Annotated in this window: 47 protein-coding genes and 3 pseudogenes (1 of these 50 running past the window's edge); 44 read left to right on the top strand and 6 right to left on the bottom strand. The window is 44.8% G+C overall.

Going from position 1 to position 57,671, the window contains the following annotated elements; genetic code table 11:
• A protein-coding gene (locus ACTNBF_RS05430; RefSeq protein ID WP_427820308.1) for a citrate/2-methylcitrate synthase crosses the window boundary here: on the top strand, positions 1-1,289 show its 3' portion. The gene continues 94 nt to the left of window position 1, outside the view; only the last 1,289 of its 1,383 coding nucleotides appear in the window; its start codon lies off the left edge, out of view; the stop codon is at positions 1,287-1,289.
• A 55-nt stretch (positions 1,290-1,344) separates the two neighbouring features.
• Here ACTNBF_RS05430 and citX read toward each other — a convergent pair whose 3' ends face one another.
• Together citX and ACTNBF_RS05420 are read right to left on the bottom strand one after the other, a co-directional pair.
• The gene (gene citX / locus ACTNBF_RS05425; protein ID WP_441023986.1) at positions 1,345-1,848 is read right to left on the bottom strand and encodes a citrate lyase holo-[acyl-carrier protein] synthase; all 504 of its coding nucleotides are present in this window, start codon (positions 1,846-1,848) and stop codon (positions 1,345-1,347) included.
• Between the two features lie 40 nt (positions 1,849-1,888).
• Positions 1,889-2,407: pseudogene (locus tag ACTNBF_RS05420) on the bottom strand ([citrate (pro-3S)-lyase] ligase); the annotation flags it as partial.
• A gap of 166 nt (positions 2,408-2,573) precedes the next feature.
• Here ACTNBF_RS05420 and ACTNBF_RS05415 point away from each other — a divergent pair.
• Entirely contained in the window at positions 2,574-3,521 is a 948-nt protein-coding gene (locus ACTNBF_RS05415) for a radical SAM protein (protein ID WP_441029687.1), read from the top strand.
• A 35-nt stretch (positions 3,522-3,556) separates the two neighbouring features.
• Here the strand turns inward: ACTNBF_RS05415 and ACTNBF_RS05410 are convergent, their stop codons facing one another.
• A complete protein-coding gene (locus ACTNBF_RS05410) occupies positions 3,557-4,879 on the bottom strand; it encodes a CapA family protein (protein ID WP_441023982.1) in 1,323 nt (440 codons plus the stop codon).
• A 90-nt stretch (positions 4,880-4,969) separates the two neighbouring features.
• The gene (locus ACTNBF_RS05405; protein WP_441049289.1) at positions 4,970-6,322 is read right to left on the bottom strand and encodes an MATE family efflux transporter; all 1,353 of its coding nucleotides are present in this window, start codon (positions 6,320-6,322) and stop codon (positions 4,970-4,972) included.
• 243 nt (positions 6,323-6,565) lie between these two features.
• Here ACTNBF_RS05405 and ACTNBF_RS05400 point away from each other — a divergent pair, with 243 nt between their 5' ends.
• The 10 genes from ACTNBF_RS05400 (at position 6,566) to ACTNBF_RS05355 (ending at position 19,133) form a co-directional block, all read left to right on the top strand.
• Complete coding sequence (locus ACTNBF_RS05400; protein WP_427820313.1) at positions 6,566-6,763, top strand: LacI family DNA-binding transcriptional regulator; 198 nt, start codon at positions 6,566-6,568, stop codon at positions 6,761-6,763.
• Positions 6,738-7,355, top strand: a complete 618-nt coding sequence (locus ACTNBF_RS05395; RefSeq protein WP_441049287.1) for a LacI family DNA-binding transcriptional regulator — start codon at positions 6,738-6,740, stop codon at positions 7,353-7,355. The genes ACTNBF_RS05400 and ACTNBF_RS05395 overlap by 26 nt, the downstream gene beginning before the upstream one ends.
• Entirely contained in the window at positions 7,336-8,694 is a 1,359-nt protein-coding gene (locus tag ACTNBF_RS05390; RefSeq protein ID WP_441023973.1) for an MATE family efflux transporter, read from the top strand. Before ACTNBF_RS05395 ends, ACTNBF_RS05390 begins: the two co-directional genes overlap by 20 nt.
• A 117-nt stretch (positions 8,695-8,811) precedes the next feature.
• Positions 8,812-11,415: an ATP-dependent chaperone ClpB gene (gene clpB / locus ACTNBF_RS05385; protein WP_441018484.1), complete on the top strand. Its 2,604-nt coding sequence runs from the start codon at positions 8,812-8,814 to the stop codon at positions 11,413-11,415.
• 153 nt (positions 11,416-11,568) lie between these two features.
• The gene (locus tag ACTNBF_RS05380) at positions 11,569-12,537 is read left to right on the top strand and encodes a Gfo/Idh/MocA family protein (protein WP_441018486.1); all 969 of its coding nucleotides are present in this window, start codon (positions 11,569-11,571) and stop codon (positions 12,535-12,537) included.
• 146 nt (positions 12,538-12,683) lie between these two features.
• Positions 12,684-14,258 (top strand): 4-alpha-glucanotransferase, encoded by a 1,575-nt coding sequence (gene malQ, locus ACTNBF_RS05375; RefSeq protein ID WP_441088870.1) that lies wholly within the window; start codon positions 12,684-12,686, stop codon positions 14,256-14,258.
• Between the two features lie 30 nt (positions 14,259-14,288).
• The gene (locus ACTNBF_RS05370; protein WP_441088869.1) at positions 14,289-15,518 is read left to right on the top strand and encodes a DNA polymerase Y family protein; all 1,230 of its coding nucleotides are present in this window, start codon (positions 14,289-14,291) and stop codon (positions 15,516-15,518) included.
• Between the two features lie 105 nt (positions 15,519-15,623).
• Positions 15,624-16,835: an ATP-grasp domain-containing protein gene (locus ACTNBF_RS05365; RefSeq protein WP_427808244.1), complete on the top strand. Its 1,212-nt coding sequence runs from the start codon at positions 15,624-15,626 to the stop codon at positions 16,833-16,835.
• 51 nt (positions 16,836-16,886) lie between these two features.
• The gene (locus ACTNBF_RS05360; protein ID WP_441049281.1) at positions 16,887-17,588 is read left to right on the top strand and encodes an aspartate/glutamate racemase family protein; all 702 of its coding nucleotides are present in this window, start codon (positions 16,887-16,889) and stop codon (positions 17,586-17,588) included.
• A gap of 30 nt (positions 17,589-17,618) precedes the next feature.
• Positions 17,619-19,133, top strand: coding sequence for a Mur ligase family protein (locus ACTNBF_RS05355; RefSeq protein ID WP_441088868.1), 1,515 nt, complete (start codon positions 17,619-17,621; stop codon positions 19,131-19,133).
• Between the two features lie 102 nt (positions 19,134-19,235).
• Here the strand turns inward: ACTNBF_RS05355 and ACTNBF_RS05350 are convergent, their stop codons facing one another.
• Positions 19,236-20,123, bottom strand: coding sequence for an arginase (locus tag ACTNBF_RS05350; protein WP_427820389.1), 888 nt, complete (start codon positions 20,121-20,123; stop codon positions 19,236-19,238).
• A 103-nt stretch (positions 20,124-20,226) separates the two neighbouring features.
• Here ACTNBF_RS05350 and ACTNBF_RS05345 point away from each other — a divergent pair, with 103 nt between their 5' ends.
• From ACTNBF_RS05345 to ACTNBF_RS05285, 13 genes are all read left to right on the top strand, one after another.
• Entirely contained in the window at positions 20,227-21,735 is a 1,509-nt protein-coding gene (locus tag ACTNBF_RS05345; protein ID WP_441088867.1) for a UDP-N-acetylmuramoyl-L-alanyl-D-glutamate--2,6-diaminopimelate ligase, read from the top strand.
• Between the two features lies 1 nt (position 21,736).
• A complete protein-coding gene (gene priA, locus ACTNBF_RS05340) occupies positions 21,737-23,965 on the top strand; it encodes a replication restart helicase PriA (RefSeq protein ID WP_427808254.1) in 2,229 nt (742 codons plus the stop codon).
• 20 nt (positions 23,966-23,985) lie between these two features.
• Positions 23,986-24,456 carry a peptide deformylase gene (gene def, locus ACTNBF_RS05335; protein ID WP_427808256.1) on the top strand — a complete coding sequence of 157 codons (471 nt, stop codon included), beginning with the start codon at positions 23,986-23,988 and terminating at the stop codon, positions 24,454-24,456.
• 38 nt (positions 24,457-24,494) lie between these two features.
• Positions 24,495-25,427 (top strand): methionyl-tRNA formyltransferase, encoded by a 933-nt coding sequence (fmt, locus tag ACTNBF_RS05330; RefSeq protein WP_427808258.1) that lies wholly within the window; start codon positions 24,495-24,497, stop codon positions 25,425-25,427.
• A gap of 24 nt (positions 25,428-25,451) precedes the next feature.
• Entirely contained in the window at positions 25,452-26,147 is a 696-nt protein-coding gene (locus tag ACTNBF_RS05325) for a zinc metallopeptidase (protein ID WP_427808284.1), read from the top strand.
• Positions 26,140-27,447, top strand: a complete 1,308-nt coding sequence (gene rsmB / locus ACTNBF_RS05320) for a 16S rRNA (cytosine(967)-C(5))-methyltransferase RsmB (protein WP_441088866.1) — start codon at positions 26,140-26,142, stop codon at positions 27,445-27,447. Before ACTNBF_RS05325 ends, rsmB begins: the two co-directional genes overlap by 8 nt.
• 10 nt (positions 27,448-27,457) lie before the next feature.
• A complete protein-coding gene (rlmN, locus tag ACTNBF_RS05315; RefSeq protein WP_441088887.1) occupies positions 27,458-28,501 on the top strand; it encodes a 23S rRNA (adenine(2503)-C(2))-methyltransferase RlmN in 1,044 nt (347 codons plus the stop codon).
• A 2-nt stretch (positions 28,502-28,503) separates the two neighbouring features.
• On the top strand, positions 28,504-29,247 hold the full coding sequence (locus ACTNBF_RS05310) for a Stp1/IreP family PP2C-type Ser/Thr phosphatase (RefSeq protein WP_427808262.1): 744 nt from the start codon (positions 28,504-28,506) through the stop codon (positions 29,245-29,247).
• A complete protein-coding gene (pknB, locus tag ACTNBF_RS05305; RefSeq protein ID WP_441088865.1) occupies positions 29,241-31,304 on the top strand; it encodes a Stk1 family PASTA domain-containing Ser/Thr kinase in 2,064 nt (687 codons plus the stop codon). The genes ACTNBF_RS05310 and pknB overlap by 7 nt, the downstream gene beginning before the upstream one ends.
• Before the next feature lie 33 nt (positions 31,305-31,337).
• A complete protein-coding gene (gene rsgA / locus ACTNBF_RS05300) occupies positions 31,338-32,225 on the top strand; it encodes a ribosome small subunit-dependent GTPase A (protein ID WP_441088864.1) in 888 nt (295 codons plus the stop codon).
• A 2-nt stretch (positions 32,226-32,227) separates the two neighbouring features.
• Entirely contained in the window at positions 32,228-32,890 is a 663-nt protein-coding gene (gene rpe / locus ACTNBF_RS05295; RefSeq protein ID WP_427808268.1) for a ribulose-phosphate 3-epimerase, read from the top strand.
• A complete protein-coding gene (locus tag ACTNBF_RS05290; RefSeq protein WP_441088863.1) occupies positions 32,883-33,533 on the top strand; it encodes a thiamine diphosphokinase in 651 nt (216 codons plus the stop codon). The genes rpe and ACTNBF_RS05290 overlap by 8 nt, the downstream gene beginning before the upstream one ends.
• Before the next feature lie 156 nt (positions 33,534-33,689).
• The gene (locus ACTNBF_RS05285; RefSeq protein ID WP_441026644.1) at positions 33,690-35,384 is read left to right on the top strand and encodes an AAA family ATPase; all 1,695 of its coding nucleotides are present in this window, start codon (positions 33,690-33,692) and stop codon (positions 35,382-35,384) included.
• A gap of 188 nt (positions 35,385-35,572) precedes the next feature.
• On the opposite strand, the gene ACTNBF_RS05280 is transcribed toward ACTNBF_RS05285, so the two are convergent.
• Positions 35,573-36,283 (bottom strand): transposase, encoded by a 711-nt coding sequence (locus ACTNBF_RS05280; RefSeq protein WP_427820398.1) that lies wholly within the window; start codon positions 36,281-36,283, stop codon positions 35,573-35,575.
• Positions 36,284-36,691: 408 nt separating this feature from the next.
• On the opposite strand from ACTNBF_RS05280, the gene ACTNBF_RS05275 reads away from it, so the two are divergent.
• The 19 genes and pseudogenes from ACTNBF_RS05275 to ACTNBF_RS05185 form a co-directional block, all read left to right on the top strand.
• The gene (locus tag ACTNBF_RS05275) at positions 36,692-37,183 is read left to right on the top strand and encodes a hypothetical protein (protein WP_441026640.1); all 492 of its coding nucleotides are present in this window, start codon (positions 36,692-36,694) and stop codon (positions 37,181-37,183) included.
• A gap of 38 nt (positions 37,184-37,221) precedes the next feature.
• Entirely contained in the window at positions 37,222-38,949 is a 1,728-nt protein-coding gene (locus ACTNBF_RS05270; protein ID WP_441049261.1) for an ABC transporter ATP-binding protein, read from the top strand.
• Positions 38,949-40,667 (top strand): ABC transporter ATP-binding protein, encoded by a 1,719-nt coding sequence (locus ACTNBF_RS05265; protein WP_441026636.1) that lies wholly within the window; start codon positions 38,949-38,951, stop codon positions 40,665-40,667. The genes ACTNBF_RS05270 and ACTNBF_RS05265 overlap by 1 nt, the downstream gene beginning before the upstream one ends.
• A gap of 17 nt (positions 40,668-40,684) precedes the next feature.
• On the top strand, positions 40,685-41,167 hold the full coding sequence (locus ACTNBF_RS05260) for a hypothetical protein (RefSeq protein ID WP_427820402.1): 483 nt from the start codon (positions 40,685-40,687) through the stop codon (positions 41,165-41,167).
• Positions 41,168-41,169: 2 nt separating this feature from the next.
• On the top strand, positions 41,170-41,934 hold the full coding sequence (locus ACTNBF_RS05255) for a LytR/AlgR family response regulator transcription factor (RefSeq protein WP_427820403.1): 765 nt from the start codon (positions 41,170-41,172) through the stop codon (positions 41,932-41,934).
• Positions 41,935-42,119: 185 nt separating this feature from the next.
• Positions 42,120-43,055: a hypothetical protein gene (locus tag ACTNBF_RS05250; protein ID WP_441088862.1), complete on the top strand. Its 936-nt coding sequence runs from the start codon at positions 42,120-42,122 to the stop codon at positions 43,053-43,055.
• Positions 43,056-43,370, top strand: a complete 315-nt coding sequence (locus ACTNBF_RS05245; protein ID WP_427820405.1) for a thioredoxin family protein — start codon at positions 43,056-43,058, stop codon at positions 43,368-43,370.
• A gap of 12 nt (positions 43,371-43,382) precedes the next feature.
• A complete protein-coding gene (locus ACTNBF_RS05240) occupies positions 43,383-46,169 on the top strand; it encodes an insulinase family protein (protein ID WP_441088861.1) in 2,787 nt (928 codons plus the stop codon).
• Between the two features lie 21 nt (positions 46,170-46,190).
• Complete coding sequence (locus tag ACTNBF_RS05235; RefSeq protein ID WP_441088860.1) at positions 46,191-47,606, top strand: aminopeptidase; 1,416 nt, start codon at positions 46,191-46,193, stop codon at positions 47,604-47,606.
• Positions 47,593-48,501, top strand: a complete 909-nt coding sequence (locus ACTNBF_RS05230; protein WP_441088859.1) for a YitT family protein — start codon at positions 47,593-47,595, stop codon at positions 48,499-48,501. The genes ACTNBF_RS05235 and ACTNBF_RS05230 overlap by 14 nt, the downstream gene beginning before the upstream one ends.
• Before the next feature lie 155 nt (positions 48,502-48,656).
• Positions 48,657-48,800, top strand: a complete 144-nt coding sequence (locus ACTNBF_RS05225) for a hypothetical protein (protein WP_441088858.1) — start codon at positions 48,657-48,659, stop codon at positions 48,798-48,800.
• 40 nt (positions 48,801-48,840) lie between these two features.
• Positions 48,841-49,185, top strand: a complete 345-nt coding sequence (locus tag ACTNBF_RS05220; RefSeq protein ID WP_441088857.1) for a hypothetical protein — start codon at positions 48,841-48,843, stop codon at positions 49,183-49,185.
• A gap of 250 nt (positions 49,186-49,435) precedes the next feature.
• Positions 49,436-50,536, top strand: a complete 1,101-nt coding sequence (gene ychF, locus ACTNBF_RS05215; protein WP_441026624.1) for a redox-regulated ATPase YchF — start codon at positions 49,436-49,438, stop codon at positions 50,534-50,536.
• A gap of 57 nt (positions 50,537-50,593) precedes the next feature.
• Positions 50,594-51,523, top strand: a complete 930-nt coding sequence (gene lgt / locus ACTNBF_RS05210) for a prolipoprotein diacylglyceryl transferase (protein WP_427820410.1) — start codon at positions 50,594-50,596, stop codon at positions 51,521-51,523.
• A 132-nt stretch (positions 51,524-51,655) separates the two neighbouring features.
• The gene (gene nifJ, locus ACTNBF_RS05205) at positions 51,656-55,192 is read left to right on the top strand and encodes a pyruvate:ferredoxin (flavodoxin) oxidoreductase (protein ID WP_427820411.1); all 3,537 of its coding nucleotides are present in this window, start codon (positions 51,656-51,658) and stop codon (positions 55,190-55,192) included.
• Between the two features lie 437 nt (positions 55,193-55,629).
• Positions 55,630-56,742 (top strand): annotated as a pseudogene (locus tag ACTNBF_RS05200) (NAD(P)/FAD-dependent oxidoreductase); the annotation flags it as partial.
• Positions 56,739-56,909, top strand: a complete 171-nt coding sequence (locus tag ACTNBF_RS05195; RefSeq protein WP_427808288.1) for a DUF1667 domain-containing protein — start codon at positions 56,739-56,741, stop codon at positions 56,907-56,909. The pseudogene ACTNBF_RS05200 and the gene ACTNBF_RS05195, both read left to right, overlap by 4 nt.
• A 1-nt stretch (position 56,910) precedes the next feature.
• Complete coding sequence (locus tag ACTNBF_RS05190) at positions 56,911-57,474, top strand: FAD-binding oxidoreductase (RefSeq protein ID WP_441088856.1); 564 nt, start codon at positions 56,911-56,913, stop codon at positions 57,472-57,474.
• Between the two features lie 125 nt (positions 57,475-57,599).
• Positions 57,600-57,671 (top strand): annotated as a pseudogene (locus ACTNBF_RS05185) (IS200/IS605 family transposase); the annotation flags it as partial.

Here is a 57,671-nt window from a genome sequence, read left to right as displayed (position 1 = left end):
TCGACCCGAACCTGTATATAGAATATGATGTAAAAAGAGGATTGCGTGACTCTGCCGGTAAGGGTGTACTGACAGGGTTGACCGAAGTGTCTGATGTAAGCGGCTTTAATCTGATAAACGGAAGGAGAATTCCGGCGGAAGGGACGCTTTATTATCAAGGGATCAATGTTAATGATCTTGTGAAGGGGCTGGAAGGAAGACGGTTTGGATTTGAAGAAACGATTTATCTGCTTTTGTTTGGTAAGCTTCCTACTAAAGAAGAACTGGATATGTTTCTAAAAGTAATGTTCGAACTTGAAAATCTAAGCGGTAGATTTGTTCGCGATGTAGTCATGAAGGCATCCAATGCGAATATTATGAACTCTATGCAAAGATGCATTTTGACGCTTTATACCTATGATTCAGATCCGGAAAATATTTCACCGGATAATGTGCTGCGTCAGTCGTTGAGTTTGATTGCAAAACTTCCACTGATTGCGGTATATTCGTATCACGCTTATCGTCATTTCAGGAAGGATGATTCGCTTTTTATTAAAAATCCGAGGAAAGGACTGTCACTTGCAGAAAATATGCTTCTGATGCTCAGACCGGATGGTGACTATACAGAGCTCGAGGCAAAAGTCCTGGATATTGCGCTGATTCTGCATGCAGAGCATGGTGGTGGTAATAACTCAACATTTACGACGCACGTTGTTTCTTCGTCAGGAACCGATACATATTCCTCTGTGGCAGCGTCCATTGGATCTTTGAAAGGGCCGCGTCACGGTGGCGCGAATCTGAAAGTGCAGAAGATGTTTGAAGATATCAAGGCCAATGTGAAGGACTGGAAGAACGAAGAGGAAGTATCTGATTATCTTCAGAAAATTCTGAACAAACAGGCCTTTGACCGTACAGGCCTGATTTATGGTATGGGACATGCAGTGTATACGCTGTCTGATCCAAGAGAAGTGATTTTGAAGAAATTTGCGAAGGAACTGGCAGAAGAAAAGGGACGTACAGAAGAGTTCGAACTTTATGAAATGGTAGAACGGCTTGCAGGAAAGCTGATTATGGAACATCGCAAACTGTTCAAGAATGTATGTGCAAATGTGGATTTCTACAGTGGGTTTGTATATTCTATGCTTGGTATACCGGAAGAGCTTTTTACGCCGATTTTCGCGATTGCGCGTATGCCTGGATGGAGTGCGCATCGTCTGGAAGAGCTGATCAATGCCAATAAGATCATTCGTCCTGCCTATAAATATGTGGGGCATCATGAAGATTTTGTGGCGATGGAAGATCGGGGTTAGAATGATTTATAGATTTATCATATAGGAAATATTAAAAAAGGGATGTGGCTTTAAGCTACATCCCTTTTTCAAGAATTTCTTCAATTTTATCCTGCATTTCTTTGACAGAATGGCGTCTGGAACTGGCACATTCCTGCGCCTGTCTGCCGCAGATCAGACATTTGCGATAGATGGGTCTGGAGAGCTTTTCGCCGGTGATGTCAATTACATCGATGTCAAAAAGGCGGCCGAAGCAATCCGTTTCTTCAATCTGTGTAGTAAGTGTCTTGATGGAGCTGGCAGGAAATTTGACTGCGGCGATCCATTCATCTCCGGTGACTTCGTGAATCGGAATGGCTTCTAAAACCGGAATTTTCTGTAAAGTAAGCTGCTCTTCAAGAATTTTTAATCCATGTTCAAAAGCAGAACGTATCTGTGGAGTTGTTTTGTTGGGACCGGGAATATTCATACAAAAAGAAATAACAGGGCAATGATATCTGGCAATCAGTTCCTGCTGAAGAAGTGCCCGGTGTTCACGGCAGGCAAGCATTTCAGGTAAAGTTACTTCGTATCCTTGCATGGTTTTATCCTACCTTCCTTTCTTTTAATAGTGGATGAACATCGTTTTCCGAGGCGGCTTTTTCGACAAGATACTGATGACCGGATGTAAAAGGATTGGCGTTCATAACCAGTGCCGCAACGCGAGTTCCATCTTTTTTCTCAGAAGAAAGTTTCTGAAGATAGCGGGAGAATCCGGTTTTGCGGTTTTCCATGAAAACGATCTGTTCATCAATGCGCGCAATCTCATAAAAACCAAGATCGCCGAAAAATTAGGCAGAGCTGCATTTGGTATAGAGAAACAGATGTGTATTTGCACGTTCAAACTGTACTTCCATGAGGTGGGACACAATCTGGTTCATGAGACCTTCTCCCTGATGGACACTGCTCACTGCCATGCAGCGCAGGGTATTGCCGAAGCAGCTTCCGGTTGCAATGACATTTAGGTATTCATCAAACATGGCGCAGGTGTAGTCCAGATGGGCGTCGCGCCGTATGCCCTCTGCAGTGAGAAGCTGATCGATCTGCCGGTTGACCCGGATATCATCTTTCGGTATCGTTGCAATATAATAATCAGACATGGTTTTCACCTTCAATTTTTGAATATACCGATATGGAATGACGGGATTTGCGAAGAAAATCAGGTATGCAATTGACCTGAGAGGAAAATGAATTTATACTGAAAGCAGAAAAGCAAAAGGTCTGTGTAAGAACGAATGAAAGCGTCAGTATGTGAGGTGAATGAATATGAATTATGAAGGTCAGATATGCCGTGCTCCTATGGAGAGAGCGTCATTTATGCTTCCGGTTATGGTAGGGTGTTCTTATAACCGGTGCAAGTTCTGCAATTTATTCCGGCATCTGAAGTACAGGGAACTGCCGATGGAGCAGATTGAGGAAGAACTTAAAAGAGTCGCTGAACTGGGTGGAAATCCGAAAAAGATTTTTCTGGGAGACGGAAATGCGTTCGGATTGAAAACGGAACATTTGATGGAGATTCTGGACAAGATCCACGTATATTTCCCAGAATGTTATTGCATTAATATGGATGCAACCGTCACCAGCATCCTGAGAAAATCGGAAGAAGAACTGGAACTGTTATATAAGAACGGGGTACGTCATCTTTATCTGGGAATTGAAAGCGGCCTGGATGATGTTCTGAAGTTTATGGAGAAGGATCATGATCAGGAACAGGCGATAGCTGCGATCGAAAGAATCCAGAAGGCTGGGATGCTGTTTGATGCGCATATCATGACGGGAGTTGCCGGTAAGGGAAGAGGAACGGAAAATGCAGAAGCACTTGCGGACTTCCTGAACCGCACGCATCCAAGACATGTGGTGAATTTTTCGATGTTTCTTCATAAGGAAGTGCCGTTGTACCGACATATTGAAGACGGCACGTTCGTGCCTGCCGATGAGGTGGAAAACCTGCGTGAAGAACGCTGCCTGCTGGAACATCTGAAAGGGAACGAGATCCTGTACGACGGATTTCACGATTTTATTGAAGTCAGAGTAAAAGGAACACTTCCGAAAGACAAAGAGAGAATGCTGGCAAAACTGGATCAGGTGATTGCGGAATATGAGCATCGGGAGCCGGTTTATGCGTATGTAAGAGGTGAGTGTCCGGATCTGGAAAAATGTGAGAATCACAGATCCCTTTGGGAAATGGAAGATGCGAAGAGGATGACGGTTTAAATAAATCGATCGAAAAACAAATATCTCGGCATGGGTTATTCCATGCTGAGATATTCTCCAAATGTATTTTGTGCCAGAGACAGTAATTCGTCTTTTGTCAGAATGATACCCCAGGCATTGCGAAGTCCGTGTTTTGCGGCCTGTTCTTCTGTATAATGGTCCAGAAGATAGGTGCTTTCTACGACACTGGACCCGGTCCATCCGGGATAAATAAAATGTGTCACTAACGGAATTGCCTTGATACTGTCCTCGCGGATATAGGTGCCGGATTCGTCCTGTACGATGGTAAGATTGGCCATGCCGCCAAGCATTTGGGCAACACCGTCCTGGGCAGAGGTATAATTGCCCAGAGAATAATAGCAAAGTGCGCGGTTCCCGTTATCGGCGGTGACCCATTCTACAGGTTGAATGACGTGAGGATGTGTTCCGATGATCAGGTCGGCACCGGCTTCAGCCATCTGACTCGCAAAGGTAATCTCCTGAGCAGTTGCTTCCATTGTGTATTCGATGCCCCAGTGCGGAAATACGATGGTAAAATCAGCCATCGATTCTGCGCGGCGGATATCGTCAAGAACCTGCGGATGAATCGTGTTAAAATCGATGTAACGCGAATTGGCATCATAATTACATAGCATATTCAGATGGCCTTCAGCCTTTGTGCTGAAGGTTTCTGCGTTGTGGCTGTATGTATAATTCAGCAGTGCAAATTTAATTCCGTTTATCTCGAGCACTGGAATCTGGGACTGTTCTTCCCGGGTTTCATAAATGCCCAGGACCGTCATGGCGGGATGGCTGGTCTTCCAGAATGAAACACAGTTCAGTAATCCGTCCAGACCCATGTCAAAGCCGTGGTTGGAAGCATGCAGGACAACATTGAATCCGACTTCCTCCAGAGTGTCGCCAATCGCCTCGGGAGAGTTGAAGACCGGGTAATCCCGGAGCCCTTTTTCATCACCACCGAAGATGGTTTCCTGATTGATGACTTTCAGGTCACATGTCTCCAGATAGGGTGCGAGGTTACTGTAGAGAAGCGTATAGTCATGACTGCCGTCAGACTGCAGGCCGGACTGCCAAACTGCAGTATGGATCAGATTATCGCCGACTGCCATCAAAGATACTTCTTTCGTGGAAAGGGCAGCTTCTGTGACTGCATCCGAAGTGTCTGCAGCCTGAATCGCTGTTTCGGAATCTTTTGCCGAGGCAGAAACCGGTGGTGTTTCCTTCGTCTGTCTAGTTTCAGATATCCAGCTTTTGACAGCAAAACCATCCAGAATCAGCAGTAAAAGAAGTATCAGTAAAAGAATATAAATAATTTTATTTCGTTTTTTCGATTTACGTTTTCGTGCTCCCCTTGCCATATCGTATTCCCCCTCATCGATGATATTCGACAAAATGTGACTATATTTTCAGTATAGAATACCGGGGAATATTTCGCAAGCAAAAGCATATTATAGTTTCCGCTCCGTATATTTGAACGTCAGGTAGAAGAGAATTCCTTTGGCGATGGATGAAATCGTCAGGGCCCACCAGATTCCGGATAATCCCATTCCGATACTGGTAAGGAACATGGCGAGGGGAATTCGGGCTCCGGTAAGGGTGATGCTGATTACACTGCAAAGTGTTGTTTTCCCGAGACCGGAGAGTGCACCGACCGTCATGAGTTCTACACACATAAAGATTTCACTGAAACCAAGAATGACCAGATATTCGGCGGAAATCTGGATGGCTTCTGCTTCATGGAAGAACAGGCGGGAGATCGGAGTCGGAAGGAAAATAAATGCAGCACTGATCAGTGCGCCCCATATTACCAGAATACGCAGGGAAATAGAATAGCCTTTGCGGATTCGGTCTGATTTTTTTGCACCATAATTCTGCCCCACAAATGCATTTAATGCTGCCCCGAAACCATCTGCGGTATTCCAGGAGAGAGATTCGATCTGCCCTCCAACACGCTGTGTCGCGACTGCGGCGGCTCCAAATCCGGAGATCATGCGGGTCAGTACCATGGAGATCATACAGTACAGACTGCTCTGAAGTGCCGTCGGGATCCCGATTCTGCAGATGGAACGATAGTATTTGCGTGGACTGAGGGAGAATAGCTTTACATGCTTTAAAATATTTTTTCCGCTTTTCGGAAGAAAAATATGGATCATCATCACCGACATAACAAGGAATTGTGCTGTTACGGTCGCGATGGCGGCACCCATGGCCTCCAACCGTGGGAAGGGACCGATACCTAAGATCAGCAGCGGATCCAGGATCATATTGCCGACCAGCCCGATCAGATTGGCAAGGAAGGGAGTCCGGGAATCTCCCTGGGCCGTAAAGAGTCCGGTCAGTGTAAGACTCAGAAAAGAAAACAGAATGAGCCCACAGGTTACTTTCATGTAGATTACGGCGGCAGAATAAGATTCTGCGTCGGACAGATTGAAAAATGAAAGCAACGGTTTCATGAAGATCAGGCAAAAGGCAGAATAAATGAAAGCGAACACGATCGTAAGCTGGAGTGCACAGGAGGCATAGTGAGTTGCCTCTTCCGTATCATTTCTGCCGCAGCATTGCGCCACATTAACCTGTCCACCCATTCTGGCAAGTGCAACAACCCCCTGAGACAGCCAGACAAACATGCTGCCGACCCCGATTCCAGCCACAGCTTTGGATCCGAGCATACCGATCCAGGCCATATCGGTGATGCTGTAGGCAGTTCCGAGAAAGGAAGAAGCCATAATTGGCAGAGCCAGTTCGGACAGTGTTTTAAAAATAGGACCGCAAGTCAGGTCCAGCGTTTTTGTTTTACTCATAATCATCATACCCCAAACATGAAATTAATGCCGTAAAGCATACTTTCTTATTCTAACATGGATGGCAGAAAAAAGAAAGAAAACTGTATGGTTTGTATATATTTTACAAATCGAGTCTTGGATTTTTGGGATAGATTATGCGTTTAACCTCTTCCGAAAATCCAAGGCTTTTATTATACTTTATCATATGAAAACGAAAAAGGGTTTTGAGGAGAGAACCGGATGGAATGAGAGGTAAGAGTGATGGAACAAGGGAGAGTGCGGATCGCAGACATAGCAGAGGAACTGGGGCTCAGTACGACGACGGTATCCAATGTGATTCACGGGAAGACCAAAAAAATCTCGGATGAGACGGTGAAACGGGTGCAGGCACTGCTGGAAGAGAAAAAATACATTCCCAACATGGCGGGAATCCATGCACATTCCGTTTGTTGTATATGACGGATATTTTGGGGAGACGGAGCGCATCTGTAATCTGATCATCGATGATTATGACGGCGGATGGCAGATGGGAGAATATCTGAAGCGGATGGGACACGAGAAGGTTTTGTGTATTGCCGACAACTATATCTACATGGATAAAGAACGGATCGAAGGCTGCAAAGCGGCATTGGGAGAGCAGAAAGTGGGATTTCTGCAGATCCCTTTTGAGAAGGAAGCAAGAAAGAGGATGTATCGGGAAAGGTTGGGAGAGATCCTGGAATACACGGCTGTCTTTGCTGTGTCGGATTTCTACGCGGCGGAACTGATGCACAGCCTTCAGGAACAGGGGATCTGTGTGCCCGATGATATTTCTGTGGCAGGTTTTGACGACAGCCCGCTCTGTGAGAGGGTGAGCCCGGAACTTACAAGTGTACGGCAGGACACAAAAGAGAGGGCAAAGCAGGCGGTGAGGCTCCTCAGTAAATTGAAGCAGGGAATTTGGGATGAGCAGACGGTGCGGCTTCCGGTGTATCTTGTGGAACGGGGAAGCGTGAAAATGATGGAGCTGAAAAAGAAGAGTGGAGGAAAATATGGTGAAGACTCTAAATAGCAGAGAACCATTTTACAAAACGGTATTAAAAATTGCCGTTCCGGTCACACTGCAGTCGCTTTTACAGGCATCCTTCAGTGTGGTGGATCAGATGATGATCGGCAGACTGGGAAGTGCAAGTATAGCGGGCGTAGGGCTTGGCGGAAAGTTTTCTTCGCTGTATACGGTGCTTCTGGGGGCGGTTGCTGCCGTGGCAGGAATCATGATTTCCCAGTATATCGGGCAAAAGGATGCGGGCGAGGTGGGGCGGAGCTTTCGACTGAATCTGAAGCTTGCGCTGGGACTTGCCATGCTTGCGGTTTTTGTGAGCATGTGTTTTCCGGGACAGATTATGTGGCTGTACACGAAGGATGAAGTGACGAGAGGGATAGCAGCAGAATATCTCCGGATTCTGGCGCTGGCCTTTGTCCCGATGGCAATCGTATCGATCCTCTCAACGCTGCTGCGCTGTATGGAAGCGGCTATGTTTCCGCTGTATGCGAGTATGGCCTCAGCAGTTCTGAATACAGCTTTGAATTATCTGCTTATTTTCGGGAAAATCGGGCTGCCGCAGCTCGGGGTAAGAGGAGCTGCGGCAGCAACCGTGATTTCGCAGTGGACGGCTTGCCTGATTACAATCGGATTTGGAATTCATTTTTGCAGGAAGAATGAGATTCGTCTGAAAACGGAAGGAAGAATGACAAGAGAATATGCAGAAATGTTCCTTAAGATTTTGTGCCCGATCATCATCTGCGAATTTTTGTGGAGTCTTGGGGAAAATGTATATGCTGCGATTTACGGTAATATCGGGACAGCTGCTTGTGCTGCCATGACTCTGACGATCCCGATCCAGACACTGATGATGGGAGCGCTGAGCGGATTGTCCCAGGCGGCCGCTATCCTGATTGGAAAGGCGCTTGGCGCGGGAGAATATGACCGGGCATATTGGGAAGCGAAGAGGCTGATGATTTATGGACTGTGTGGATCATTGGCGTTTTCGGCAGCTATCTGTATAGTGAGCAGATTTTATGTGCAGATTTATCATGTCGAGGCAGAAGTTCATAAAACGGCGGTTCAGCTTCTGATCGTCTATGCTCTGATTGCGCCGGTGAAGGTCCAGAATATGTTACTGGGCGGAGGTATCATCCGAAGCGGCGGAAAGACGAACTATGTGATGTGGATTGATTTTATCGGAACCTGGATTTTCGGAGTGCCGCTGGGGCTTCTTAGCGCGTTTGTGTGGAAGTTGGAGATACCGTATGTGTATTTCATTTTGTCGCTTGAGGAGTGCGTGAGGTTTGGAATGTCGCTAGTGGTTTTTAGAAAGAAGAAATGGATGAGGAGTTTAAATTCTTTATAAAATTAGCACTCAACCCTTGACAGTGCTAATAATTAGTGTTATATTGCAACTAGAACAAAGAAAAGGGTTGTTCTGAGTACACTATTTGTATCAGTTTTTATAAAGGAGGCGTGTGTTATGAATATTAACAAATTTACACAAAGCTCCATGGCGGCAGTTCAGGGCTGCGAGAAAGTAGCGATGGACTACGGCAATCAGGAGGTTGAGCAGGAACATTTATTATATGCTCTTCTTACGATCGATGACAGTTTGATTTTGAAATTATTTGAAAAGATGGGGATTTCGAAAGAAACGATCATCAACCGTGTGGAGGAAGCCCTGAGGAAGCGTCCGAAAGTTCAGGGCGGTCAGATGTATATCGGGCAGAATCTGAATAATGTGTTGGTTCACGGTGAGGATGAAGCGAAGCAGATGGGAGACGAATATGTTTCCGTTGAGCATTTGTTCCTTGCTCTTATGAAGTATGCCAGCCGGGATATGAAGGCGCTTTTCAGAGAACTGGGAGTGACGAGAGAGGGATTCCTTCAGGCACTTTCTACGGTAAGAGGAAATCAGCGAGTGACCAGCGATAATCCGGAAGCAACGTATGATACACTGAATAAATATGGACAGGATCTGGTAGAACGTGCGAGAGAGCAGAAGCTGGATCCGGTTATCGGGCGTGACGCAGAGATCCGGAATGTGATCCGGATTCTTTCACGCAAGACGAAGAATAATCCGGTTCTGATTGGTGAACCCGGTGTCGGTAAAACGGCGGCCGTGGAAGGCCTTGCACAGCGAATCGTTCGTGGTGATGTGCCGGAAGGACTGAAGGACAAGAAGATTTTCGCTCTGGATATGGGAGCGCTTGTTGCCGGTGCGAAGTATCGTGGTGAATTTGAGGAACGTTTGAAAGCGGTTCTTGAGGAAGTAAAAAATAGCGATGGAAACATTATTCTTTTCATTGATGAGCTTCACACGATCGTTGGGGCCGGCAAGAGTGAAGGTGCTATGGATGCCGGCAATATGCTGAAGCCGATGCTGGCGAGAGGTGAACTCCACTGTATCGGTGCAACCACACTGGATGAGTATCGTCAGTATATTGAGAAAGATGCAGCGTTGGAACGTCGTTTCCAGCCGGTTACTGTGGATGAACCTACGGTGGAAGATGCGATTTCGATTTTGCGTGGACTGAAAGAACGCTATGAAGTATTTCATGGAGTCAAGATTACAGACGGAGCACTTGTGGCAGCCGCAACCTTGTCGAACCGGTATATTTCCGATCGTTTCCTGCCGGATAAAGCCATCGACCTTGTGGATGAAGCATGTGCGCTGATTAAGACAGAACTGGATTCTATGCCGACAGAGCTGGATGAGCTGAATCGAAAGATCATGCAGCTGGAGATCGAGGAAGCTGCTCTTAAGAAAGAGGATGACCGGTTAAGTCAGGAGAGACTGCAGCATCTGCAGCAGGATCTGGCAGAACACAGGGAAGAGTTTGCAAAGCGAAAAGCCCAGTGGGACAATGAGAAGCGTTCCATTGAATCCGTGCAGAAACTTCGTGAACAGATTGAACAGGTCAACCGGGAAATCCAGACGGCTCAGCAACAGTATGATCTGAACAAGGCGGCTGAGCTTCAGTATGGACGCCTGCCACAGCTTCAGAAGCAGCTGGAAGCGGAAGAAGAGAAGGTAAAAGACGAAGATATGTCTCTGGTTCATGAGAGCGTGACCGAAGAAGAGATCGCGAAGATCATTTCTCGTTGGACCGGAATTCCGGTGGCGAAGTTGAATGAAAGTGAGAGAAGTAAGACGCTTAATCTTGACAAGGAACTGCATAAGCGTGTGATCGGTCAGGATGAAGGTGTGCAGAAGGTTACAGAAGCGATTATCCGTTCCAAGGCAGGAATCAAAGACCCGACGAAGCCGATCGGTTCGTTCCTGTTCCTTGGCCCTACCGGTGTAGGTAAGACGGAGCTTGCCAAAGCACTTGCAGAGAGCCTGTTTGATGACGAGAACAACATGGTGCGTATCGATATGAGTGAGTATATGGAGAAATATTCTGTATCCCGCTTGATCGGAGCGCCTCCGGGATATGTCGGATATGACGAAGGCGGACAGCTGACTGAGGCCGTGCGGAGAAAACCGTATTCGGTCGTTCTGTTTGATGAGGTGGAAAAGGCACATCCGGATGTGTTCAATGTGCTTCTTCAGGTTCTGGATGACGGACGAATCACCGATTCACAGGGCAGGACTGTGGACTTTAAGAACACGATCCTGATCATGACTTCCAATATCGGATCCACATATCTGTTGGACGGTATTGATGAGGACGGCAGCATCAAGCCGGAAGCAGAGCAGATGGTCATGAATGATCTGAAAGCACACTTCAGGCCGGAATTCCTGAACCGTCTGGATGAGACGATCATGTTTCGACCACTGACGAAGGACAACATTTACTCTATCATTGATCTTCTGGTTGCGGATGTGAATAAACGTCTGGAAGATAAGGAGCTGGATGTAGAACTGACAGAGGCTGCAAAACAGCATGTGGTCGAGGGTGGTTATGATCCGATGTACGGTGCAAGACCGTTGAAACGGTATCTGCAGAAGAATGTGGAGACGCTGGCGGCACGGCTGATCCTTGGTGGCAATGTGGGAAGCGGAGACACCATTCTGATCGATGAGGTGGATGGAAAACTTGAGGCAAGAGTGAAGCAGAGAGTTCGCGAAGTAAAGTAAATGAATACAGAATAATTTCATAAAGGATTTCTATAGGACGCAGACCCCGAAAAGAATCATGAGAATGACTTTTTGGAGTTTGCGTCTTCTTTTTGTCTATGATACAATAATTTTATCTGAGTTTAGTGGTGCAAAGAAAGGGGACAAAGGGAAATGAAATTCGCAATTTTGGCAGCGGGAAATATTGCTAACAGCATGGCAGAAGCGGTGAGCGGAATTGATGCGGTAGAGAAATATGCAGTTGCATGCCGTGAAATTGAACGTGCAAAAAAATTTGCTGATAAATGGGATTTTGAGAAGGCATACGGCTCTTATGAGGAGATGCTGGAAGATCCGGAAGTGGAACTGGTGTATGTGGCATCTCCACATTCTCATCATTATCAGCACACGAAGATGTGTCTTGAGCACGGAAAACATGTTCTTGTGGAAAAAGCATTTACCGTAAATGCTAAGCAGGCAGAGGAATTGATTCGGATGGCTAAGGACAAGGGACTTCTTCTGGCAGAGGCGATCTGGACCAGATATATGCCGAGCAGAAAGATGATTGATGAGATTGTAGACAGTGGTGTGATCGGTAAGGTGACCTCGTTGACCGCGAATCTGGGTTACGTACTTCCGCATGTGGAACGTATGCAGAAACCGGAACTTGCGGGAGGTGCTCTTCTGGATCTGGGTGTGTATCCGATCAATTTTGCTCTTATGGCATTTCATGAAGACGTGCAGAATATTACTTCGACAGCAGTGCTGTCTCCGGCCGGAATTGATTGGATGAACAGCATTACGCTGACGTTTGCGGACGGAAAAATGGCAGTTCTCCACAGCGACATGCTGGCGCAGACGGACCGCCAGGGTGTCATAAACGGGGATAAGGGATACATCGAAGTGCAGAATATTAACAACTGTGAAGAAATCAGGGTGTTTGATCTGGCGCGGAAGATGATTGCCAGATATGAACGGCCGCAGCAGATCAACGGCTATGAATATGAAGTTATCTCCTGCATGAAGGCAATCGAAGAGGGGAAAACAGAGTGTCCGGAGATGCCGCACAGTGAAACGCTTCGTGTTATGAAGATGATGGATTCGATCCGAGAACAGTGGGGAATGACTTATCCGTGTGAATAGTACGGAAAATGAAGAAAGACCTCTAAAAAGTGAGAAAACAAGTATAGTTTTTTGTAAAGCCATGACATGGAATGTATGGTATGATTTTAAAAGGAGAAAAGTCTGTAAATGAAACAATACAGACGGGAATCAGGAGGAAACAAAAGATGAAAAGAGCAGGGGGAATATTACTTCCCATTACAAGCCTTCCGTCCAAATATGGAATCGGGGCATTTTCGAAAGAGGCGTATGAATTTGTAGATAAACTTGCAGAGGCGGGACAGTCTTACTGGCAGATACTCCCACTGGGACCGACCAGTTACGGGGATTCACCATACCAGTCCTTCTCAACCTTTGCGGGGAATCCGTATTTTATCGATCTTGAGGCGTTGATCGAGGAAGGGGTGCTGACCAAAGAAGAATGTGACGCCTGTGATTTTGGAGATGATCCACAAAGTCTAGATTATGGGAAGATTTACAAAGAAAGATTTAAACTTCTTTATAAGGCGTATGAGCGTAGCAAAATTTATGAAGTGCCGGAATTTCAGAAGTTTATACAGGAAAATGCTTTCTGGCTGGATGACTATGCGCTCTTTATGGCAGTAAAGGAACGCTTTGACGGAGCTGCGTGGAATGAATGGGCTGAAGATATCCGTCTCCGTTGGGGATTTGCGCTTGATTATTATCGGGAAAATTGTTATTTCGAAATTGAATTTTATAAATATCTGCAGTTTAAATTCCTGCAGCAGTGGACAAAACTGAAAGAATATGCAAATAATAAGGGGATTAAGATCATTGGTGATATTCCGATCTATGTTGCGTTTGACAGTGCGGATGCATGGGCGAATCCGCAACTCTTCCAGTTTAACAGTGACAATCTGCCGGTTGCTGTGGCAGGCTGTCCGCCGGATGCATTTTCCGCTACGGGTCAGTTGTGGGGAAATCCGCTTTATCGCTGGGATTATCATAAGAATACAGATTATGAATGGTGGACACGAAGAATGGAGCACTGCTACAGGTTGTATGATGTAGTGAGAATCGATCATTTCAGAGGTTTCGACGAGTATTATTCCATTCCGTTTGGCGATGAGACGGCAATGGGCGGCCATTGGGAGAAAGGACCGGGGATGGATCTGTTCCGGACTTTAGAGCGGAAACTTGGGAAGCGGGAAGTGATCGCGGAGGATCTTGGGCTTATGACCCCATCCGTAGAAAAACTGGTAGCAGACAGTGGTTATCCGAATATGAAGGTATTGGAATTTGCATTTGAACCGGACGAGGATACGGGATATCTTCCGCATTCTTATGACAGAAACTGCGTGGTATACACGGGAACGCATGACAATGATACCCTTCTTTCATGGTTTGGGACACTCACGGAAGAACAGAAAGAATTCCTTTTTGAATATATCGATAAGGAAGTCGGTGAGGAAGAAATCAACTGGGAGATCATTAAGCTCGCGATGATGAGCAGTGCAAATCTTTGCGTGATCCCGCTGCAGGATTATCTGGGACTTGGAAATGAGGCAAGGATCAACAAGCCTTCTACGCTCGGATGTAACTGGAAGTGGCGTCTAAAAGAAGGACAAGTCACAGATGAATTGTTAAAAGAAATCAAAAAATTGACAATCAGGAGTTTCCGTACCGAAAGACCGCGAAAAGAAGTTGTTGAAGAAACAGAATCAGAAGCGGAAAATACGGCGGAAACAGAAATGGAAGAAGAAAAGAAAGTAGAAGTATAACTATAAGAAGTTTAACAGGAAGGCAAAATCATGCGTCCGATTATTTTTCATATTGATGTGAATTCTGCATATTTAAGCTGGACGGCTGTGGAACAACTGAAAAATGGGGCGGCGCTTGATCTTCGTACGATACCGGCGATTATTGGCGGGGATCAGAAGTCCCGCCATGGTGTTGTTCTGGCAAAATCCATTCCGGCGAAGAAGTTCGGAATCCGCACCGGGGAACCGGTAGCAAATGCCATGCGGAAATGTCCGAATCTTCATATGGAGCCGCCGGATCATAAACTATACCATAATTATAGCGAAAAACTGATGGAATTCCTGCGAGGATACACGAAGGAGATCGAACAGGTCAGTGTGGATGAATGCTATATGGACTTCACCGGAATTGCAGGAAAATATGCTTCTCCGGTGGCGGCCGCTTTTGAAATTAAGGACAAAATATATGAGATGTTTGGATTTACGGTGAATATCGGAATTTCCAGCAACAAACTGTTGGCAAAGATGGCATCGGATTTTGAAAAACCAAACCGGGTCCATACTTTATTTCCGGAAGAGATCCGTGTGAAGATGTGGCCGCTTCCGGTGCAGGATCTCTTTATGGCAGGCAGAGCAAGTGTGGAAACGCTGCAAAAACTGGAAATTTCCACGATTGGAGATCTGGCACAGACGGATCCTTCAATTCTGGAATTGCATTTGAAGAGTCATGGACGTATGCTCTGGGAATTTGCAAACGGAATGGATGACTCTTCCGTACAGTCTGAGGAGACCGCGGCAAAAGGAATCGGAAATTCTACGACGTTACCGCAGGATGCAGTTACCCGCGAAGCGGCAGTGAAGGTGCTTTACGAACTCGTACAGAGTGTGGGAAGAAGACTGCGCAAAGCCGGCAAGAAAGCAAGCATGGTGAGCACGGAGATTAAATACGCGACGTTCCAGAGTGTATCCCATCAAAAACAGCTTGCGCGCCCATCTGATGAAGATCAGGTGATATACGAGGAGGCCTGCCGGCTGTTTGACGAACTCTGGAGTGGAGAACCGATCCGGCTTCTCGGTATCCGATCGTCTAAGCTTATGGATAGCGGACAGCCGGAACAGATTAGTATGTTCGATGCAGAGTTTGTTGCAGAACAGACGAAAAGAGCGAAGCTGTCTGAAAAGCATAAGAAATTGAATACTGCAATGGAGAGCATTTGCAAACGCTACGGGAAGGATGCCGTTGTAAAGGCAAGTGATCTGGCGAAAAAAGAGGCGAAGTGACGTTGATGGATGTGACAAATAGAAGGTCATTCCTTGACACTGGTACTTCGCCTGCGTTATAATCAAGTGATATGTATCAATCAGGAAGGAGCAGTTTTTCAAATCATGAAATTTCAAGACAAAGAATTTATCCCGGTACTTTTGGGGGGCGATATCAACACATACAGTGTTGCGCGTGCTTTTTATGAACAATACCGGGTAAAGACATATATATTCGGAAAATTCCCAACGGGACCAAGCTATAACAGTAAGATCATCGAATATCATCCGAACCCGAAGATCGATACCGATGATTATTTCCTTAAGACGGTTAATCATTTTGCAAAAAAACATGCGGATAAAAAGATTGTCCTGATCGGATGTGGGGACAGTTATGTGGCTTTGATCAGTAAGCATAAGAGCGAGCTTGCTGACAATATCATTGCTCCGTACATTGATTTTGAACTGATGAACAGCCTGCAGCAGAAAGAGACATTCTATAAGCTCTGTGAAAAGCACGGGGTGGATTATCCGGGCACTTTGATTTACGATGCATCCATGGGAATGGATTTTGAGATGAATTTCCAGTTTCCGGTGATTCTGAAACCATCGGATAGTATCCAGTATTGGGAGCATGAGTTTGAAACACAGAATAAAGTCTATACGATCAAAGACAGGGAAGAGTTGGAGCGCGTGATTGGTCAGATCTATGGTGCCGGCTATACAGATAAGCTGATTATCCAGGATATGATTCCGGGAAATGATGAATACATGTATGTATTGACTTCCTATTCGGATCGGAACGGAAAAGTGAAGATGATGTGTCTGGGACATGTTCTTCTGGAGGAGCATACTCCGCACGGCCTGGGAAATCATGCGGTGATCATTACGGAGCCGAATGAAGAACTGATGATGAAAGTGAAGAATCTTCTGGAAGACCTGCATTATGTTGGATTCTCCAATTTTGATATCAAGTACGACAAAAGAGACGGCAAATTTAAGTTCTTTGAGATTAATACACGGCAGGGAAGAAGTAATTATTATGTGACGGGATCCGGATTCAATGTGGCAAAATATATTGTTGAAGAATATGTTTACGGCAAAGAATTAAAGCTTAAACTGGCCAAAGATGAACATCTCTGGATGGTTGTTCCGAAAGCAGTCGCATTTAAATATGTGAAAGAAGAGGCGAACAAAGCAAAACTCAGAAAGCTGATTAAAGAGAAGAAAATGGTAAATCCGGTTTTCATGAGAGGAGATTTGAAGCCAAGACGTTTCCTTGCGATGGCGAAGACACATCTGAGTCACTTTGTGAAGTTTAAAAAGTATTACAGTTAATAATCCGAATAGAAGCGGACAGAATTAATAAAACGGACAGGGGAGATGCGTATGGTGAAGAAATTAGGAGTGATCGGCGGAATGGGGCCGGAAGCGACAAGCTTTTTCTATGCGAGAGTCATAGCAAGAACCAAGGCGGCAAGTGACCAGGAGCATATTGACATGGTGATCTTAAGTCATGCTACGATGCCGGACAGAACGAAGGCAATTCTTACCGGACACAAAGAGGAATTTCTGAAGGCGATTACGAAAGATGCCCGTGATCTGGAGAAGCTTGGGGTTGCGAACATTGCAATTCCCTGCAATACTTCCCACTATTTCCTGAAAGAGATCCAGGCGGCGACGAAGGTTCCGATCATCAACATGGTGGAAGAAAGCGTACGCTATGTGACGGAACAGCATCCGGATGTGAAGAAGATTGGTATTATGGGAACAGACGGCACCTTGCAGGCAGGCACCTATTATCGCGCATGCGAACGTCGCAGCATTGCGGCTGTTTCGCCGCGGAGCGATGCGCAGCGGGAGGTTATGTCACTGATCTACGATGATATTAAAGGCGGTAAGACCGGAGACAGGGCGAAATTTGACTGTGCATATAACGATCTGATGGAACAGGGATGTGATGCTGTTATTCTGGCATGTACAGAGATCTCTGTTTTTAAAGAATACTATCAGGTACCTGTCAACTGTCTCGATGCTATGGATGTTCTGGTAACGGAGTCCATCCTCCGCTCGGGAGCTCAGATCAGATAGGCGAAGGAGAACTGGAAGGAGAGGCTACAGATGAAGAAATATACATTGGAAGCTTACGCGCAGCTTCTTCAGAATGCGCGGATGATGAAGGAATTTTATTCCTGTGGAAAAGAAGATGCACAGATTGAATACCTGACCTATGACTCGAGAGAAGTTGTGGAAGGAACATTATTCATCTGCAAAGGCGCCGCATTTAAAGCGGAATATCTCGACGCCGCGATCCGGAAGGGGGCGGTGGCTTATGTGAGCGAGGTGAAATATGATACGGAAGTAGATGTGCCGTATTTCCTGGTTGACGATATCAGAAAAGCAATGCCGTATCTTGCGGAGAAGTTCAACAATGCGCCGTGGAAATCACTCAATATCGTGGGAATAGGCGGAACAAAGGGAAAATCCACTTCTGCATATTACATGAAAGCAATTGTGGATGATTACATGGAAGCAACCGGTGGAAAAGAGAGTGCGGTCATTTCTTCGATTGATATTTATGATGGCGTGATCAAGAAAGAATCACATATTACGACGCCGGAGGCGGTGGAATTGCAGGAGCATTTCCGTCATGCTGTTGAGAGCGGAATTTCTTATGTGGAGATGGAGGTATCCTCTCAGGCGCTGAAATATAACCGTGTTGATAATATGATGCTGGATGTGGGGATATTTCTTAATATTTCCGAAGATCATATCAGTCCGATCGAACATCCTGATTTTGAAGACTATTTTGCTTCTAAGCTTAAAATATTTGCAAAGGCAAAGAACGCAGTGGTCAATCTGGATGCGGATTTCGCTGACCGGATACTGGAAGCGGCAAAGGCAAGTGAGCGGGTGCTGACATTTAGCACTAGGAATCCGGAGGCGGATGTTTACGGGTATGACATTCAGAAAGACGGTCATGAGATCGTATTTATGGTAAAAACAGCAGAGTTTGATGAAGAATTCCGTCTGACTATGCCGGGACTTTTCAATGTGGAAAATGCGCTTGCCGTAATCGCGGCATCCATACTGCTCGGTATTCCGAAGGAGTATATGCACAGTGGACTTTACCGTGCAAGATCCAGCGGACGAATGGAACTGTATGCGAGCAAGGATAAGAAGCTGATTGCAGTCGTGGATTATGCACACAACAAACTCAGTTTTGAAAAGTTGTTCTCTTCTACGAAGGATGAGTATCCGGACTATGCGATCGTTTCTATTTTTGGCTGTCCGGGCAAGAAAGCCTACATTCGAAGAAGGGACCTTGGAACGGTTGCTGGGCAGTATTCGAAGAAAGTATATTTGACGGCGGAGGATCCGGGATACGAACCGGTGGAAGACATTTCCAAAGACATTGCGCAGTATGTAGAAGCGCAGAACTGTCCGTATGTTATGATCGAGAACAGGGGAGAGGCAATCAAGGCCGCGATGGATGAAGCGGAAGGAAAGACAATCCTTCTGATCACCGGGAAGGGAAATGAGACGCGTCAAAAATACGGATGTGAATATCTGGATTGTAAATCAGATGTACAGTATGTAAAAGAACTGCTTGCAGAGTATGATAAAACGCATTAGTAAAAACAGGAAGTGCCTTTCTAAGCACTTCCTATTTTAAAATGCGTAGCAATCCTTCGATCCTGTCATATAATATAAGTATAGAGCACTGTCGGTATCATTTTAGAAAGAACGGAAATCTGCAGAACTCTCATACAGTTCGTGAATCAGAGAAACCAGTTCGGAGACGAAATCGGCGGTTCGGTCCATCTTGTCGTGCGCCACATTGAATTCTACAATATCACAGGCGATCACGGGAAGTGCAGGCAGAAGTGTGCGGAACATTTCCATAACTTCCGCCTGATTGAATCCACCGGGAACCGGTACGGATACGCCCGGAATCAGTTCCGGATCCATGGAATCAATGTCAAAACTGATATGAACAGCGGACAGGTGCGAAAATCGGCCGATTATTTCGGTCAGACACTGGGAAAGACCCTTGGCACGAACCGCGCCCCATGTATAATAGCGTATGTGAAGCTGATCCAGAAAAACTTTCTCCGGCGGATCGATGTCGCGAAGCCCGATCATGATGATATTTTCAGGTTTTAGTTTCGGTTGTTCGTCCAGAAAATGGGTCAGACGTTTCTCGCCCATACCAAGCAGTGCGGCAACCGGCATGCCGTGAATATTGCCGGTTACAGTTGTCTCATCCGTATTGATGTCCGGATGGGCGTCAATCCAGAGAAGGCCGGTATCGCCGCCTGAGGTACGGCGGGTATATACACTGGAAGCGGAGACGGAGCCCATGGCCGCGCTGTGATCTCCTGCGATAAAAAGTGGGGTATCCCCTTTGGAAAGTACCTCATATCCATAGGAAGCAATGCTCTCGCAAGTGGCAGCGACGCTGTTCAGATTTTTGAGCTGAAGCAGCCCCTCTTCCTCTTTCTTGATTTCCGGGATGAGAGGAAACTGTAAATTAGGATAATGTGCGTTTAAGTACGCAAGACTTCGAATCAGTCCGGTGTCACCAACCCCTAGGTGAATCGGACACCCATACATGTGCAACATAAAAACCTCCATAACAAAAGGACAGTATGTCCTGCTGATAGAAGTATAGCAAATTGGAAGCAGAAACACAAGGGGCGAAGGTTTGTTAGAAAAGAGGTTTTGTATGAAGCTTGTAAATCTGACAGGACAATTGGAATATGCGGTGCTTAGGGCCCCATGCCCGCTTGCAGAGATTGAGATTACCGGAATCTCTTATGATTCCAGAGAGACGAAAGAGGGAGAACTGTTTGTATGTCTGGCGGGGAGCAGGGATGACGGCCACCGGCATATCAGTGAGGCACGCATAAGAGGCGCCGTGGCAGTTCTTGTAGAGAAGCTGGTGCTGGATAAAGAAATTCTGCATATTCCTGAGGGGATGGCGGTTCTCCTTGTGAAGGACACGAGGGAAGCATTGGCTTATATCAGCGCTGCGTATTTTCAATATCCGGCCAGAAAGCTGAAGGTAATTGGTGTGACCGGAACCAAGGGGAAAACGACAGTTGCCAGCCTGATTTTTCAGATGCTGGAGGCACTCGGACATCGGGCGGCGCTGATGGGCACGATCGGGACCGTGATCGGAGAAATGCAGATCCCGGAGAAGAATACAACGTATGAATCCTTTACCATTCACCAGTATTTTGCTAAAATGGTAGAAATGGGATGCGAATATGCAGTCATGGAAGTATCTTCGCAGGGAATCAAGTGGAAACGGATCGAAGGAATTGAATTTGAAATTGGTATTTTTACCAATTTTGGAGAAGATCATGTGGGAGCGCATGAGCACGCAAGTATTGCGGAATATCGGTATTATAAATCTTGTCTGTTTCGTCATTGCAGGATTGGAATCGGCAATCTGGACGACCGGAATTGCGGATTTATGTTTAAAAGAGCAACCTGCAGAAAATATGGTTTCACCACAATGCGGGACGGCGGAGATCATATACTTGCTGCATCCGGAATTTCGTTTGGAATGGAAGAAGAGGGCCCTGTGAGCAGATTTACGGCGGATGGGACAGAATTTACTATGGAGATGCCGGGAATGTTTAATGTCTATAATGCGCTGGCAGCGCTTCAGGCAATCCGGTGCCTGGATCTTGATATCAGCCAGGCAGCAGAGACGCTTAGAAAAGCGCATGTAAAAGGAAGAATGGAGAGAATCCTCGTTGAAAAAAACATCGCTTGCTATATAGATTATGCGCACAATGCGATGAGTCTCCAGTGTGTGCTTACGACGCTGAAAGTGTATCAGCCCGGAAGAATCCTGCTGGTATTCGGGTGTGGAGGAGAAAGGGCTGCCTCACGCAGACTGGAGATGGGAAAAGTGGCAGGACGGCTGGCGGATATGACGATCATCACGTCAGATAATCCCCGGGAGGAAGAACCGATGCAGATCATTCGGGAGATTCTAGAAGGGATGGAAATGACAAAGGGAATGTATCTGGTAGAAGAAGACCGGAAAAAAGCGGTTTCGCTGGCAATTTCCATGGCGGAACCGGGAGATATCCTTGTCATTGCCGGAAAGGGACATGAGTCCTATCAGGAAATCGGTTCGATGCGGTATCATATGGATGACAGGGAACTTGTGCTCGAAGCAATCAAAAAAAGACATCAGACAGAAAGTGAAGAAAAATAGGATGTATGCAGATATTATCATAGATATTACAAATGAAAAACTGGATCGGATCTTCCAATATCGGGTACCGGAATGGCTGGAACAAGTTCTGCATGTCGGTATGGAAGTCGTGGTTCCTTTTGGAAGAGGAAATCATGAAAGGCATGGATATGTGGTTGGTTTTTCAGAAACATGTGACTATGAACCGGATAAGATGAAAGAAATACTAAGACCTGCAGAGAAAAGTGTAGCAATTGAATCGCATCTTGTAGAACTTGCGGCCTGGATGAAGGAACAGTACGGAGGGACCATGATTCAGGCACTTCGGACGGTTCTGCCAATCAAGAAAACAGAAAAAGCCAAACAACAGAGGATCATAAGAAGGCTGATTTCTGTGGAGGAGGGACGTGCGAGGCTGGAGGAATACCGGCACAAGAATCAGAAGGCGAGAGCACGGCTGATGGAGGCACTTCTGGATGATGAAGAAATTGATGCGTCGCTAGTCATGAAAAAACTGAATATCACACAGGAAGTAGTGCGCGCGCTGGAGAAACAGAATGTACTGGAAGTCTATTCAGAGCAGATCTACCGAAATCCGGTCAAGAAGACGGAGAGGGAAGAAAAGACCGTTGTGTACACAGAGGCGCAGAAGGCAGCCATTGAGACATTCCGGGAAGATTACCGGAAAAAGGATTATCACACCTATCTGCTGTACGGGATCACGGGAAGCGGGAAGACAGAAGTATATATGGAAATGATCCGGGAAGTGGTAGCTGGCGGCAGGCAGGCAATCGTGCTGATTCCGGAGATCGCACTGACGTATCAGACCGTCATGCGGTTCTGCCGCCGGTTCGGAAGCAGGGTTTCAATCATGAATTCCCGACTTTCGCCGGGGGAGCGGTATGACCAGATGATGCGTGCGAAGAATGGGGAACTGGATGTGATGATCGGACCGAGATCAGCCCTTTTCACACCATTTCCCGATCTTGGCCTGATCGTGATCGATGAGGAGCATGAGTCGGCTTACAAAAGTGAACAGGTTCCCCGGTATCATGCCAGAGAGACTGCGGAAGAGCGAGCAAGGCTGGAAGGAGCAAGTGTCGTGCTTGGTTCGGCCACTCCGTCACTGGAAGCATTTTACCGATGTCGGAAAGGAAAGTATCGTATGCTGGAGCTTCCCGGCCGGACAGAAGGAAGTCTGCTTCCGACGGTGGATGTGGTGGATATGCGTGAGGAAATGTCGGCAGGAAACCGGTCCATTCTCAGCGACCGGCTGCACAGCCTGATGGAGGACCGGCTGAAAAAAGGAGAGCAGATAATGCTTTTCCTGAATCGGAGAGGATATGCAGGATTCCTTTCTTGCAGGTCTTGCGGATATGTAGTAAAATGTCCTCATTGTGATGTTTCACTTGCAATTCATAAAAACGGCAGGATGGTCTGCCATTATTGCGGGTACGAGCGGGCACAGGTAAAGGTATGTCCTTCCTGCGGGTCGCCCCATATCGGTGGTTTCCGCGCAGGTACGCAGCAGATTGAGGAACTGGTGAAACGGGAATTTCCGGAAGCAAGGGTGCTCAGAATGGATCTGGATACCACCCGCAGCAAGGAAGGACATGAGAAGATTCTGTCGGCATTTGCCGGAGAAGAGGCAGATATCTTGATCGGCACGCAGATGATCGTGAAAGGACATGATTTTCCCAACGTTACTCTTGTGGGTATTCTGGCGGCAGATATGTCTCTGTATTCGGACGATTACCGTTCGGCGGAGCGAACCTTTGAACTGCTCACGCAGGCGGCGGGAAGAGCCGGAAGAGGACGCAAAAAAGGGGAAGTCGTGATCCAGACTTATAGTCCGGATCATTACAGTATCCAGACTGCGGCCAGGCAGGATTACAGAGCATTCTATGAGGAAGAGATGAATTACCGGGAACTCATGGGGTATCCACCGGCAGAACATCTGCTGGCGGTATTGCTTTCCGGTGAAGATGAAGCACTTCTGGAAAAAGGTGCACATTATCTGAAGGAGTATGCGCTCCGTGTGTCCAGAGGAACCCGTTCTAAGATTATCGGCCCCGCCAGTCCTTATGTGGGAAAAGTGAAAGATGTGTACCGCAGAGTGCTGTATATTAAGGATGAATCTGGCAATGTGCTGGTTGGAATTAAAAATAAAATGGAACAATATATTGAGGTCAACAGTGGATTTGCAAAGATGAGGATTCAGTTCGATTTTGACCCGATGAACGTATTTTAATGAGAAGTGGAGGATGTAAAATGGCAATCAGAACAATCAGAGAAATGGGAGATGACGTATTAACAAAGGTTTGTAAGGAAGTCCCGAAGATGACACTTCGGACAAGGATCCTGATCGAGGATATGTTGGACACAATGTACCAGGCAGCCGGAGTGGGACTTGCGGCACCGCAGGTGGGAATTCTGAAACGAATCGTCGTGATCGATGTAGGAGAAGGACCGATCGTGATGATTAATCCGGAGATTCTGGAGACTTCCGGAGAGCAGACCGGAGAAGAAGGATGCTTAAGTGTTCCGGGAAAAGCCGGTGTGGTAACCAGACCGAATTATGTGAAGGCACGGGCACTTAATGAAAACATGGAAGAGTATATCATTGAAGGTGAGGAACTTCTGGCGAGAGCAATCTGCCATGAACTGGATCATCTGGATGGGCACCTTTATGTGGAAAAGGTTGAGGGAGAGCTGCACGATACGAATTATGAAGAAGAATAGGAAACTTGTATCATTCGATGAAAAGAAGGAGGATTGAAATGAGAATTATATTTATGGGAACTCCTGATTTTTCGGTCGGGACACTGGAGGCGCTGGTCGAGGCCGGTCATGAAGTGGTTCTTGCGGTCACACAGCCGGACAAGCCGAAGGGACGAGGAAAGGAAATGCAGTTCACACCTGTGAAGGAATGTGCGCTGAGACACGGGATTCCGGTATTCCAGCCGAAAAAAGTGCGTGATCCCGAGTGTGTGGAAGAGCTAAAGAAATATCAGGCGGATGTCTGTGTTGTAATCGCATTTGGACAGATTTTGCCGAAAGAAATTCTGGAAATGACCCCATATGGGTGTATCAATGTTCATGCATCCTTGCTCCCGAGCTATCGGGGAGCAGCGCCGATCCAGTGGGCTGTCATCCGGGGAGAAAAAATATCCGGTGTGACGACCATGCAGATGGATGAAGGTCTTGATACCGGAGACATGCTGGAAAAGACCGAGATTATTCTGGATGAGAAAGAAACCGGGGGCAGCCTGCACGACAAGCTTGCCGAGGCAGGGGCAAAGCTCTGTGTTCATACACTGGACAAATTGGTCCAAGGGGACTTGACGCCACAGAAACAGGGGGAGAGTCCGACGGAATACGCAAGAATGCTGGATAAAAAGCTGGGTGATATCAACTGGGAACAGTCCGCGGTTGAGATTGAACGGCTGATCCGGGGACTGAATCCGTGGCCGAGCGCCTATACAGACTGGAATGGGAAAACGATGAAGATCTGGGAAGCAGACGCGGTACCGGGAGAAAATACAGAAAAAGCTCCGGGCACGATTACGGATGTGACGAAAGATGATTTTGCCGTGCAGACCGGAGACGGTCAGCTGCGCGTGCGTGCGCTTCAGATTCCGGGGAAAAAGCGGATGGAAGCAGATGCCTTTTTAAGAGGGTATCAGGTAAAAGTGGGGGAGCATTTGGGATAAGGAGGAATTAGTGTGTATTATCCAATGTATTTTGATTCAACCTATGTACTTGTTTTGATCGGAGTGGTTCTTTGTATGGCCGCTTCTGCGAAAGTGAATTCGACTTATGCAAAATTCAGCCGCGTAAGGAACCATGCGGGGATCACCGGGGCAATGGCTGCCCAACAGATTCTTAGACAGTCTGGGATTTACGACGTCCGTGTGGAACGAGTTTCAGGAAAATTGACCGATCACTATGATCCGTCCAATAAGGTACTCAGACTTTCTGATTCTACGTATGGTTCCACATCGGTTGCAGCTTTAGGGGTAGCTGCCCATGAATGCGGACATGCCATTCAGCACGCGACCCATTATGCACCTTTGAGTATCCGGGGGGCGTTGGTGCCGGTGGCAAATTTCGGATCCAGTATTTCATGGCCTCTGATCATTGTCGGCCTGTTTATGCGCGGGGATATGGCGGCTTTTCTGATCAATATCGGAATACTGCTGTTCTCAGCGGCTGTACTGTTCCAGATCGTTACACTTCCGGTTGAAATCAACGCTTCCAGAAGAGCAATGAATATTCTGGAAGGGACAGGGATGTTGTATCCGGATGAGGCAGGTAAGGCAAGATCGGTACTTCGCGCAGCGGCGCTCACTTATGTGGCAAGCGCAGCATCTGCGATCCTGCAGCTTCTGCGTTTATTGATCCTTACGAGAGGACGAAGAAACGATGACTAAAGAAATCAGTGAAAGAGAGCTTGCGCTGGCGGTTCTGCTGGAGATAGAACGCGGCGAAAAGAGTCATATCGCGCTTAGACAGGTGCTGGAAAAGTATCAGTATCTGGGAAAACAGGAACGTGCCTTCCTCACCAGATTGTGTGAGGGGACGACGGAGAGAAGGATAGAACTGGATTATATTATCAATCAGTTTTCAAAAGTTAAAACTGATAAGATGAAACCGGTTATCCGTAATCTTTTAAGGTGTGCGGTTTACCAGATGGAATATATGGATCAGGTGCCTACAAGTGCGGCGTGCAATGAAGCGGTCAACCTGGCGGTAAAAAAGGGATTCAAGAGCTTGAAGGGATTTGTAAATGGCGTGCTTCGCAACATTGCGAGAAATCTGGAGAAAATTTCATATCCAGATGAGAATAACACAGCGGAATACTTTTCGATAAAATATTCGCTGCCGCTATGGATCGTGGAACAGTGGCTGGCTGATTATGGAAAGGAACAGACCGAGCAGATTCTGCAGAGTTTCTATCTGGAACGTCCGACAACGATCCGGGTGAATGAAAACAGAATGTCACGAGCGGAACTGAAAAAGAAGTTGGAAGAAGAAGGGGTGACAGTGGAAGAACATTCACAGGTCGCCTCTGCACTCTTGATTTCCGGATATGATTATCTCGGAGCGCTCGAGAGCTTTCGAAACGGAGCATTTCAGGTGCAGGATGCTGCTTCGATCCTGGTGGCAGAAAGTGCCGGGATCAAGAATGGTGATTACGTGATCGATGTGTGTGCGGCTCCCGGAGGGAAAGCCCTTCATGCAGCACAGCTTCTGGAAGGAAGCGGACACGTGGAGGCGCGGGATCTGACGGAGAATAAGGTGGAACTGATCCGGGAAAATATCTGCCGTATGGGATTTGAAAATGTTGAAGCTATTCAGCAGGATGCAACGGTGTACGATGCTGCATCGGCACTGAAAGCGGATGTCCTGATCGCTGATCTGCCGTGTTCCGGTCTCGGAGTTCTCGGAAAGAAAACAGATCTGAAGTATAAGATGACACCGGAACAGGAGAAGGAGCTCGCAGAGTTGCAGAGAGAAATTCTGGCTGCGGTTCATGATTATGTGAAGCCGGGAGGGACGCTGGTCTACAGTACCTGCACGATCTGGCGGTCAGAAAATGAAGAAAATACGAGATGGTTTCTGGAATGTTTTCCGGAATATTCGTTGGAAAATGAAAAGCAGATTTTCCCGTCCAGAGAAACGGACGGATTCTATATTGCCGTGCTGAAACGCAGGGCGGGAGGACAGTAGAATGGAAGAAATGCTACAATCAAAAAAGGATATTGCTTCGTTCACGCTGGATGAATTGAAAAATGAGATGAAAGAGATTGGGGAAAAACCGTTTCGCGCCGGTCAGATTTACGAGTGGCTTCACAAAAAGCTTGCAGATCGCTTTGATGAGATGACGAATTTATCGCTTTCACTCAGAGAAAAGCTGGATCAGAATTATGAGATCCGAAAAGTGGAGATGGTGCGGCGACAGATCTCGAAAATCGATGGGACAAACAAGTTCCTTTTCTGCCTGCAGGATGGCAACATGGTGGAGAGCGTGCTGATGAAATATAAGCACGGGAATTCTGTCTGTATTTCGTCACAGGTGGGATGCCGTATGGGATGCCGTTTCTGCGCGTCTACGCTGGATGGTCTGGAGAGGAATCTGACACCTTCGGAAATGCTGCGCCAGATTTACCAGATTCAGAAGATCAGCGGGGAGAGAGTTTCCAATATTGTTATCATGGGAACGGGAGAACCGCTGGATAATTATGACAATTTCCTGAAGTTTATTCATATGATTAGTGATGAACATGGATTAAATATCAGTCAAAGAAATATCACTGCTTCAACTTGCGGAATTGTGCCGAATATTTACCGGCTCGCGGATGAGAAACTTCAGATCACACTGGCTCTTTCCCTGCACGGCTCTACGCAGGAAAAGAGGAAAAGTCTGATGCCGGTGGCAAATAAATATGATTTGGAAGAAGTACTGAGGGCATGTGACGATTATTTTCGGAAAACCGGGCGAAGGATCACATTTGAATACAGCCTGGTTCACGTAGTTAATGATACGGAAGAAGACGCAGGCGAACTGATCCGGATTTTGAAGGATAGAAACTGCCATTTGAATCTGATTCCGGTGAATCCGATCAAGGAGCGAAATTACGAGAAACCGGATAAAAAAAGTGCCGCGAAATTTAAAAATAAGCTTGAAAAAAGCGGGATAAATGTTACTATAAGAAGAGAAATGGGCTCTGATATAGACGGGGCATGTGGACAGTTGAGACGTAAGACAATGCGAGGAGTATGATTATGAAGATATTTTCCATGACAGACGTGGGAAGAAAACGCGAAATTAATCAGGATTATGTGTTTGCTACTGATGAGCCGCTTGGAGTACTGCCGAATCTTCTGGTTGTGGCAGACGGAATGGGTGGACATAAAGCGGGAGATTTTGCTTCCAAATATACGGTGGAGGTTCTGGAGGAGGAACTGAAGCATACATTAAAAGAAGGACCGGAGGAAGTGTTGCTTGATGCTGTACAGACAGCGAATCACAAGTTGATTGAAGCGGCGGGCAAGGATATCAAACTGGAAGGTATGGGAACTACGCTCGTTGTGGCGACGGTGATCGATCATACACTTTACTTTGTTAACGTTGGTGACAGCCGTCTGTATTTGATCAACAAAGATATCAGACAGTTATCCAGAGATCATTCTCTGGTTGAAGAGATGGTAAGACTTGGCGGGATTAATGAAGAAGAGGCAAGGAACCATCCGGATAAGAACATCATCACAAGAGCAATTGGTGTGAAGGAGAACGTGGAGGCGGATTTCTTTGAATTCAGCCTGAAAAAGGGAGACACGATTCTTATGTGTACCGATGGACTATGCAATATGGTGGATGATGAAGAGATTTTTGCAATTATTAAGGGGGCAAGAGATATTGTTGAGGCGGGGCGCACTTTGATCGACCGCGCCAATGAAAATGGGGGAAAGGACAATATCGGTGTCGTTTTGGCACAGCCATTTTCTAATGAGGTGAGTATATGGTAAAAGATGGTATTTTCCTGAGTAACCGCTACGAGGTGCTGAGTAAGATCGGCGCTGGCGGTATGGCGGATGTTTACAAGGGACGCGACTGCATGCTGAACCGGTATGTGGCGATCAAGGTATTGAAGAAAGAGTATAGAGAAGATGAGAATTTTGTAAGGAAATTCCGCTCGGAAGCTCAGGCTGCGGCAGGACTTCAGAATCCGAATATTGTCAATGTTTATGATGTGGGTGAAGACCGGGGACTTTACTATATGGTAATGGAGCTGGTGGAAGGAATTACATTAAAAGAATATATACAGAAAAAAGGAAGGCTGTCCAACAAAGAGGTTCTCAGTATTTCGATCCAGATGTGTACCGGAATTGAAGCGGCACACAAGCATGAGATCATTCATCGGGATATCAAACCGCAGAATATCATTATTTCCAAAGAAGGAAAGGTAAAAGTAACTGATTTTGGTATTGCAAAGGCAGTATCTTCTCATACCGTCACTTCCAGTGCGATGGGATCGGTACATTATGTTTCACCGGAACAGGCACGTGGCGGCTTCTGTGATGCGAAGAGCGACATATATTCAGTCGGTATTACGATGTATGAGATGGCAACCGGAAAAGTCCCGTTTGACGGGGATTCTACCGTGGCGGTGGCCATGAAGCATCTTCAGGAAACGATGACGCCTCCTTCTGAGATTGTGCCAAGTGTTTCGCCTGCTCTTGAAAAAATTATTTTAAAATGTACGCAGAAGAGCCCGGAGAGAAGATATCAGAATATCAGTCTTCTGATTCAGGATCTGAAGCGGGCGCTGGTGGATCCGGACGGCAGGTTTGTGGATATGGGGCAGGCCTATGATGACGGCAACACCGTCATGATCTCCCAGGAAGAGATGGGGCGTATTCGGAACGGACGTGGTTATGACGAGTATGATGAAGAGTCCTACGATGACGAATACGGCGAAGAAGACGAATCGTACGGTGATGATTATGATGATGATGGGTACGATGACGAGGAAGAAGAGAAATACAGAAGCCGGAAGGGCAGCAGGAGCAATGATGTCAATCCAAGAATGAATAAGATGATGAAGATCCTCACGATCGTAGTCGCTGTGATCATTGTTTTCATTCTGATCTTCGTGATCGGCAAAGCGGCCGGTGTATTTAAATTCGGACCGGGAACAGAAGCAGTGGAAACGGATAGTAAGAATATTGAGGTTCCAAAGCTGGTTGGCGAGAATAAAGAAGTGGCTGATGAGATGTGCAGTAAGCGTAATCTCGTGATGGAAGTAGTGAGTAAGGAGAATTCGGATAAATATCCGGAGAATACAGTGATCCGGCAGAGTATTGAAGCCGGCGAAAAGGTTGCAAAGAAGACCGTGATCGAGGTCGTGATCAGTTCAGGAGAGAAGGAAGTTACGATTGAGAGCGTCGAGGGAATGGATGAAGATGCGGCGAAGAAGACGCTGAAGGCGCAAGGCTTCACAGATTTTACTGTGGATTCTGAATACAGCGATAAGTGGGAAAATGGTGTGGTGATCGGAACGAATCCGGCAGCAGGAGAGAAAGTGACGGTTGATACCAAGATCACACTGATCGTCAGCAAGGGCGCCCAGAAGAAGGATGTTCCGGACCTGAGGGGCAAGACCGTATCTGAGGCACAGAAACTGCTTGCAAGTGCAGGTCTTGAAGATGGTGGCAGCAGTGAGCAGTACAGTGACAAGTATGAAGCAGGCCTCATCATTTCCCAGTCCGTGACACCGGGAAGTAAGGTGAGCTCCGGTACATCGGTAAGCTATGTGGTCAGCAAAGGGAAGAAACCGGCTGATCAGGTGAAGGTTCCGTCTGTAACCGGTAAAGGTCTGGCCGATGCAATCAGTGCACTTTCGGCAAGAGGACTTTTCTATGAGGAAGTGACACAGACCAGTGATCAACCTTCCGGAACCGTTATCTCGGTAGAGCCGGGAGAAGGAACCTCTGTTGATATCGGTTCTACGGTCAAACTGTATGTAAGTGACGGAAGCGGTGGAAACCCCGATGAAGGCAGCGGCGATGAGACTCAGCAGTAGGAAGCTAAAGAAAATGATAGAAGGAACTGTTTTATGCAGGGAAGAATTATAAAAGGAATTGCAGGATTCTACTACGTTTATGACGTAGTAGAATTCGCTGTTTATGAATGCAAGGTGAAGGGGATTTTCCGTAAAGAGAAAATAAAACCGCTGGTGGGAGATCTGGTAGAATATGAAGTCCTTGACAAAGAAGAAGGAACCGGAAATATCACGAAAATACTTCCGAGAAAGAGTGAACTGATTCGGCCTGCGGTTGCGAACATTGATCAGGCACTGGTTGTGTTTGCAGTGACAAAGCCGAAACCGCACTTCAATCTTCTGGATCGGTTTCTGGTAATGATGGAACGACAGGAGATGTCCGTCGTGATCTGCTTTAACAAGCAGGATCTTGCAGGAGAAGAGGAAATAGCAGAATTAAAGGCAACTTATGAATCATGCGGATACCGGGTTATCTTTACGAGTGCTTATAAAGAAGAAAATATTCAGGAAATCAAAGTGGTGTTGAAAGGGAAGATAACGGCTGTGGCCGGACCTTCGGGGGTGGGTAAATCTTCCTTGATCAATTGCCTGCAGGAGAACATCAACATGGAGACAGGGAGCATCAGCCGGAAGATTGAGCGCGGGAAACATACGACACGCCATTCCGAACTGATTCCTGTGGATGAAGATTCATATATCATGGATACACCGGGTTTTTCTTCGCTGTATACCAATGATTTTGAAAAAGAAGAACTGAAATCGTATTTTCCGGAATTCAGGGAATATGAAGGGACATGCAGATTCCTCGGATGTAATCATGTGAGCGAGCCGGGGTGTATGGTCAAGAATGCGCTGGAAGAAGGGAACATTCACCGGACAAGGTACGACGATTATCTAGAGATGTACCGTGAGCTGGAACAAAAGGAGAAAAGGAGATATTAAGAATGGAATATGTATTATCACCTTCCATTTTGTCAGCAGATTTTGCTGTCCTTGGAAATGAGATTCAAAAAACAGAGAGTGAAGGAGCGAAATATCTGCACTTTGATGTGATGGACGGAGTCTTTGTGCCGAGTATTTCTTTTGGAATGCCGGTCCTCAAATCTGTCAGAAAAGTGACCGGACAGGTCCTGGATGTACATCTTATGATCACAGAACCGATCCGATATGTGGAAGAATTTGCAAAGTCAGGGGCAGATATCATCACCATTCATTATGAGGCATGTAAAGATGTGAGAGCAACACTCGCAAAAATACGCGAACTGGGGGTAAAGACAGGAATTTCCATTTGCCCGGAGACACCCGAGACGGTGCTGGAGGAGTTCATCGGAGAAGCAGATATGTTTCTTGTCATGACCGTTCATCCGGGCTTCGGAGGGCAGAAACTGATTCCGGAGACTCTTGATAAAGTTCGGAGACTGAGAAACATGCTGGAAGAAAAAGGAACAGAAACCGACATTCAGGTGGATGGCGGTGTTCATCTGGGCAATGTCCGCGAAATCCTTGATGCAGGAGCCAATGTTCTGGTGGCCGGTTCTGCAGTATTTAAAGGTGACGCGGCTGCAAATACAAGGGAATTTATGGAGAGTTTAAGAAGCTATGAGTAAAACCGTGATTATCACAGGGGGAGCACTGGACGAGGGGTTCGTAGAAAAGATACTTGGCGAAAACGAGGGAGCCTGCATAATCGGTGTAGACAGAGGCGTGGAGTATTTGTACCATCACCAGATCATGCCACAGTATATTGTAGGAGATTTCGACAGCATCGATCCGGAAGTCATCAAATACTACAAAGAAGAAACACATGTGCCGGTACGGGAATATAACCCGATCAAAGACGCATCCGACACAGAAATCGCCATCCGGTTCGGAATCACACTGGGAAGCAAAGAAATCATCATTCTCGGCGCGACCGGCGGAAGGATCGATCACCTCTGGGCCAATGTCCAGTCACTGTCCGTTGCCTGCCAGGCAGGAGTAGAAGCATACATACTGGACCAGAAGAATAAAATCCGGGTGATCGATAAGCCGTGTGTCCTGAAAAAATCAGAAGCATACGGAAAATATCTGTCGATATTTACACTCTCAGGGGAAGTGTTTGACCTGAATTTAAGAGGAACAAAATGGCCGCTTAGTCATCACGCATTAAAGCCGTGTGACAGTCTGACGGTAAGTAATCAGTTCGTCGATGAGATGGTGGAGATTGATTTCCCGTCAGGACTTCTGGTTGTGATGGAGACGAAGGATTAGAGGGGACGGGGCATTTGTCACGCCCGGCATCCTTTGGCGCCCGGAAGAAAATTTGAGGAATTTGCAGCTGAATAAATTCCTAGATTTTTAATGATTAATCCGTTATACTAAGTTTATACTTAGTGTAACGGTTTTTTTTGGAGGTGACGTGATTTTATGGGAAGAAACGTAGCCATCGGAATACAGAGCTTTAGTGAGATTATTGAAAAAAAATACTTTTATGTAGATAAGACGTCCTTTATCAAGGAATGGTGGGACAGTGGTGATAGTGTAACACTGATCACCAGACCTCGCCGTTTTGGAAAGACGTTAAACATGAGTATGGTGGAGCAGTTTTTCTCACTGGATTATGCAAATCGTGGAGATCTGTTCGAAGGACTCTCCATCTGGAAAGAGAAAGAATACAGAGAGATTCAGGGAACGTATCCGGTAATCAGTCTTTCATTTGCCAACATTAAAGAAAAGAACTATGAGATAACCAGAAGGAAAATCTGTCAGATACTGACGGACCTTTATGCGGACTATACATTTCTTATGAAGAGTGATGTTATGGAAGCGTCGGACCGTGAGTTCTTCCATAGGATTTCTCCGGATATGGGAGATGTGGAGGCGACGTTGGCGCTTCATAATCTTTCAAAATATTTGAGTCGCTATTATGGCAAGAAAGTGATTATTCTGCTGGATGAGTATGATACTCCGATGCAGGAAGCTTATGTAGGTGGATATTGGGATGAATTGGTCGTATTTACCAGAAGTCTTTTTAATTCTACATTTAAAACAAATCCATGGCTGGACAGAGCGATTATGACCGGAATCACCAGAGTCAGTAAGGAGTCGATTTTTTCAGATTTAAATAATTTGGAGGTTGTGACTACAACATCAAATAAATATGCCACTTCTTTTGGATTTACAGAAGAAGAAGTATTTGATGCCCTGGAAGAATGTGAGCTTTCCGGAGAAAAAAAAGAAGTGAAAAGGTGGTACGATGGATTTATTTTTGGTAAACAGAAAGATATTTATAATCCTTGGTCCATCTTGAATTTTCTCGACAAGAAGGATTATCGGACGTACTGGGCGAACACCAGCTCAAACAGTCTGGTGGGCAAGCTTCTCCGGGAGGGAGACCGAAGAATTAAAGAACAGTTTGAGATTTTGCTGGACGGAGGTGTAATAGAGTCTCCGATTGATGAACAGATTGTATATAATCAGCTTCGGGGAAACGAAAGAGCGATTTGGAGCCTTTTACTGGCAAGCGGATATTTGAAAGTTTTGCGTTTCGAAAGTATTATAGAAGTCCCGGACGGAACGAACCCGAAGTATACACTGGCACTTACGAACCGGGAAGTAAGGCTGATGTTCCAAAATATGATACGGGATTGGTTTATGGATGTCGAAGGGGATTATAATGATTTCATTAAGGCACTTTTATTAGGAAATAAAAAAGTTATGAATAGATACATGAACCGGATTGCACTCAATGTTTTCAGCTATTTTGACACCGGAAAACGTCCTTCCGGGGAGGAACCGGAACGGTTTTACCACGGCTTTGTTCTGGGCTTGATTGTAGATCTGCAAAGCAGATATGTGATCACGTCAAATCGGGAGAGCGGTTTTGGAAGATATGATGTTGTGCTTGCGGCGAAGAATCCTCAAAAGGATGATACCATCATTATGGAATTCAAGGTTCATGATCCGGATGATGAGGATACATTAGAAGATACGGTGGCATCTGCGCTTGCCCAGATTGAAGAAAAACAGTATGAAGTAGATCTTGTGGCAAGAGGAATCCCGGCAGAACGGATCAGAAAATATGGATTCGCATTTGAAGGAAAAAAAGTATTGATTGGCTAAAGAAGAAAAAGTAAATAGCTAAATATTGAGTTTTTCGTATTTCTGTGATAGCATTTACACGACTGATCTTTTTGATAGAAGTTAATTTTAGAAATATTATGCGGACAGTGCGAAGAACAGCGAACCAAAGGACTGTTGATGGGAAATAATTCGTTCAATTACACCTCGAGGTGTCCCGGTAAGGCGGTTTATCTGCCGAATCGAGATGCCTCTTTTGTGTAATAAAACAATATTTTGTTTCTTTCTAATGTTGAAAGTTTCTGAAAATCCGTTGCAGAGTCGCAGGAACAGATTTGTTGAATAATATCTTTTGCCACATCGTCAGGTATCCGCTTTCTGAATTTGTGTATGTCCAGACAGTCATCGGACGGAGCAATTCTATGCATCGCCAGGAATTGTTCCGGTGTATCCAGTAATCTGAGAACCAAGGCTGTGTCGGTCAATCCGGCTGTCTTTCTGGTATAGTCGTTAAAACTGCTCCATTGATAACCGGATCCTGGGAAGTTTTCCAGTCCGGCTTTGGAGGGATTATAATGAATATAGCGGACTATAGTCAGCAGAGCGTTATCCGAATCAACAGGTTCACTATAATAGCGACCATCCTGAACAAAACCGGTACGGTCATACTTGGCATTGAACCAGCAGGCATAAGTTGTGTTTATGTGACGAAATATGGATTCAAGTGAAACAGTATTTGGGTGGCGAAGGAGCAGGTGAACATGATTTGACATCAAACAGTAAGCATAAATCTCAAATTTTAATTGATCTTTATAGAATTCTAATATATCCAGATATTTTATATAATCTTTGGATTCTTCGAAAAGTAGTTGTCTGTCGGCTCCTTTGATTACTACATGATAAGTCTGAGTTGATGATTTTTTACGTGCATGTCTTGCCAATAATATCCCTCCATGCTGATATATGATTATTTGAAACAAAAAACAGGTGAAAATTAGGAGTGTTGATAAAAATGTAAAATGAAAAGAATGGATGTTTCGTGAATTAAGTGTTTTCGATAATTTTATAATATAGTTTTTTGAAGAAAAGTAAATAGCAAAATATAAATATCTCTTTTTTAGTGCAATATTTACATACAAATTGTGTGGCGTGTTGAAAAACTGAGAGAAAATTGGAAAAAGCGACTGCCAAAGGGCGCTGCTCGTGGCAAAAGAAACGTCCCCAGACAATCCCCGGACAATCCAGACGCATTTAAGGACAGAATACGATGCCCTACTTGTGAAAATGCTGGTAATGCTGTAAAAATAAGGTAACGTAATTGTAAAATAGTATACAACAAGGAGAACAAAATGATGAAGAAAACAATGAAAAAAACAGCAGCAGCCGTAATTGCGGCAGTAACCGTGTGTGGTCTGGTGACAGGATGCTCAGCAAAGGAAGAGAAAATTGAAGTGAACGCTTCTACTTCTTCCTACGAAGACATGGTAAGTTATTTTGAGCAGGAGGGCTTTATTTCTGAAGACTGTGAACCGGTAAATATTAATGAGACCAGCGGATATCTCCAGGATAACACGGGCGGACAGTTTACCGAGACACAGGTGGCAGACAAGGCGTATGATTATGATGGACTCTGGCTGTTCTGGTGGGATCAGGAGAATCAGACGGAGATGTATGAGACTTACCAGTCCATGGGAGCGAATCAGGGAACGATCGTTCTTGGAGGAGGTGCGGCAATCCTTCAGACAGAAGCAAAAAATGGCGCTTATGCACTTGCGTTTTCAGAGGATTATGAGAAAAAGCAGGATGTTGTTGACGCATTTGAAGCACTTGAAAATGAATAAAGCAGAATTTACTTAAAGAGAAAAGTCAGGGGGACATTATGGAACGGGTTTTTGGAAAAGACAAAGGCAGTATGGGACGTTTCTTCCGGATGCTGCAGAAGGCAGGGCTTCCTTATCTTTGGATTATTGCATATATTGCCATAACAGCACTGCTGGCAAATGTGGGGATCAGTGTGACGGAATACACAGCTGAGTTGTTTGCGGGAAATGTGAATTTCGGTACCGTGGTTTTCCCATTTTTGATATTTACGTTAATATCTCAGATGATCGGTTCAATCAGCGGGATCATGAGTAACCTTTGTGTGGCCCGAATTGACAGGAATGTCAGGAGAATGATCTGGAGAAAGATTGTCAAGCTTCCACTCGGATATTACGAAAGAAATACACCGAAAGAGATGATTTCACGTATTACGACCGATATCACTACGATCAGTCAACTTATCATGCAGGTATTTGTGGCAATCCTGACTTCGGCATATAGCCTGATAATTACATTAAAGAAAATCGGTTCCTATGACCAGAAGCTGATGATTGCGCTGATTGCAGTTCTGCCTTTGAATTTTATTATTGCATTCGTCATGGGGAAAATGAGATTCGGCGTGTTGGATCTTGTGAACGAAAAAAATGCAGAACTGACACAGACGATCGCGGAAAGAACCAACAATCTCCTTCTGGTAAAATCTTATGGAAAAGAAGAGCAGGAATTTCAGACAGGTCAGAAGAAGATGGTGGGATTGTATAAGAGTACGATTCTGGATTCATGGCTTGGACTTGCAACTCCAATGTATGCACTGGTAGGGGCTATGCAGTTTATCGTTATCGTAATGGTAGGCCGAAACTTTTATGCATCCGGGGCATTAAGTCTGGCGCAATGGATTGCTTATTATGGATTTGCCATGAATATCGTCAACCTGCTTACGGCATACTGCGGATATTGGACATCATTTAAAGGATCTCAGGGAGCAACCAAAAGAGTAGCTCAGATCATGGAGGAGATAGAAGAAGATATTGAAACCGGGGAAGAGGCAGGATGCCTTCATGGTGAAATTGAATTAAAGGACATAGACTTCTCTTATGAAGAAAAGCCGATTTTTGAAAAATTGAACCTGAAAATTCCGGCAGGGCGTGTGACGGCTCTGATCGGTCCCTCCGGAAGTGGGAAGACTACACTCCTGAATCTGGTAGAACGTCTGTATCCGGTTCAGGGAGGTATGATTTCATTCGGCGGCGAGGACATTTCAAAGTATTCTCTGAAAAGTTTCCGGAATGCGATTTCCTATGTGACGCAGGAAAGCACACTTTTCGCGGGAACGATCCGTGATAATATCTTGTTTGGAGTAAAAAGAGAAGTGGCTGATGAAGAGCTGGAACGTGTTTGTGAGGATGCCTGTATCATGGACTTTATCCGGGAGCAGCCGGAAGGATTTATGATGGATGTCGGAGAGAACGGTGAGAAGCTGTCCGGGGGTCAGAAGCAGCGGCTCGCTTTTGCACGAGCACTATTAAAGCAATCGGACTATCTGTTCATGGATGAGGCAACTGCAGCTATGGATATTCGGGGGAAAGATCAGGTTTGGAAGAGTGTGAAATATCACATGAAAGGTAAAACGACCCTTATGGTTGCACATGACAGACAGACTGTGCAGAAGGCCGATTACATAGTAGTCATGCAAAATGGCAGGATTGTCTGTCAGGGAGAACCGGAAAAAGTGTATGTGGAAAATGCATATTTCCGAGAACTGATAGGAAGTGAGGGACAGGACTAATGAAAAAAGAGAAAAATGTATTACAGTTTTTTCTGAATTTCTATAGAAGATTTTCTATTCCATGGTGGCTCTATCTGGTTACATTTGGAGTCGGAATTGTCTACGCGGAGGCCGGAATGAGAGTATCCCAGTATCTGGTTCGTGTTAATAAAGGGGAACTGTACAATTCTGTCATTCTAAGTTATGTATTTATGATGCTTTTTAATGCACTGCTGGGATTTTTGCGGCCGCTGGTGATGGCGTATGCCGATCAGCGAGTAATTTTGAGGGTGAGGTCTGCACTATGGAGGAAAATCCTGCATCTTCCGATGGAAGTATTTGAAAAAGAGCAGCCGTCTTCGCTGGTATCGGCTGTTACAAACGATGTAACCCAGGCAACAATGGTGATCGGAGGTGTTTTCTCGGGAGCGGCGTCACTCTTTGGGTTTGCTCGTGCATGTATGATTCTGTATCAGTATAATGCACCGCTTTCTGTATACCTTTTGCTTTGTATACCTGTCGCAGTTGCGGTATTCATTCTTGTAGGAAAGCTACAGTATACAATCATGAAAAAGCGGTATGCTTCGCTTAATCAGATGACAACATTTTTCTCAGAACATTTGTCTGCGGGAAAATATGTTAAGGCTCAGGTAATGGAAGAAAAAGAGTTGGAAAGTGGATTTGCGGCAATTGATTCCCGATATAGGGCGGATGTGTATTACGCTTTCATGTCACAGATTCAGACTCTTGCACATTCTATTTATTCCCTGCTTACGACAATCGTAATGGCGGTGGGAGGTTCGCGCCTGATTCGTGCAGGAAAAATGGAGGCGACGGGAATCAATATGTTCAGTACATATATGACACAGGTAAACATGTATTTGGCAGAACTCCTGACGGTGTGGCAAAATGTGATGGGATCGAAAGGTGCGCTTACTCATGTCAGTGAAATTCTTGATCTGGATGAGGAAGATGCGCAAAAAGGAAAAGCCTGGATCGAATCTCAGAATCAGGATATTGTGTTTAAAAATGTGAATTTCGGGTATCAGGATGGAACGGAAATTCTTCATGATTTTTCAGTACGGATACCGGGCGGAAAGATGACTGCAGTAGTAGGTGACAACGGTTCCGGAAAATCTACGATCATGAAACTGATGCAGGGCTTCTATCAGCCGGATTCCGGAGAAATCAGGGTGGGAGAAAACCTGATTGGCGAGACAAAACTTCAGGATGTGCATAAAAGATTTGGCTATGTCCTTCAGAGTAATCCGTTGCTTTCCGGGACGATCCGTGATAATATTCTTTATGGAACGGACCGTCCGGTATCAGAAGAAAAGCTGAGAAAAGCAGCCGAAGAGGCCAGAGTGGATTCGTTTGTTGAATCTCTTCCGAACGGATATGATACTATGCTTGGAGAAGCCGGCAACCGGCTGTCCGGCGGACAGAGACAGAGACTGGCAATTGCAAGGACCCTTATTATGCAGCCTGATTACCTGATACTGGATGAGGCAGGAGCAAGTCTGGATCATGACACGTACATGAAGATCTATCATGGCATCAGACAGAAGATGAAAGGTCATACGGTCGTCTTTATTGCACATGATATGCGGGAAATCGCAGAGGCAGATTATCTGATTGTTATGCATCATGGCAGACTGGAAGCCTGTGGAACCCATGAGGAATTACAAAAGACCAGCAGGACTTATCAGGAATATCTACAGTCCCAAAAAGTATCTTAAAGAAAGAAGGAATGATTATGAAGAACTTTACGATTGTGTCCTCCCTGATTTTTGTGCTATTATTTTGTGGGATGGTTGGATATGTTGCACTATCAGAAGATTTCGTATTGCCTGAAAAAGAAGAAAAAACGGTAGTTGAAGAGAATATGGATGCACCGGTGTGGAATAAAACGATGGATGAGGTTGTTGCTTATCTGGAAAAGGAAGGACTTATTTCGACAGATGATCGAGTGACACTCTGTGCAGATGGATTATGCTCGCTTGCACTTAAATACAATGGAGCCGAGATCTACTGGTGGGATTTGGAAAAAATAGATCCGAAATCGGATGAATACAAGGCATACGACAGTCTCAGGACAAAAGGAGAAATTGATCTTTATGGATCCGGCATGATTATTATGCCGAAGAAAAACGGTCCTTTTGCACTTCTTTCAACGTATTATGAAGGAGACCCAGAGATTTTAGAAAAAGCATTTGAAGAGTTTGGTCAGGAGAATTAATTATGAAAATGAAGCTTGTTCTGGTAGAAGAAGATACGAGTTTGCGCACACGACTAGAAGAATTATTAACATTTTACAATGTATTTGATATTGTAAAAACCTTTGATGGAATTAATGAAGCCCATGAATATATTAGTTTGAATGAGGTGGATGTCGTATTTATTAATTTGCGAACAGGCAATCCGGCATTCAGTGATGACGGGGCTTATCTGGCGTACAATCTGTCGCAGATGAAGCCGGATCTTCTGGTGGTGCTGTATTCCGAAGAAAAGCTTGAAGCGGGGACGGTATTTGGTGTCTGCTGCGATGAGTATTTTTCCCTTCCATTCAGTATTCATGTATTGCAGCGTGTCGTAAAAAGAGTGCAGTATCTGTTTGAGCTTCTCCAGTATAAGCGCTTATGGGTCAACCGGTCTGTGATGATTAAAATCAAAAATGGATATCAACTGGTGGAGATTGATAAGATTCTTTTTATTGAGCGCGCGAACCGAAAGAATAAGATGATGACTGTGGATGGAAAGGAAGTGATTCTTTCAGGATATTCGCTGGATGAGTTGGAACATATTTTGGAAGGGCATAATTTTTACCGCTGTTATCAGTCCTTTATTGTGAACTTGTCCAAAGTGTCTTACGTCAAGGCGAATAATGAGACGAAAAGTTTCTCGCTGGTTTTTGACGGATATGCGGGTGAAGTCATGCTGAGTCGAGATAAATATACGGAAGTGATCCAGCTTTTGAAAAGTAAATATGCAAGGCTTACACTTTGATTTTGTCCCCTGCAAATTGTGGAAAAATAGCAGTTTGCAGGGGCATTTTTGTGTAAACTTTTGTGAGCTGCAGAACCGGTACAGAATAGAACGTGCCAAAGACAGAATAGCCCCGAGGCATTGAAATCAAAAAAGATTCCGATATAATTCACCGTAAAGAGATTCATAGAAACGAGGAGGAAAAAATGAAATCAAAAGTTATTTCGTTTGCTGAGTATGATAAGGTGGATATCAGCGCCTATCAGAAGGTGTTTGCCTTGGACGAAAAAGCAGTCAAAAAAGAGATGGATTTTTTGAAGAACAAAAACAGTACTTGGGCAGATGCGGATGAAGTTGTGGATGGAGCAATCATTGTTTGTGACATGAAATCAGAAAACTCATTTTTCAACAGAGAGCAGCTGAAGCTTATGGTAGGACAGGGATTCTTTAACAAGAAACTGGAAGCATTGTGCGTGGGAATGAAAAAGGGAACGACAAATGTACTGGATGTTGACGGGGATAAGGTGACAGTGACGGTCCAGTCTGTTCAGCGGAAAATGGTTCCTGAGGTCACAGATGAGATGGTAAAGAATCTTGAGATTAAAGGAATTGAAAGTGTCGAAGAATACGAGGAATATCTGACTCGGCAGCAAAAGAAGAAAATCGCAGATGAAGAAGGATTTGATGCAATTCAGTATGTAATGAAACAGGTATTTGAAAACAGTGCTTTTGACTTGAAAAAGGCTGATTGGATTGAAATGACAGATCATGAAATCCATAGATTACAAGTAATAGCAGATAAAGAGAACCTGAATCTGAAAACCATGGCACCAGAAGATTTTGAAGGAAAGATGCCGTTTTCAAGTTATCATGAGCTGCTTGTAAATGTTCAGTATGATTCATGGGATAAGTTGTTGTGTTATCTTCTCGGCTGTGTTTATGCGAAGCAAGATGGCGTAGAGTACACGAAGGAAAAATATAGGGAAAGCATAGAAGACTATATGAAATTCTGGCATGAAACAAAAGAAAATGCGGAACAGATCAACACGTATGAGTATTCGAAAATTACATTTTTCGCGAATTATTATTATCAAAAAGTAAGAGGTTACGTAGAAAAAAATTATTTTAAGGAGGACAAGTAAATGGCAATTCAGTATGCAGACAATGACAGTTTTAAAGAGCAGATCAAGGAAGGTTTTGTGATCGTGGATTTCTTCTCAACAACATGTGTGCCGTGTAAAGCGTTTTCACGTATTTTGGAGGAGCTTGATGCGGAGCTTCCATTTATCAATATCGTAAAAGTGAACACGACTGATTATCCGAAGCTGGGAAAAGAAAACCGCATCTTTGGAGTTCCGACTGTTCAGTTTTACAAAGATGGAGAAAAGAAATTTGAAAATGTCGGTGTGATGGAAGTCGACGAAATGAAAGAGCAGATTGCCAAATTGATGTACTAAGAGGAAGAGAACATGGAAGTCAGGGAAATAATCTATGGGTTTGAAGTCAAAGAGAAGAAATATGTGCGTGAAGTCGAAGGCAATATCTTTCAGCTGGAGCATCAGAAAACAGGCGCGCAGATCATCGTTATAGACAATCAGGATATGAAGAAGAGCTTTCTGGTAGGCTTCAGAACGATACCGGAGGACAGCACAGGTGTGTTTCATATCCTGGAGCATTCCGTATTGAATGGTTCCCGAAAATATCCGGATAAAGATACATTTGTTAATTTGATGAAGCATTCCATGGCGGAGTTCGTGAATGCAATTACCTATCCGGATCATACTGTATATCCGTTTTGTACAGAAAATGAGAAGGACTTTATGAAGTTAATGGATGTTTATCTAAATGCAGTATTTTATCCAAATGTTCTTACTGACAAAAAGATATTCGATCAGGAAGGATGGCATTTTCAGCGGGAAGAAGGAAAAGCACCGGAAATCAGCGGTGTAGTATATAACGAGATGAAGGGTGTCTTCTCTTCTCTGGATAATTTCTTAATGTATGAGATGGCTGAGGCGATGTTTCCGGAGAATGCTTATCGCTTTGTATCCGGCGGAAATCCGGATGCAATCCCGGCACTTTCTTATGAAAAATTTCTGGAACGGTACAGAACATTTTACAGCGCGTCGAACTGCTGTATTGTATTATACGGGAAGATGAATGTGGAAGAAAAGTTGGAATACATAGATAAGGCTTATTTAAGCAAGATGTCAAAAGTTGTAAGACCTGAACCGATTTCACTCCAGAGACCGTTGAGGACGATACGAAGAAAACAGTACGATAAAGATAAGTTTGGTGATCAGGGCGTATTTGCGGCATGTACGTATAATCTCGGGGAATTTGGTGACAGAGAACGAATGAGTGCTATTTACATTCTTGTTCAGGCGCTCATGGGAGAAGATGAAGCACCTTTGAAAAAAATGTTGCTCAAAGAGCTTCAAGTTTCAGATGTACAGTATTTCATTATGGACGGAATCCGTCAGCCTTATCTTGCAATCAAAATAAAAAATGCGGAACATGAAGCGGCGGACAGGCTGAGTATGGTCCTGAAAGAACAGGCAAAAAAACTATATGCTGAAGGAATCGGAGAGGAGATTCTCGTATCCGCAATGAACCGCCAGGAATTCTGGATGCGGGAAAAAGGAGGCTATCAGCCGGATGGAATCGACTGTGTACTTGATATAGCAGGCGGATGGACGCAGGATTTAGAACCATCTGTGATTATAGAATTTGAAGAGAAATATAAAAAACTGAGAAAACGTGTAAAGGAAGGATATTTTGAATCGCTTTTAAAAGAAATCATTCTGGAAAATGATTATCAGGCGGAAATATATCTCAAACCTTCGGAAGAGATTTTGAGAGAGAAAACCGAAGAGGAAGAAGAAAACGGAGAGAAACAACCCGATTTATCAATTGAGGATCTGGAACAGGAGAATGAAGAACCCATAACCAGAGTAGATGAAGAAAGAGGAATTATATATCTGAAACAGGAAGTGCCCTCTAAGGGAATTATTTACCAAAGCTGTTATTTTGATATCAGTGATCTGAAACCAGAAGAGGTTCCTTATGCCAAACTGTTAGCAGTCCTTCTGGGCGATCTGCCAACGAGAAAGCATACGCCGGAAGAACTTGTAGTTGAGAAAAATATGTGGTTTGGCAATATGGGCACTTATCTGGAAGTTTACACCAAAGCAGAGAACAGGGAACATGTCAACCTAAAATTTGTAATGGATGTAAGCTGTCTGGAGCAGAATCTGGAGAAGGCGTTGAATCTTCAGGAAGAACTTCTTTATGATACCGTTTTTGATCATCCCGAAATCATACGGAAAAAGATTCAACAGAGCAAAATGGCGATGGAAGAAGGGTTTGTATCAAATGGAAACAGTTACGCTTCCGGACGCGCTGCTGCGCACTATATGACGGAAGGCGTTGCGAGAGAGCGATATAATGGCATTCTCTATTATCAATTTCTTGGGGGGCTTCTGATGGATTTTGAATCAAATTGCGCTATGATCATACAGAAGCTGAAAAAAATCCGTGAGAAGCTTTGCTGTACAGCACCGCTGGTAATGAGTTTTACTGGTACAGAAGAAAGATACGCAGAATTTCGCAGACTGATGAATGATTCTGAATTATGTAATAGCCTAAGATCAGGTGATAGCGTGTGGTATCAGGATGAATTGCTGCCCGGAAAATCAGAAGCATTTATCATTCCATCCGAAGTTTCATATGCTGCATTTGGAGGGGACGGAGAATATAGTGGTGAGACTTATCTGCTCGGAAGAATCGTAAGTTTCGATTATTTATGGACAAAAGTTCGTGCCGAAGGAGGTGCTTATGGCTGCAGTATGGCGATCAATCCAAATGGCAGCTGGACGATGAGTTCCTATCGTGATCCAAATGTGAAGAAAACAATGGAAACATTCCGCGATACTTCAAACTGGTTGAAAACATTAGAGACAGAGGAACAGGAACTTCTGAATTATAAGATCGGGGCAGTTGCAAGATATGACCGGATTCCGAAGACATATGCACAGGTGAAACGAATGGATGCCTGGTATTTGCGTGAAGAAATGCCGCAGACGAGGGCTGGTATCAGAAAAGGATTGTTAAAAGCATCAAAAGAAGAACTGAAAAACAGATATCAGGCACTGGAAAGATTTGCCGAAGAGGGCACAGCCTGCGTGCTGGGAAATAGAGAGAGAATTGAAGAAGCAGCGGACGAATTTGATAAGATCATAGTATTGATGGAGTAAGGTTTGAGGAGAAATGAGAAGATGAAGAAAGAAAATATCTGGATGACATATGATGAGAAAGAAAACGATGAGCTTCATAATACCTGTGAATTATATAAATCCTGGCTGGACAGAGCAAAAACCGAGAGGGAATGTGTGGATTTGGTAACAGAACTGGCCAAGGAAGCAGGATATCATGAGCTTGGAGAGTATCTGGAAGGCAGAAGAGAAATAAGAGCAGGAGAAAAGATTTATGTCACCTGTATGAAAAAATGCATTGCACTCTTTCGGATGGGGGAAAATCCGATATCCGAGGGCATGAACATTCTGGGGGCACACATTGATTCACCCAGAATTGACGTAAAACAGAATCCGGTTTATGAAAATGAAGGATTTGCATATCTGGACACACATTATTATGGGGGTATTAAGAAATACCAGTGGGTAACACAGCCTTTAGCACTTCACGGAGTGGTTGCAATGAAGGATGGACATTGTGTAAACATCAGCATCGGCGAAAAAGCAGACGAGCCGGTTTTTGTCATTACAGACCTTCTGGTACATCTCGCTTCACAGCAGATGGATAAAAAGGCCGGAGAAGTCATCGAAGGGGAAAAACTGGATCTTCTGATCGGAAACTGTCCCATCGACAAAGATGAAAATCTGCAAGAAGCCGAAAAAGAAGCAGTCAAAGCAAATGTTTTGAGCATTCTTGAAAAATCTTATGGAATCAGCGAGGAAGATTTTGCATCGGCTGAACTGGAAATTGTACCGGCGGGAAAGGCTAGAGATCTTGGTTTGGATCGCAGTATGATTCTTGCATATGGACAGGATGACCGCATTTGCGCATTTACATCTGTTATGGCTATGCTGAATGTTAAAAACAGCAGTCGTTCTGCGTGTTGTCTGCTGGTGGATAAAGAAGAGATTGGCAGTGTCGGAGCAACAGGAATGCACTCGCGATTTTTCGAAAATATGGTAGCTGAGCTGATTGCCTTAACAGAAGGGGAATCAGATCTGAAAGTAAGAAGAGCACTTGCAGGATCAAAAATGCTCTCTTCCGATGTAAGCGCAGCATATGATCCGTTATTTGCAGACGTATTTGAAAAACGAAGTGCAGCATTTCTTACAAAAGGGCTTGCGTTCAATAAATTTACCGGAAGCCGTGGCAAAAGCGGATCCAATGATGCAAATGCCGAGTATCTGGGAGAAATCCGTAGAATGATGGAGGAAGCCGGTGTGGCATATCAGTTTGCGGAACTTGGAAAGGTGGATGTCGGAGGCGGCGGTACAATCGCATATATTATGGCAAACTACGGCATGGATGTCATCGATTCCGGTGTGGCAGTGCTGAATATGCATGCACCATATGAAGTGAGCAGCAAATCTGATATTTATCAGGCAGTGAAAGGTTATGAAGCGTTTTTGAAATGGGGATGTGAATGTGAAAGACTATAAGAAAAAACTCATCAATATATTTGGTGTTATATTGGGAAATGCTATCCTGGCATTGGGAGTGGTTGCATTTGTTATTCCTTCAGGGATCCCGATGGGAGGAGCAACCGGAGTTGGAATTGCATTCAATCATTTCTGGGGTGTTAGGACATCCATCGTTGTTTTCCTTGTGAATTCTTTTATACTTCTGGTTGCATGGTTTGTCATCGGTGCTGATTTTGTAGGGAAAACTATATTAAGTGTGATTATTTATCCGATTTTATTGGAAGTGATTCAGAAAATTCCGGGTATCACGAATATAACGGATAATATATTTCTGGCGGCAATCTACGGAGGGATACTGATTGGATTAAGTATGGCGGTTGTAGTAAGAGTCGGAGGATCAACCGGCGGAACGGATGCTATTGGAATGATACTTAATAAAAAGACTTCGCTGTCAGTAGGAACGGGGGTTTATCTTGCTGATGTCGTCGTTTTGGGGATGCAGGCTGTATTTAGTGATATGGAACAGATACTATATGCGATTCTGGTCGTCATTTTAACAACAATTGTCATGAATAAAATGATTCCGAACGGCAAAACATCCATGCAGGTCATGATTATTTCGAAAGAATACAGAAAAATACAGAAAAAAATTCTTCGTGAAATTGAAGCAGGAGTCACACTGTTCCAGATTCAGACCGGATGCGCCGGTGAATACCAGCAAGGGGTGATGTGTGTGATACCACGTCATAAGCTTTTCGCTTTGAAAGAAATGGTATGTGCTACCGATCCGAATGCATTTTTGACGATCACACAGATCAATGAAGTGAATGGACAGGGATTTACCAGGGAACGTGTGAAATACGATGAACTTCGATATAATGTGGAAGAATCTGAAATGCCGGCTATAAACTAGCCTGCAGAAGACAGGATGAAAAAAATTAGACTTTTGAGCTTTGATGACGTATGATAATAAGTACGAAATCAAGGCTCATTTTATTATGGATTTACGGGTTATCTTGTATAATGTTAAGAAAACAATATAATATTAAAAAGACAGGAGGGAGTGAAATGATTTATTGTATAAAGCATTTTGATTCGGTTTTGCTGAAGTTTTCTGCAAATGCAGAAAGTAGTGAACCAGATTATCGGATCTTGTGGGCCGATGAAACTAAAAGAGAATTTTTACCATTGACGCTGGAACTTTTCATATAATTTATCGAAATGGAAAGGAAATTTATGTTCTACATGTGATTTGTTTACATCCAAAGAATTATCGTATATTCTTGTTGGTTATCTGAAAACAAAAGGTGGAATGACGGCAGTTTGGAAATTTGGTGTTTTGGTCAATAATTATACGAATCAAATCGTTGCGTCGGCACCGCTTTTTGATTATGGGAATTCTCTGTTTAATTTCGCGTGGAAAGATGACTGGGCGAGTGATGAAAACTTAGAAACATATATTTCGACCTTACAGCCTTGTGTATATGACGATTCTCTTGAGAGCGCAAAAGCTGTGCTTACTCCAAGACATCGTGAAAAATTGTATCAATTATTGGAATTTCGGTTCAAACGGCATTCTCGATATAATTTACCTTAGAAACGGTTGGGTATGATTGAAAGGCAGATACAGAAAAGGGCGGGAATATTGCTCTCAGGTGGGAAATGTTAGGAAAGAGGGGAAAGTAAGGACTAAAATATTGAGTTTTTTTAATTTCTGTGGTAGCATTTACACGTCAAATATTTTTGATTATTATCAAATTAAGTAATATTTTGGGGAATACGCAAACAATAGCGTGCCAAAGGGCGCTGCTCGTGGCAAAAGAAACGTCCCTGCAAAGGAGAAAATTATGAAATTAGGCATTGTTGGATTACCAAACGTAGGAAAAAGTACACTTTTTAACTCACTGACCAAAGCCGGTGCAGAGTCTGCGAACTATCCGTTCTGTACGATTGACCCGAACGTGGGTGTTGTTACCGTTCCGGACGAGCGCCTGAACGTCCTCGGGGAAATGTACCACACAAAGAAGATCATCCCGGCAGCGATTGAATTTGTAGACATCGCCGGCCTGGTAAAAGGTGCATCCAAAGGAGAGGGACTTGGCAATCAGTTCCTTGCCAATATCCGTGAGGTGGATGCGATTGTTCATGTTGTGAGATGTTTTGAGGACAGCAACATTGTACATGTAGACGGAAGCATTAACCCGCTCCGGGATATCGAAACGATCAATCTGGAATTGATTTTCTCGGATCTGGAAATACTGGAAAGAAGAATTTCGAAAGCAGTTCGTGCTGCGAGAAATGACAAGGTGATCGCGAAGGAGCTTGCCCTTATGGAGCGGATCAAGGCGCATCTGGAGGAAGGAAAGCTTGCTAAGACATTTGACGGAGTTCAGGATGAGGACGAGCAGGCATGGCTGGAGAGCTACAATCTCCTGACTTACAAACCGGTTATTTTTGCGGCAAATGTGAAGGAGGATGATCTCGCGGATGACGGTGCTTCGAATGCAGGGGTACAGAGCGTGCGTGAATATGCGGCAAATGAAAACTGTGAAGTGTTTGTGGTTTGTGCGCAGATCGAGCAGGAGATCGCAGAACTGGAAGAGGATGAAAAGAAGATGTTTCTGGAAGATCTGGGACTTGAGGAATCCGGGCTGGAGAAACTGATCAAGGCAAGTTACAGTCTCCTTGGTCTGATCAGCTATCTGACTGCGGGAGAGCCGGAAGTTCGTGCTTGGACGATCAAAAAAGGAACAAAGGCACCTCAGGCGGCAGGGAAGATCCATTCGGACTTTGAACGTGGATTCATCCGCGCGGAGATTGTCTCCTATGATGATCTGATGGCTTGTGGTACGTACAATGCGGCGAAGGAAAAGGGACTTGTCAGACTGGAAGGCAAGGAATATGTGGTTCAGGATGGGGATATCATTCTGTTCCGCTTTAATGTATAACTTATTGGAAAGTCTGGAACATCAGGGGTAGATTAACGAAAGAAAGCAGGAGAGAATATGTCAGAAGCAATCATCTTTCCACATTTGGGGATTGAACTGAAACATGTGGGCAGAGCAGTTTCGGTTTTTGGATTTGATATTGCATATTATGGAATTATTATTGCATTCGCAATACTTTTAGGGACGATCATTACTGTTCTGATTGCGAGGTATACAGGACAGAATCCGGAGGATTATCTTGATCTTGCGGTATTTGCAGTGATATTCGGAATCATCGGAGCGAGGTTATTTTATGTGGTTTTCTCGTGGGAACTGTATAAGGATCATCCGCTGAGTATTTTTAATATCCGTCAGGGCGGCCTTGCCTTTTACGGAGGACTGATTGCAGCGCTCATTACGGTTTTTATATTTGCCTGGATCAAAAAACTGTCGGCACCCGAGATGCTGGACACAGTCTGTGTAGGCCTTCTGGTTGGTCAAATGTTGGGGCGCTGGGGAAATTTCTTTAACCGTGAAGCGTTCGGAGAATATACGGATGGGTTATTTGCGATGATGTTACCGATCGATTCGGTTAGAGTTGCCGATGTGACAGACCGCATGAGAAATCACATTGAAGTGATTGATGAGGTCCGATTCATTCAGGCACATCCGACGTTCCTTTACGAGTCTTTCTGGTGCCTTTTGGTTCTGATTGTGATTTTTTTCTATTATTCATACAGGAAGTTTGAAGGCGAATTATTCCTGGTATATCTGTTCGGATACGGGATAGGCAGAATGTGGATCGAGGGAATTCGCACAGATCAACTGACTGTTACCGGACTGGAACTCCCGGTGTCACAGATTCTATCCGGGCTCCTTGCGGTGGCGGCGTTGATTCTGATTGTTTACAACAGACAGCAGGATGATAAAACGAGACTGCGGAGAATGCGCGAAAAGGAAGCTAAGAAAAATGCGAAAAATGCAAGGAAGATGTTTCACGGGAAATAAAACAGAGTACGTCCGGTTGGTGTATCCGAAAAGGAACAATCTTCGATGAATAACTACTGGACTTTTGAAAATCAACAGACTATAATAAATATATATGTTAAATAATTGGCATAAATAAGGAGGAAACAAGAAATGGCAAGAGCAATGAAGACCATGGATGGTAACCATGCAGCCGCTCATGCATCGTATGCATACACAGACGTAGCTGCTATTTACCCAATCACCCCTTCATCCGTAATGGCTGAGGCAACAGATGAATGGGCTACTCAAGGAAGAAAGAATATTTTTGGACAGACTGTTCAGGTAACTGAAATGCAGTCTGAAGCAGGTGCAGCCGGAACAGTTCACGGTTCCCTGTCAGCAGGTGCGCTTACAACAACTTACACAGCTTCTCAGGGCTTACTTCTTATGATTCCTAACTTATATAAGATCGCTGGTGAGCAGCTTCCGGGTGTATTTAACGTATCTGCCCGTGCTATCGCAAGCCATGCATTATCAATCTTCGGAGATCACTCAGACGTATATGCATGCCGTCAGACAGGATGCGCTATGCTGTGTGAATCCAGTGTACAGGAAGTAATGGACTTAACACCGGTTGCTCACTGTGCAGCAATCAAAGGACGTATTCCTTTCATCAACTTCTTCGACGGATTCCGTACTTCTCATGAGATTCAGAAAATCGAGACATGGGATTACGAAGATCTGGAAGATCTGGTAGATAAGGATGCAATTGATGCTTTCCGTAAGCATGCTCTCAATCCAAATCATCCTTGCCAGAGAGGTTCTGCTCAGAACCCGGATATCTTCTTCCAGGCTCGTGAAGCATGTAACCCGTTCTACGATGCTATGCCGGCAATCGTACAGGAATACATGGACAAAGTAAATGAAAAGATCGGAACAAATTACAAACTGTTCAACTACCATGGAGCAGAAGACGCTGAAAGCGTGATCGTAGCTATGGGATCTGTTTGTGATACGATCGACGAGACAATTGATTACTTACTTGCTCAGGGCAAGAAAGTCGGTGTTGTTAAAGTTCGTCTTTACAGACCGTTCTGCGCTCAGGCCCTGATCGATGCAATTCCGGATACTGTTAAATACATCAACGTATTAGACAGAACAAAAGAACCTGGTGCTCAGGGAGAACCTCTGTACCTTGATGTTGTTGCTGCATTAAAGGGAAGCAAATTCGACGGCGTTAAGATCAATTCCGGACGTTACGGATTAGGTTCTAAAGATACAACACCGGCTCAGATCGTAGCTGTATTCGAGAACGAAGCAAAATCACTGTTCACAATTGGTATCGTTGATGATGTGACAGGACTTTCTCTTGAAGTTGGTGCTCCTCTGGTTACTACTCCGGAAGGAACAATCAACTGTAAGTTCTGGGGACTTGGAGCTGACGGAACTGTTGGTGCCAACAAGAACTCCATCAAGATCATCGGTGACAACACGGATATGTATGCACAGGCTTACTTTGATTATGACTCAAAGAAATCAGGCGGTGTAACAATGTCTCACCTTCGTTTCGGTAAGAAACCGATTAAGTCTACTTACCTGATTCATAAGGCAAACTTTGTTGCATGCCATAATCCGTCTTATGTAAATAAATACAACATGGTTCAGGAACTTGTTGACGGCGGTACATTCCTTCTGAACTGTCCATGGAATGCAGAAGAGCTTGACAAGCATCTTCCGGGACAGGTGAAAGCATTCATCGCTAACCACGGAATCAAGTTCTACACCATTGATGGAATCAAGATCGGTAAAGAAATCGGACTTGGCGGACGTATCAACACCGTTCTTCAGTCAGCATTCTTCAAACTGGCTAACATCATTCCGGAAGAAGAAGCAATCGACCTGATGAAGAAAGCAGCAAAAGCTACTTACGGCAAGAAGGGTGATAAGATCGTTCAGATGAACTACGATGCAATCGAAGCAGGTGCTAAACAGGTTCATGAAGTAGAAGTTCCGGAAAGCTGGAAAGACTGCGCAGATGAGGGATTATTCACACCGGAAGTTAAGGGTGGAAGAGAAGACGCTGTTTCATTCGTTAAGAATATTCAGGCTAAAGTTAACGCTCAGGAAGGTTACTCTCTGCCGGTATCTGCATTCACAGAATATGTAGATGGTTCTACACCGTCCGGTACTGCAGCATACGAGAAACGTGGTATCGCAGTAGATATCCCGGTATGGAAACCGGAAAACTGTATCCAGTGTAACCGTTGTGCATATGTATGTCCGCACGCTGTAATCCGTCCGGTAGCACTTACAGAAGAAGAAGCTGCAAAAGCACCGGAAGGAATCAAGACAATCGATATGATCGGTATGCCGGGACTGAAGTTCACAATGACTGTTTCAGCATATGACTGTACAGGATGTGGCTCATGTGCTAACGTTTGTCCAGGAAAGAAGGGCGAAAAAGCTCTTGTTATGGAAAACATGGAAGCAAACGCAGGCGAACAGGTATACTTCGACTTTGGTACAGAAATCGAAGTGAAACCGGAAGTTGTTGCTAAATTCAAAGAAAATACCGTTAAAGGTTCTCAGTTCAAACAGCCGCTTCTTGAATTCTCAGGAGCTTGTGCAGGATGTGGTGAGACACCATACGCTAAATTAGTTACACAGTTATTCGGTGACAGAATGTACATCGCTAACGCAACAGGATGTTCTTCCATCTGGGGTAACTCTTCACCGTCTACACCATACACAGTAAACTCTAAGGGACAGGGACCTGCATGGTCTAACTCATTGTTCGAGGACGCTGCTGAGTTTGGTTACGGTATGTTATTAGCTCAGAAAGCATTAAGAGAAGGCCTGAAAGCGAAAGTTGAAGCTGTCGCAGCATCAGAAGGATGCAGTGAAGAAGCAAAAGCTGCTTGCCAGGAATGGTTAGATACCTACTCATGCGGAGTTACAAACGGAACAGCTACAGATAAATTAGTTGCAGCATTAGAAGGATGCGATTGTGAATTATGCAAAGATATCGTTAATAATAAGGATTTCCTTGCTAAGAAATCGCAGTGGATCTTCGGTGGTGACGGATGGGCTTACGATATCGGATTCGGCGGTGTTGACCATGTTCTTGCAAGTGGAAAAGACATCAACATCATGGTATTCGATACAGAAGTTTACTCTAACACAGGCGGACAGTCTTCTAAGGCTACCAAGACCGGTGCAATCGCTCAGTTCGCAGCAGGCGGAAAAGAAGTTAAGAAGAAAGACCTTGCTTCTATCGCAATGAGCTACGGCTATGTATACGTTGCACAGATCGCTATGGGTGCTGACTTCAACCAGACTGTAAAAGCGATCTCTGAAGCAGAAGCATATCCGGGACCGTCTCTGATTATTGCTTACGCTCCATGTATCAACCATGGTATCAAGAAAGGTATGAGCAAAGCTCAGACAGAAGAAGCTTTAGCAGTAGAATGCGGATACTGGAACAACTTCCGTTACAATCCGGCTGCAGAAGGCGCTAAGTTCACTCTTGACAGCAAGGAGCCTAAGATGGAAGGATACAAAGACTTCCTGAACGGAGAAGTTCGTTACAACGCATTAGCAAGATTCAATCCTGAAAAAGCAGAAGTAATGTTCGCTAAGAATGAAGCTGAAGCAAAAGCAAGATATGAATATCTGAAGAAACTGGTTACTCTGTACGGAGAAGACTAGGACACCGAAAAATAAGTTTCTGATACATTGACGCAGGATGATTGTTTCATATGCAAGGAGGAATGAGGCGTAGCGGTGACTACGTCGATTGACGACAACACTGCAGATGAAACAATCAGACAAGTCAAGGTGTCAGTTACTTATTATTCGGTATACTAGGATAAATAAAGGATAAAAAAAACGGCATGGCCTTAGGGCTGTGCCGTTTTTTGGATAAGACAGACGTTTCGAGTGATCTGGGTATTTTCTGAGAAAATCAATGAATAAAAAGAACAGTATGATTACAGAAGTTGTTTCAAATATTCCTCAGTCTGACGGATGAACGCATCCGTGGAAAGCTGGGTATTTCCCAGCATTTTCTGCATAAGAAGTCCGTCGGACATCAAAAGAGCGGCCCATGCAAGATAGTCTGAAGAAACTCAGCCCATAAAGAAGGCGCTGAAGTACTTTTGATCGAGCGGGAAGAGCGGCTTGGTGGTATTTTGAAGCAGTGTATTCATGACGGTTTCGGATTGCTGCATTTTGGTGAACGACTCTCCGGACCGGAATATGTGGAGCGTTTTATAAGAGAATTTCATGAGCTTAAGATTGAGTGTGAACTTCAGACTTTTGTGACGCGGATGGAAGAGAAAGCAGAAGCAAAGAAAATAACCTATGTTAACAAAAATGGCGTTGTGAGCTGCCATACCAGAACGATCATTCTGGCGACTGGCTGCAGAGAGAGGACGGCAAAACAGGTCTGGATCCATGGAACAAGACCGTCTGGAATCTTTACAGCGGGGACGGCACAGCATTTTGTGAATCTTTTGGAGCAGATGCCGGCAAAGCGCTGTGTGATTCTGGGTAGCGGGGACATCGGACTTATCATGGCGCGCCGTCTTACTCTGGAGGGAGCGGAAGTGATTGGTGTGTATGAGGCAAAGCCAACCCTATCAGGTCTTACCCGCAATATTGTCCAATGCCTGGAAGACTATGGAATTCCGCTTCATTTGTCCAGTACGGTGACCCGTGTATTCGGAGACAGTCGTCTGACTGCCGTGGAGATCTCTAAAGTCAATGATAAGATGGAACCGATTGCAGGAACAGAAGAAATTGTGGAGTGTGATACGCTGATCCTTTCTGTGGGGCTGATACCGGAGAATGAAATTGCAGGTTCACTGGGAATACCAATGGATATGCATACGAAAGGGCCGGTTTGTGATGAGCATTTTATGACTGAAAAAGAAGGAATATTCTGCTGTGGAAATGCGCTCCATGTCAATGATCTTGTGGATTATGTGACAGAGAGCGGGATCGCTGCGGGAAAGGCAGCTGCCGTCTATGAAAAGAAAAAACGGGAATACTTAGAACTGGAGGCGGGAGATTCCCTGCAGTATGTTGTACCACAGAGGATCGAAAAGAGCGCTGGAACGGAAAAGATCGTTCTTTATTTCCGAAGCAGAGCAGAGATGGAGGAAGCGGTATTTACCAGCCTTTCAGGAGACAAAATTCTGTATGAAAAAAGGTTCCGCAATCTCAAACCTCCGAAAATGTTCCGGTCGTGCCGGTGAAAGTCTCTGCGGAGATTCCAAAAGAAAGAATATTTGATGTGATGAAGGAAATCAGTAAAGTGCAGGTGACAGAGCCGCTCGGTACGGGGGATATCGTGATTGAAAATGTACTGGGGCTGGGCGTCGATGTCGTGATAACGAGTGACCTGATGAAAGGAGAAGTGTAACATGAGTAAACCATATAAAGGATTTGAACCCAAATGGGTAAAAGAGGCTGCGCCGAAAGACAGTTATGGTTCCATTTTCCGTTGGGGCGATCCGGATTTTGTGAAATATCCGAAAGAGTCGCTGTACAAAATGATGAAAGAAAAATTTAAAATGACGGATGCGGATTTCCAGCAGTACGATGGCAGTATCGGTATGGAGAAGGTCGTACTTGATCAGCCGTCCCGCCTTGCTACGGAGCATATTGAAGCACTGAAGAAGATTGTTGGGGAAAAGTATGTCACGACAGAGGACTACCCGAGACTGGCAGTTGCTTATGGAAAGACCGGATACGATGCAATCCGTCTCAGAAGACATCAGATCGATTCGCTGCCCGATGCAGTTGTTTATCCGGATACGACTGAGCAGGTGGAACAGATCGTGGCATACTGTACAGAACACAAGATCCCACTGAGTGTATATGGCGGGGGCAGCAGTGTGACAAGAGGTGTGGAGCCGACTCTGGGAGGAATTTCGCTGGATATGAGGCTCCGGTTCAATAAGGTCCTCAAATTTAACAAGATATAGCAAGAATTCTCCCACCTCTTTAGGTGGCGAGATGAATTGCAAAAAAATACGAGAGAACACTTGTTCTAATGTGCCGGATGTGGTACAATATAATCAGTCGAATAAAAGAAAGGATTGATTATAATATGGATTTGGATAATAATGCACATTCAGTATTTTTGTTATATTATCATTTGATTATGGTTGTGAAATATCGC

This window comes from Bariatricus sp. HCP28S3_A4, from assembly GCF_052066395.1.
Taxonomy (GTDB): Bacteria; Bacillota; Clostridia; order Lachnospirales; family Lachnospiraceae; genus Allocoprococcus.
Note: the sequence above shows the minus strand (reverse complement) of the source record. Positions and strands in the feature narration are given on the sequence as shown.

Excerpts from the sequence above, each read along its gene's own strand:
- pknB (WP_441088865.1), top strand. The coding sequence starts at position 29,241 with ATGGTAAAAGATGGTATTTTCCTGAGTAACCGCTACGAGGTGCTGAGT.
- ACTNBF_RS05275 (WP_441026640.1), top strand. The coding sequence starts at position 36,692 with ATGATGAAGAAAACAATGAAAAAAACAGCAGCAGCCGTAATTGCGGCA.
- ACTNBF_RS05285 (WP_441026644.1), top strand. The coding sequence starts at position 33,690 with ATGGGAAGAAACGTAGCCATCGGAATACAGAGCTTTAGTGAGATTATT.
- citX (WP_441023986.1), bottom strand. The coding sequence starts at position 1,848 with ATGCAAGGATACGAAGTAACTTTACCTGAAATGCTTGCCTGCCGTGAA.
- ACTNBF_RS05270 (WP_441049261.1), top strand. The coding sequence starts at position 37,222 with ATGGAACGGGTTTTTGGAAAAGACAAAGGCAGTATGGGACGTTTCTTC.
- rsgA (WP_441088864.1), top strand. The coding sequence starts at position 31,338 with ATGCAGGGAAGAATTATAAAAGGAATTGCAGGATTCTACTACGTTTAT.
- malQ (WP_441088870.1), top strand. The coding sequence starts at position 12,684 with ATGAAAAGAGCAGGGGGAATATTACTTCCCATTACAAGCCTTCCGTCC.
- ACTNBF_RS05360 (WP_441049281.1), top strand. The coding sequence starts at position 16,887 with ATGGTGAAGAAATTAGGAGTGATCGGCGGAATGGGGCCGGAAGCGACA.
- rpe (WP_427808268.1), top strand. The coding sequence starts at position 32,228 with ATGGAATATGTATTATCACCTTCCATTTTGTCAGCAGATTTTGCTGTC.
- lgt (WP_427820410.1), top strand. The coding sequence starts at position 50,594 with ATGTCAGAAGCAATCATCTTTCCACATTTGGGGATTGAACTGAAACAT.
- fmt (WP_427808258.1), top strand. The coding sequence starts at position 24,495 with ATGAGAATTATATTTATGGGAACTCCTGATTTTTCGGTCGGGACACTG.
- ACTNBF_RS05365 (WP_427808244.1), top strand. The coding sequence starts at position 15,624 with ATGAAATTTCAAGACAAAGAATTTATCCCGGTACTTTTGGGGGGCGAT.
- ACTNBF_RS05290 (WP_441088863.1), top strand. The coding sequence starts at position 32,883 with ATGAGTAAAACCGTGATTATCACAGGGGGAGCACTGGACGAGGGGTTC.
- ACTNBF_RS05350 (WP_427820389.1), bottom strand. The coding sequence starts at position 20,123 with ATGTTGCACATGTATGGGTGTCCGATTCACCTAGGGGTTGGTGACACC.
- ACTNBF_RS05410 (WP_441023982.1), bottom strand. The coding sequence starts at position 4,879 with ATGGCAAGGGGAGCACGAAAACGTAAATCGAAAAAACGAAATAAAATT.
- clpB (WP_441018484.1), top strand. The coding sequence starts at position 8,812 with ATGAATATTAACAAATTTACACAAAGCTCCATGGCGGCAGTTCAGGGC.
- ACTNBF_RS05255 (WP_427820403.1), top strand. The coding sequence starts at position 41,170 with ATGAAAATGAAGCTTGTTCTGGTAGAAGAAGATACGAGTTTGCGCACA.
- ACTNBF_RS05260 (WP_427820402.1), top strand. The coding sequence starts at position 40,685 with ATGAAGAACTTTACGATTGTGTCCTCCCTGATTTTTGTGCTATTATTT.
- ACTNBF_RS05190 (WP_441088856.1), top strand. The coding sequence starts at position 56,911 with ATGAGTAAACCATATAAAGGATTTGAACCCAAATGGGTAAAAGAGGCT.
- ACTNBF_RS05370 (WP_441088869.1), top strand. The coding sequence starts at position 14,289 with ATGCGTCCGATTATTTTTCATATTGATGTGAATTCTGCATATTTAAGC.
- ACTNBF_RS05245 (WP_427820405.1), top strand. The coding sequence starts at position 43,056 with ATGGCAATTCAGTATGCAGACAATGACAGTTTTAAAGAGCAGATCAAG.
- rsmB (WP_441088866.1), top strand. The coding sequence starts at position 26,140 with ATGACTAAAGAAATCAGTGAAAGAGAGCTTGCGCTGGCGGTTCTGCTG.
- ACTNBF_RS05415 (WP_441029687.1), top strand. The coding sequence starts at position 2,574 with ATGAATTATGAAGGTCAGATATGCCGTGCTCCTATGGAGAGAGCGTCA.
- ACTNBF_RS05235 (WP_441088860.1), top strand. The coding sequence starts at position 46,191 with ATGAAGAAAGAAAATATCTGGATGACATATGATGAGAAAGAAAACGAT.
- ACTNBF_RS05265 (WP_441026636.1), top strand. The coding sequence starts at position 38,949 with ATGAAAAAAGAGAAAAATGTATTACAGTTTTTTCTGAATTTCTATAGA.
- ACTNBF_RS05325 (WP_427808284.1), top strand. The coding sequence starts at position 25,452 with ATGTATTTTGATTCAACCTATGTACTTGTTTTGATCGGAGTGGTTCTT.
- ACTNBF_RS05380 (WP_441018486.1), top strand. The coding sequence starts at position 11,569 with ATGAAATTCGCAATTTTGGCAGCGGGAAATATTGCTAACAGCATGGCA.
- ACTNBF_RS05390 (WP_441023973.1), top strand. The coding sequence starts at position 7,336 with ATGGTGAAGACTCTAAATAGCAGAGAACCATTTTACAAAACGGTATTA.
- priA (WP_427808254.1), top strand. The coding sequence starts at position 21,737 with ATGTATGCAGATATTATCATAGATATTACAAATGAAAAACTGGATCGG.
- ACTNBF_RS05225 (WP_441088858.1), top strand. The coding sequence starts at position 48,657 with ATGATTTATTGTATAAAGCATTTTGATTCGGTTTTGCTGAAGTTTTCT.
- ACTNBF_RS05355 (WP_441088868.1), top strand. The coding sequence starts at position 17,619 with ATGAAGAAATATACATTGGAAGCTTACGCGCAGCTTCTTCAGAATGCG.
- ACTNBF_RS05240 (WP_441088861.1), top strand. The coding sequence starts at position 43,383 with ATGGAAGTCAGGGAAATAATCTATGGGTTTGAAGTCAAAGAGAAGAAA.
- def (WP_427808256.1), top strand. The coding sequence starts at position 23,986 with ATGGCAATCAGAACAATCAGAGAAATGGGAGATGACGTATTAACAAAG.
- ACTNBF_RS05395 (WP_441049287.1), top strand. The coding sequence starts at position 6,738 with ATGCACATTCCGTTTGTTGTATATGACGGATATTTTGGGGAGACGGAG.
- ACTNBF_RS05345 (WP_441088867.1), top strand. The coding sequence starts at position 20,227 with ATGAAGCTTGTAAATCTGACAGGACAATTGGAATATGCGGTGCTTAGG.
- ACTNBF_RS05405 (WP_441049289.1), bottom strand. The coding sequence starts at position 6,322 with ATGAGTAAAACAAAAACGCTGGACCTGACTTGCGGTCCTATTTTTAAA.
- ACTNBF_RS05250 (WP_441088862.1), top strand. The coding sequence starts at position 42,120 with ATGAAATCAAAAGTTATTTCGTTTGCTGAGTATGATAAGGTGGATATC.
- nifJ (WP_427820411.1), top strand. The coding sequence starts at position 51,656 with ATGGCAAGAGCAATGAAGACCATGGATGGTAACCATGCAGCCGCTCAT.
- ACTNBF_RS05400 (WP_427820313.1), top strand. The coding sequence starts at position 6,566 with ATGGAACAAGGGAGAGTGCGGATCGCAGACATAGCAGAGGAACTGGGG.
- ychF (WP_441026624.1), top strand. The coding sequence starts at position 49,436 with ATGAAATTAGGCATTGTTGGATTACCAAACGTAGGAAAAAGTACACTT.
- rlmN (WP_441088887.1), top strand. The coding sequence starts at position 27,458 with ATGCTACAATCAAAAAAGGATATTGCTTCGTTCACGCTGGATGAATTG.
- ACTNBF_RS05310 (WP_427808262.1), top strand. The coding sequence starts at position 28,504 with ATGAAGATATTTTCCATGACAGACGTGGGAAGAAAACGCGAAATTAAT.